The 57,671-nt window shown below is 27.4% G+C and carries 54 protein-coding genes (2 of these 54 only partly in view); 25 read left to right on the plus strand and 29 right to left on the minus strand.

Annotated features, from left to right (window positions below; translation table 11 throughout):
• The 3 genes in view from miaB to ACNSOS_RS08365 are tightly spaced (at most 12 nt apart) and all read left to right on the plus strand, a layout consistent with a single transcriptional unit that may run on beyond the window.
• Window positions 1-654, plus strand: the 3' portion of a protein-coding gene (gene miaB, locus ACNSOS_RS08355) for a tRNA (N6-isopentenyl adenosine(37)-C2)-methylthiotransferase MiaB (RefSeq protein ID WP_418184935.1). The gene continues 651 nt to the left of window position 1, outside the view; only the last 654 of its 1,305 coding nucleotides appear in the window; its start codon lies beyond the left edge, outside the window; the stop codon is at window positions 652-654.
• Window positions 654-1,268: a lysophospholipid acyltransferase family protein gene (locus tag ACNSOS_RS08360; protein ID WP_418184936.1), complete on the plus strand. Its 615-nt coding sequence runs from the start codon at window positions 654-656 to the stop codon at window positions 1,266-1,268. The genes miaB and ACNSOS_RS08360 overlap by 1 nt, the downstream gene beginning before the upstream one ends.
• A gap of 12 nt (window positions 1,269-1,280) precedes the next feature.
• Window positions 1,281-2,855, plus strand: a complete 1,575-nt coding sequence (locus ACNSOS_RS08365; protein ID WP_418184937.1) for a hypothetical protein — start codon at window positions 1,281-1,283, stop codon at window positions 2,853-2,855.
• 5 nt (window positions 2,856-2,860) lie between these two features.
• On the opposite strand, the gene mqnE is transcribed toward ACNSOS_RS08365, so the two are convergent.
• From mqnE to thiS, 6 genes are all read right to left on the minus strand, one after another.
• Window positions 2,861-3,922: an aminofutalosine synthase MqnE gene (mqnE, locus tag ACNSOS_RS08370; protein WP_418184938.1), complete on the minus strand. Its 1,062-nt coding sequence runs from the start codon at window positions 3,920-3,922 to the stop codon at window positions 2,861-2,863.
• A gap of 6 nt (window positions 3,923-3,928) precedes the next feature.
• The gene (locus ACNSOS_RS08375) at window positions 3,929-4,246 is read right to left on the minus strand and encodes a hypothetical protein (RefSeq protein WP_418184939.1); all 318 of its coding nucleotides are present in this window, start codon (window positions 4,244-4,246) and stop codon (window positions 3,929-3,931) included.
• Window positions 4,243-4,890, minus strand: coding sequence for a carbonic anhydrase (locus ACNSOS_RS08380; protein WP_418184940.1), 648 nt, complete (start codon window positions 4,888-4,890; stop codon window positions 4,243-4,245). Before ACNSOS_RS08380 ends, ACNSOS_RS08375 begins: the two co-directional genes overlap by 4 nt.
• Entirely contained in the window at window positions 4,877-5,980 is a 1,104-nt protein-coding gene (locus tag ACNSOS_RS08385) for an aminotransferase class I/II-fold pyridoxal phosphate-dependent enzyme (RefSeq protein ID WP_418184941.1), read from the minus strand. The genes ACNSOS_RS08380 and ACNSOS_RS08385 overlap by 14 nt, the downstream gene beginning before the upstream one ends.
• A gap of 186 nt (window positions 5,981-6,166) precedes the next feature.
• Window positions 6,167-6,499, minus strand: coding sequence for a YraN family protein (locus ACNSOS_RS08390; protein WP_418184942.1), 333 nt, complete (start codon window positions 6,497-6,499; stop codon window positions 6,167-6,169).
• A gap of 2 nt (window positions 6,500-6,501) precedes the next feature.
• Window positions 6,502-6,702: a sulfur carrier protein ThiS gene (gene thiS / locus ACNSOS_RS08395; protein ID WP_113892473.1), complete on the minus strand. Its 201-nt coding sequence runs from the start codon at window positions 6,700-6,702 to the stop codon at window positions 6,502-6,504.
• Window positions 6,703-6,852: 150 nt separating this feature from the next.
• On the opposite strand from thiS, the gene pyk reads away from it, so the two are divergent.
• Window positions 6,853-8,346, plus strand: a complete 1,494-nt coding sequence (gene pyk / locus ACNSOS_RS08400) for a pyruvate kinase (RefSeq protein WP_418184943.1) — start codon at window positions 6,853-6,855, stop codon at window positions 8,344-8,346.
• A 26-nt stretch (window positions 8,347-8,372) separates the two neighbouring features.
• Here the strand turns inward: pyk and ACNSOS_RS08405 are convergent, their stop codons facing one another.
• Together ACNSOS_RS08405 and ACNSOS_RS08410 are read right to left on the minus strand one after the other, a co-directional pair.
• Window positions 8,373-9,008: a response regulator transcription factor gene (locus ACNSOS_RS08405; RefSeq protein WP_418184944.1), complete on the minus strand. Its 636-nt coding sequence runs from the start codon at window positions 9,006-9,008 to the stop codon at window positions 8,373-8,375.
• A gap of 26 nt (window positions 9,009-9,034) precedes the next feature.
• Entirely contained in the window at window positions 9,035-10,612 is a 1,578-nt protein-coding gene (locus tag ACNSOS_RS08410; protein ID WP_418184945.1) for a sensor histidine kinase, read from the minus strand.
• Between the two features lie 147 nt (window positions 10,613-10,759).
• On the opposite strand from ACNSOS_RS08410, the gene ACNSOS_RS08415 reads away from it, so the two are divergent.
• Entirely contained in the window at window positions 10,760-10,900 is a 141-nt protein-coding gene (locus tag ACNSOS_RS08415) for a hypothetical protein (RefSeq protein WP_222718363.1), read from the plus strand.
• Window positions 10,901-10,997: 97 nt separating this feature from the next.
• Here the strand turns inward: ACNSOS_RS08415 and ACNSOS_RS08420 are convergent, their stop codons facing one another.
• From ACNSOS_RS08420 to ACNSOS_RS08435, 4 genes are all read right to left on the minus strand, one after another.
• Window positions 10,998-11,990: a hypothetical protein gene (locus ACNSOS_RS08420; protein ID WP_418184946.1), complete on the minus strand. Its 993-nt coding sequence runs from the start codon at window positions 11,988-11,990 to the stop codon at window positions 10,998-11,000.
• 1 nt (window position 11,991) lies between these two features.
• Window positions 11,992-12,444 (minus strand): hypothetical protein, encoded by a 453-nt coding sequence (locus ACNSOS_RS08425; protein ID WP_418184947.1) that lies wholly within the window; start codon window positions 12,442-12,444, stop codon window positions 11,992-11,994.
• A 320-nt stretch (window positions 12,445-12,764) separates the two neighbouring features.
• Window positions 12,765-13,952, minus strand: a complete 1,188-nt coding sequence (locus ACNSOS_RS08430; RefSeq protein WP_418184948.1) for an aspartate aminotransferase family protein — start codon at window positions 13,950-13,952, stop codon at window positions 12,765-12,767.
• A 50-nt stretch (window positions 13,953-14,002) separates the two neighbouring features.
• A complete protein-coding gene (locus ACNSOS_RS08435) occupies window positions 14,003-16,342 on the minus strand; it encodes a fatty acid cis/trans isomerase (RefSeq protein WP_418184949.1) in 2,340 nt (779 codons plus the stop codon).
• Between the two features lie 93 nt (window positions 16,343-16,435).
• On the opposite strand from ACNSOS_RS08435, the gene ACNSOS_RS08440 reads away from it, so the two are divergent.
• The 5 genes from ACNSOS_RS08440 to ACNSOS_RS08460 all read left to right on the plus strand — a co-directional run bounded on the left by ACNSOS_RS08440 (window position 16,436) and on the right by ACNSOS_RS08460 (window position 22,509).
• Window positions 16,436-17,320: an aspartate carbamoyltransferase catalytic subunit gene (locus ACNSOS_RS08440; protein WP_113892488.1), complete on the plus strand. Its 885-nt coding sequence runs from the start codon at window positions 16,436-16,438 to the stop codon at window positions 17,318-17,320.
• Window positions 17,317-18,279, plus strand: a complete 963-nt coding sequence (locus ACNSOS_RS08445) for an aminodeoxychorismate synthase component I (protein ID WP_418184950.1) — start codon at window positions 17,317-17,319, stop codon at window positions 18,277-18,279. The genes ACNSOS_RS08440 and ACNSOS_RS08445 overlap by 4 nt, the downstream gene beginning before the upstream one ends.
• Window positions 18,280-18,288: 9 nt before the next feature.
• A complete protein-coding gene (locus ACNSOS_RS08450; RefSeq protein ID WP_418184951.1) occupies window positions 18,289-18,849 on the plus strand; it encodes an aminotransferase class IV family protein in 561 nt (186 codons plus the stop codon).
• Window positions 18,850-19,042: 193 nt separating this feature from the next.
• Window positions 19,043-21,391 (plus strand): TonB-dependent siderophore receptor, encoded by a 2,349-nt coding sequence (locus ACNSOS_RS08455; protein ID WP_418184952.1) that lies wholly within the window; start codon window positions 19,043-19,045, stop codon window positions 21,389-21,391.
• 221 nt (window positions 21,392-21,612) lie between these two features.
• Window positions 21,613-22,509, plus strand: coding sequence for an ORF6N domain-containing protein (locus ACNSOS_RS08460; protein WP_418184953.1), 897 nt, complete (start codon window positions 21,613-21,615; stop codon window positions 22,507-22,509).
• A 93-nt stretch (window positions 22,510-22,602) separates the two neighbouring features.
• Here ACNSOS_RS08460 and ACNSOS_RS08465 read toward each other — a convergent pair whose 3' ends face one another.
• On the minus strand, window positions 22,603-23,157 hold the full coding sequence (locus tag ACNSOS_RS08465; RefSeq protein ID WP_113894225.1) for a PhnA domain-containing protein: 555 nt from the start codon (window positions 23,155-23,157) through the stop codon (window positions 22,603-22,605).
• A 115-nt stretch (window positions 23,158-23,272) separates the two neighbouring features.
• Here ACNSOS_RS08465 and ACNSOS_RS08470 point away from each other — a divergent pair, with 115 nt between their 5' ends.
• Window positions 23,273-23,869, plus strand: coding sequence for an HPP family protein (locus ACNSOS_RS08470; RefSeq protein WP_418184954.1), 597 nt, complete (start codon window positions 23,273-23,275; stop codon window positions 23,867-23,869).
• Between the two features lie 2 nt (window positions 23,870-23,871).
• Here the strand turns inward: ACNSOS_RS08470 and ACNSOS_RS08475 are convergent, their stop codons facing one another.
• Window positions 23,872-25,098 (minus strand): L,D-transpeptidase, encoded by a 1,227-nt coding sequence (locus tag ACNSOS_RS08475; protein ID WP_418184955.1) that lies wholly within the window; start codon window positions 25,096-25,098, stop codon window positions 23,872-23,874.
• A gap of 84 nt (window positions 25,099-25,182) precedes the next feature.
• On the opposite strand from ACNSOS_RS08475, the gene ACNSOS_RS08480 reads away from it, so the two are divergent.
• Entirely contained in the window at window positions 25,183-26,349 is a 1,167-nt protein-coding gene (locus tag ACNSOS_RS08480) for a MotA/TolQ/ExbB proton channel family protein (RefSeq protein ID WP_418184956.1), read from the plus strand.
• A gap of 6 nt (window positions 26,350-26,355) precedes the next feature.
• Window positions 26,356-27,366, plus strand: a complete 1,011-nt coding sequence (locus ACNSOS_RS08485; RefSeq protein ID WP_418184957.1) for an OmpA family protein — start codon at window positions 26,356-26,358, stop codon at window positions 27,364-27,366.
• A gap of 125 nt (window positions 27,367-27,491) precedes the next feature.
• Here ACNSOS_RS08485 and ACNSOS_RS08490 read toward each other — a convergent pair whose 3' ends face one another.
• Complete coding sequence (locus tag ACNSOS_RS08490) at window positions 27,492-28,418, minus strand: D-2-hydroxyacid dehydrogenase (RefSeq protein ID WP_418184958.1); 927 nt, start codon at window positions 28,416-28,418, stop codon at window positions 27,492-27,494.
• A gap of 241 nt (window positions 28,419-28,659) precedes the next feature.
• Here ACNSOS_RS08490 and ACNSOS_RS08495 point away from each other — a divergent pair, with 241 nt between their 5' ends.
• Window positions 28,660-28,863, plus strand: coding sequence for a hypothetical protein (locus ACNSOS_RS08495; protein ID WP_418184959.1), 204 nt, complete (start codon window positions 28,660-28,662; stop codon window positions 28,861-28,863).
• Between the two features lie 236 nt (window positions 28,864-29,099).
• Entirely contained in the window at window positions 29,100-31,049 is a 1,950-nt protein-coding gene (locus ACNSOS_RS08500; protein ID WP_418184960.1) for a TonB-dependent receptor, read from the plus strand.
• A 195-nt stretch (window positions 31,050-31,244) separates the two neighbouring features.
• On the opposite strand, the gene ACNSOS_RS08505 is transcribed toward ACNSOS_RS08500, so the two are convergent.
• Window positions 31,245-32,222, minus strand: coding sequence for a hypothetical protein (locus tag ACNSOS_RS08505; protein WP_113894239.1), 978 nt, complete (start codon window positions 32,220-32,222; stop codon window positions 31,245-31,247).
• A 172-nt stretch (window positions 32,223-32,394) separates the two neighbouring features.
• Here ACNSOS_RS08505 and prpB point away from each other — a divergent pair, with 172 nt between their 5' ends.
• The 4 genes from prpB to prpF all read left to right on the plus strand — a co-directional run bounded on the left by prpB (window position 32,395) and on the right by prpF (window position 38,405).
• Entirely contained in the window at window positions 32,395-33,282 is an 888-nt protein-coding gene (prpB, locus tag ACNSOS_RS08510; RefSeq protein ID WP_113894240.1) for a methylisocitrate lyase, read from the plus strand.
• A 48-nt stretch (window positions 33,283-33,330) separates the two neighbouring features.
• The gene (prpC, locus tag ACNSOS_RS08515; RefSeq protein ID WP_113894241.1) at window positions 33,331-34,482 is read left to right on the plus strand and encodes a bifunctional 2-methylcitrate synthase/citrate synthase; all 1,152 of its coding nucleotides are present in this window, start codon (window positions 33,331-33,333) and stop codon (window positions 34,480-34,482) included.
• Between the two features lie 68 nt (window positions 34,483-34,550).
• Window positions 34,551-37,139, plus strand: coding sequence for a Fe/S-dependent 2-methylisocitrate dehydratase AcnD (acnD, locus tag ACNSOS_RS08520; protein WP_418184961.1), 2,589 nt, complete (start codon window positions 34,551-34,553; stop codon window positions 37,137-37,139).
• Window positions 37,140-37,229: 90 nt separating this feature from the next.
• Window positions 37,230-38,405, plus strand: coding sequence for a 2-methylaconitate cis-trans isomerase PrpF (prpF, locus tag ACNSOS_RS08525; RefSeq protein WP_418184962.1), 1,176 nt, complete (start codon window positions 37,230-37,232; stop codon window positions 38,403-38,405).
• Between the two features lie 57 nt (window positions 38,406-38,462).
• Here the strand turns inward: prpF and ACNSOS_RS08530 are convergent, their stop codons facing one another.
• From ACNSOS_RS08530 to ACNSOS_RS08565, 8 genes are all read right to left on the minus strand, one after another.
• Entirely contained in the window at window positions 38,463-39,005 is a 543-nt protein-coding gene (locus ACNSOS_RS08530) for a hydrolase (protein WP_418184963.1), read from the minus strand.
• Between the two features lie 81 nt (window positions 39,006-39,086).
• Complete coding sequence (gene hemC, locus ACNSOS_RS08535) at window positions 39,087-40,025, minus strand: hydroxymethylbilane synthase (RefSeq protein WP_418184964.1); 939 nt, start codon at window positions 40,023-40,025, stop codon at window positions 39,087-39,089.
• A 1-nt stretch (window position 40,026) separates the two neighbouring features.
• Complete coding sequence (locus ACNSOS_RS08540) at window positions 40,027-40,860, minus strand: thioredoxin domain-containing protein (RefSeq protein ID WP_235826961.1); 834 nt, start codon at window positions 40,858-40,860, stop codon at window positions 40,027-40,029.
• Window positions 40,861-40,888: 28 nt separating this feature from the next.
• A complete protein-coding gene (locus ACNSOS_RS08545; protein ID WP_418184965.1) occupies window positions 40,889-42,682 on the minus strand; it encodes a DNA polymerase III subunit gamma/tau in 1,794 nt (597 codons plus the stop codon).
• A complete protein-coding gene (gene murI, locus ACNSOS_RS08550; protein WP_418184966.1) occupies window positions 42,679-43,461 on the minus strand; it encodes a glutamate racemase in 783 nt (260 codons plus the stop codon). The genes ACNSOS_RS08545 and murI overlap by 4 nt, the downstream gene beginning before the upstream one ends.
• A gap of 246 nt (window positions 43,462-43,707) precedes the next feature.
• Complete coding sequence (gdhA, locus tag ACNSOS_RS08555) at window positions 43,708-45,060, minus strand: NADP-specific glutamate dehydrogenase (protein WP_418184967.1); 1,353 nt, start codon at window positions 45,058-45,060, stop codon at window positions 43,708-43,710.
• Between the two features lie 136 nt (window positions 45,061-45,196).
• The gene (gene rho / locus ACNSOS_RS08560) at window positions 45,197-46,519 is read right to left on the minus strand and encodes a transcription termination factor Rho (protein ID WP_418184968.1); all 1,323 of its coding nucleotides are present in this window, start codon (window positions 46,517-46,519) and stop codon (window positions 45,197-45,199) included.
• 156 nt (window positions 46,520-46,675) lie between these two features.
• On the minus strand, window positions 46,676-47,272 hold the full coding sequence (locus tag ACNSOS_RS08565; RefSeq protein ID WP_026803131.1) for a peroxiredoxin: 597 nt from the start codon (window positions 47,270-47,272) through the stop codon (window positions 46,676-46,678).
• A gap of 167 nt (window positions 47,273-47,439) precedes the next feature.
• Between ACNSOS_RS08565 and ACNSOS_RS08570 the strand changes: the two genes are divergently transcribed.
• The 6 genes from ACNSOS_RS08570 (at window position 47,440) to ACNSOS_RS08595 (ending at window position 50,805) form a co-directional block, all read left to right on the plus strand.
• Window positions 47,440-47,712, plus strand: a complete 273-nt coding sequence (locus tag ACNSOS_RS08570) for a DUF362 domain-containing protein (RefSeq protein ID WP_113894254.1) — start codon at window positions 47,440-47,442, stop codon at window positions 47,710-47,712.
• A gap of 95 nt (window positions 47,713-47,807) precedes the next feature.
• Complete coding sequence (ndk, locus tag ACNSOS_RS08575; protein ID WP_418184969.1) at window positions 47,808-48,221, plus strand: nucleoside-diphosphate kinase; 414 nt, start codon at window positions 47,808-47,810, stop codon at window positions 48,219-48,221.
• Between the two features lie 5 nt (window positions 48,222-48,226).
• Entirely contained in the window at window positions 48,227-48,607 is a 381-nt protein-coding gene (locus ACNSOS_RS08580) for a hypothetical protein (RefSeq protein WP_113908721.1), read from the plus strand.
• A 12-nt stretch (window positions 48,608-48,619) separates the two neighbouring features.
• The gene (gene rpmF, locus ACNSOS_RS08585) at window positions 48,620-48,772 is read left to right on the plus strand and encodes a 50S ribosomal protein L32 (RefSeq protein WP_113894257.1); all 153 of its coding nucleotides are present in this window, start codon (window positions 48,620-48,622) and stop codon (window positions 48,770-48,772) included.
• A complete protein-coding gene (gene plsX, locus ACNSOS_RS08590; RefSeq protein ID WP_418184970.1) occupies window positions 48,772-49,791 on the plus strand; it encodes a phosphate acyltransferase PlsX in 1,020 nt (339 codons plus the stop codon). Before rpmF ends, plsX begins: the two co-directional genes overlap by 1 nt.
• A 12-nt stretch (window positions 49,792-49,803) precedes the next feature.
• Window positions 49,804-50,805 carry a beta-ketoacyl-ACP synthase III gene (locus ACNSOS_RS08595; RefSeq protein WP_418184971.1) on the plus strand — a complete coding sequence of 334 codons (1,002 nt, stop codon included), beginning with the start codon at window positions 49,804-49,806 and terminating at the stop codon, window positions 50,803-50,805.
• Window positions 50,806-50,831: 26 nt separating this feature from the next.
• Here ACNSOS_RS08595 and ACNSOS_RS08600 read toward each other — a convergent pair whose 3' ends face one another.
• The 5 genes from ACNSOS_RS08600 to ACNSOS_RS08620 form a co-directional block, all read right to left on the minus strand.
• Window positions 50,832-51,266, minus strand: a complete 435-nt coding sequence (locus ACNSOS_RS08600) for a hypothetical protein (protein ID WP_418184972.1) — start codon at window positions 51,264-51,266, stop codon at window positions 50,832-50,834.
• Between the two features lie 11 nt (window positions 51,267-51,277).
• Window positions 51,278-53,296: a dynamin family protein gene (locus ACNSOS_RS08605; RefSeq protein ID WP_418184973.1), complete on the minus strand. Its 2,019-nt coding sequence runs from the start codon at window positions 53,294-53,296 to the stop codon at window positions 51,278-51,280.
• Window positions 53,296-55,644, minus strand: coding sequence for a dynamin family protein (locus tag ACNSOS_RS08610; protein ID WP_418184974.1), 2,349 nt, complete (start codon window positions 55,642-55,644; stop codon window positions 53,296-53,298). Before ACNSOS_RS08610 ends, ACNSOS_RS08605 begins: the two co-directional genes overlap by 1 nt.
• Window positions 55,645-55,741: 97 nt before the next feature.
• The gene (locus ACNSOS_RS08615; protein WP_113894263.1) at window positions 55,742-56,473 is read right to left on the minus strand and encodes a fumarate reductase iron-sulfur subunit; all 732 of its coding nucleotides are present in this window, start codon (window positions 56,471-56,473) and stop codon (window positions 55,742-55,744) included.
• On the minus strand, window positions 56,473-57,671 hold the 3' portion of the coding sequence (locus ACNSOS_RS08620) for a fumarate reductase flavoprotein subunit (RefSeq protein WP_113908717.1). Its footprint extends 787 nt past the window's final position; the window shows 1,199 of its 1,986 coding nt (coding positions 788-1,986); its start codon lies beyond the right edge, outside the window — the gene reads right to left on this strand; it ends in the stop codon at window positions 56,473-56,475. The genes ACNSOS_RS08615 and ACNSOS_RS08620 overlap by 1 nt, the downstream gene beginning before the upstream one ends.

Raw genomic sequence — 57,671 nt, forward strand, 5'->3', positions numbered from 1 at the left:
GATATATCAAAGATAGATGGCTTAAAAAGAATAAGATTTACATCTCCTCATCCTCTACATATGGATGATGAATTTATAGAAGAGTTTGCTAAAAATGAAAAAATTTCAAAGTGTATTCATATGCCACTTCAGAGTGGTTCTACTACTATTTTAAAAGCTATGAGAAGAGGATATACAAAAGAATGGTTTTTAAATAGAGCTACAAAACTTAGAAATTTAGTACCAAATTTAAGAATTACAACAGATATTATTGTGGCATTTCCTGGTGAAACTCACGAAGATTTTTTAGATACATTAGATGTAGTAAATCAAGTAAAATTTGATCAAATTTTTAATTTTAAATATTCTGCTAGACCTGGAACAAAAGCTTTAGAGTTCAAGGATAAAGAGATTGATGATGAAATAGGAAGTTTGAGATTAACACAACTTATAGAACTTCATAAAAGATATTTGGAAGATTCAATGCCTTCTATGATTGGACAAACTTTAAATGTTTTAGTTGAAAGTCTTAAGCCAAATGGTGAAGTAACAGGTTATACGGACAACTATTATCAAGTATTTGCCAAAGGTAGTGATGAATTATTAGGTAAATTTGTAGATATTAAAATTACAAGTGTAACACGAACTTCATTAAAAGGCGAAGTTATAGCTTAATGTGGAAATTATTTAAAAAAAAGTTTGCTCCATATTTACTTTATGTAGTAGTTAAATTGATATATGCTACAAATAAAAAGGTATATCATCATCCTAAAAAATATGATAAACAAGCTTTTATTATATGTATGTGGCATGGCGATTTGATGTCTCAACCATATAACTATTTTACTTTTAGAAAAGATGGAATTGTAAAAGCTATGATAAGTGAAAATAGAGATGGTGAAATTATAGCAAAACTTGTTGAAAATTTTGGAATAGGTTCTGTTAGAGGTTCTAGTTCTAAGGGTGCTGCAAAAGTATTTTTAAGTGCTTTAAGAGAATTGAAAGATGGAAATGATGTAGCTATAACTCCTGATGGACCAAGAGGACCTAGGTATAGCGTAGCAGATGGAATTGTAACAATTTCACAAAAAAGTGGAAAAGATATTAGATGTTTTAATGCTGTTCCTACAAAATATTGGCAGTTTAAATCTTGGGATAAGTTTGTTTTACCAAAACCATTTGGTAGAATAGATTTTTATATAAGTGAGCCATTTAGTGTTCAAGGACTTGAATTAGAAGATGCAAAAAATATAATAAAACAAAGAATGTTAATCCACTCTTTAAAATAATTAGGGATGCTTATGTTTAAAAAAGAGACTTTTTTCATAAATGCTGTAAAGCAAAATAATCAACTAAAAGTTGAGTACAAAAAATATTTAAATTCCAAAGAACAAAGTAGCGATAATTCAACTTTTTTGATAGATGGCGATGTATTGCTTGATAATATTGTTCAAAAGATTAATATTTGGCAAAAAGAGAACGATTTTAGTTATGTTTCTACTATTTTACTAAGTGATACAACAAAACTTATTCCAAAAGCATTATCTTCAAAGGTAAAAGATTGTGAAATTGTAAATTTTGATAGTTTATATGATATTGCTGTTTTAAAAACAACATTATTTGAAACACAAAATTATTTTGCAAAAACGGGAGTAGATTTTATATATTCTGCTTTTCATATTATAAATTCACATATTCAAAAGTATAAATCAAAAAATGAATTACTATTTTTTATATACAATAACAGAGCATATATTTTAATAGTTGATAAAAATAGTGTGATAGTGTACAATGAAGTTGTAGATTTATTGACTTTTGATGCTGTAAGAAGATCACATTTTTATGAGGATGATTTAGAAGGACAAAAGCTTTATGATGAGTTATACTTTCTTGAACTTAGTGAGTTATTACAAAAAATATTGAAAAACTTTCATCAAAAACACAAAGATATTTTTGTACAAAAAATTTCAATTCTTTTTGCATTAAGAAATCTTACAAAAGAACAATTATCTAATTTAAGTCAAGAATTGATGTTGAAAGTTGATGATTATACTATTGATATTGATGAAGAACTATTTAAATTATCGCAAGATAATTTAAATCAAAAAAGTTTTATAAAACCACGAAAAAAGAAAAAAAGAAGAGATTTTAGATATGTATTTTTAGTGATTTTATTTGCAATATTATTTTATGGAGCATATAAAATATATAGCATGATTGATTTTAAGAATATTGCTATAAAACTAAACTTGATTGAAGCTAAAAAAGAGTTAGTTTTGGACAAACTTCCTGATCATATTTTGAATAATAGTAGAAAAGAGTTAAGAGTGGAAGCTATTTTTAAATCAGTTCCAAATGATTTGATGATAAATAATTTTATTTTAAACTCAAATAGTGTTGAATTAAAAGTTTTAGCAAAAAATGATGAGAATTTGAAACTTCTAAATTTAGCTTTAAATTCGATATATTCAAGTGTAGATTCAAAAAAAGTAGATGAAAAACAATTAGAAAATTTTGAAGCTATTGTTATTGCTAAAAACGAGTTAGAATTAAAAGATGTTACATATAAAGTATTTACAAAAGATTATTTACAAGATGAAGATTTTGATGTTGAAAGTATCAATGAACAGTTAAAAATGTTACTTCCTGAAAACTCAATAGTAAAATATATAGATAGATATGATGCTTCAAAAGTTGATGTATTTGCTTTTAGCGTAAATGCAATAATAAAAGAACCTAAAGAATTCTTTGAATTATTAACAGATATAAATAGTGAATTATATTCTATAACTTTAGCAAATCCAATAGTAATGAAAAATACAGATTTAGGAATAGAAGTAGAGTTTGTTTTAGAGTTTAATCAACTGAAAAACTAAAAGTTTTACCAAACTTTTAGTTCATTATAAATACTATCTCTTTCAACTGGAATGAATCCAGAGTTTCTTATAAGTTCTATAAACTCATTTTGGATAACTCCTTTAGCACTAGAAGCTCCAGCAGCACTTTGAATAGACTCTTTTTCTATTGTTCCATCTACATCATTTGCCCCAAACTCTTGAGCAATTAAAGCTAGTTTTACAGTTGAAGTTGCCCAATATGCTTTTATATTTGGAATATTATCAAGCATTATTCTTGCTATTGCATAAGTTTTTAATATCTCATGAGCAGTTACAGGTTCTTTTACCTTTAGATAGTTATTTTGAGTTTGAAAAACAAGTGGAATAAAGGCATTAAAGCCACCTGTAATATCTTGTAAATTTCTAAGTCTTAACATATGGTCAATTCTATGCTCTCTTGATTCTATGTGACCAAAAAGCATTGTTGCATTACTTTTTCTTCCTTTTTCATGCCAAAGCTTATGGATTTCCAGCCATTGTTCTGAACTGACTTTTCCTCCGCAAATTCTTTTTCTTATCTTTTCATCAAATATTTCAGCTCCACCACCTGGCATAGAATCTACACCATATTCAATCATAGTATTTATGATATCTTCATAACTTAACTCATATTGTTTACTTAAAAAGTGAATTTCAGCTGCAGTTAGAGCTTTTACGTGAATATGAGGAAAGTTAGTTTTTATCTTTTTGAAAATTTCCATATACCAAGTAAGTCCAGTGTGTGGATTGTGAGCAGATACAATATGAACTTCTTTTATATCATTTTTTGAAGAGTTTTTTACAATATCTAAAATTTCTTCATGAGTCAAAGTGTATTGATTTGGATTTTTTCTACTTGCACTATATGCACAAAACTGGCAAACATCTTTACAAATATTTGTAGGATTTATATGTCTATTTATATTAAAATATGTTTTCTTTTGGTGTTTTTCTTCTCTTATTTTATTTGCATATTTTCCTAAAGTTATTAAATCCAAATCATAAAGTTTTATACCATCTTCTAAATTTAATCTTTCATTATTTTCAAGCTTTTTTAAAATATCCATATCTACCTACTTACAATCAAAATCTTTTGTATAAGAGTTATCTTTTTCGTGATGAACAAATCCCATACAAGTTTTTTGCATATCATTGTCATAAAAAACAACTTTGTATACACTACTTCTTAGTTTTGTTTGTATATCTTCTACACTTAATTTATTTACAACTTTTAGATTTTGAATATTTTTATGTCCTAAAGTATCTAAAATTTCAGCCATTCTTTGTGTTTTAAATATTTGGAGAATAAGAAATATTCCAAATGATAAAATTACAATAATTGAGATGATTATAATTGTTTTTTTAGGTAGTTTTCTTACTTCATAACTCATTTTTTGTAATCTTCCAGTGGTTTAAATGTACAGTCTTCTCCATCATAATAATCTATAGTTCCATCTTCAATTTTGTAGTACCAACCATGAATTTGAAGTTCGCTATTTTTAATTTTTTCTACAATATAAGGAAAAGATAAAAGGTTTTCCATTTGATACACAATAGAAACTTTTTCTGTTGTTCTATAAAGTTGTTCTTTATCTTCTTTATTTGGTGTTGCAAGAAGAGTATATTCTTTGGCTTTTTTACCAAGTTCTAGCCATTTTTTAACATTTGATAATTCAGGAGAATTTTCTAAATCTTGATATAAACTTTTGCAAGCTCCACAGTGTGAATGACCACAAACTATAATATGTTTTACATGTAAAACATTTACTGCGTATTCAATAGCAGCTGAAGTTCCGTGATAATCATTGTCTGGATTGTATGGTGGAACAAAATTTCCAACATTTCTTAAAATAAACATATCTCCTGGTTTTGTATCTAGCATCAAATCTGGTGTTACTCGGCTATCACTACAACCTATAAATAAAACCTCTGGTTTTTGACCTGTTTTTACTAATTGTTTTAAATCTGTTTCATATTTTGAAAATCGTGCTTCTCTAAACTTTTTATTTCCTTTTATCAAATCATTTATTTGCATTGAGTTCCTTTATTAAGTTGCATACCTCTATTAAGTCATTACTTGACACATCAATTTTCGCTATAAGTCTAATAATTGCATTTTTAACTGTTGGTTGTCGTATAGCTCCTATTAAAAAGCCTTTCCCTTTTAAAGATTTTTGTATCTCCAACACTTTTTTATTGTCATTTACTAATATTGGAATAATAAGTGATTTTGAACTTATTCCTAAATAGCTTTGAATTATAGTTAATTTTTCTTTAATTTTTTGATTTAATTTCTTTTTCTTCTTTTGAATATATTTTAAGCTTTCAAGTCCTAAAGCTGTATCAAAAAGTGATGGTGCAGTTGAATATATAATAGGTTTTGCTCTATTTTCTAAGAATTTTATAATATCTTTTGAAGCTAAGATATATGCTCCATAAGAGCCATAAGCTTTCCCTAAAGTTCCCATTTTTATATGATTTTCTTTTGGTTTTATATTGTAATAATCAAAAATACCTAAAAGATTTTTTCCTAGAACACCAGAACTGTGAGCTTCATCAACTATTAAAATAGAATTATATTTATCAGCAATGTCAAAAATCTCTTTTTTGACTAAATCTCCACCCATAGAGTAAACACCTTCTACTGCTATGATATTTCTTCCTATACGATTAGAACTATTGAGTTTATTTTCCAAATCTTTCTCATCATTGTGATTGAAAACTATTACTTGAGAACTATTTAAAAGTTTTGTAGCTAAAATACCACTTGCATGATAATCTTCATCTATAAAAAGTGTATCATTTTTTCGTACTAATGCTTCAATCATTGATATATTTGCTAAAAAGCCACTTCCTACTATGATGGCATCTTCAAAGTTATTTATAAAAGCCAATTTTTCTTCAAATTTTTTATGAATTTTTGAATATCCATTTACTAGTATAGATGATTTTGGTGAAAAATAGTGATTTCTTAAAACTCTTTTGTAAGCTTTTTTTAGAAGCTTTTTACTTGTAGAAAGTCCTAAATAATCATTTGAAGCTAAATCGATTAAATTTTTTTCAAAAACTATACGATTTCTTAGTCGGTTTGCTTTTTCTATAGATTCTAACTCTTTTTTGTACAAAAATATTCCTTACATAAAATTGTAATAGTACCTAAAAACTGATATTTTAAAGGTTAAGTAAAAAATTTATAAATAATTTCTAAATGCTAGATTGTTGCTATTGAAATAACTTATAATTCTTCTCTACTAATTAAAATATAGTTAGGAGGGCCAGAGGTGTTTATTGCGACCTTCACCTTTGGTTATTTATATAGTTATATTTTCTAAGATTTTTATTTTATCTTTTGTGACAATGATTGCATCAATACAAAAAGCGCAATCTAGTTCGTTTTTCTGAATATAGTATTCGACACTTCTTTTTATTTTTGATAGTTTTTGTTTTGTTAGATTTAATATGGCTGTTTCATAATCATTTGCTGATTTTACTTCGAAGAAATGATAAACATTTTTTAAGTTTGCTATGATGTCTATTTCACCCAATTTTTTAGCATAAAAGTTTGTTTCAACTATTTCAAAACCTTTATTTTTTAAAAAGAGAACAGCTTTTCTTTCAGCTTCATCTCCTTTTGATTTACTCATTTTCAACCACCGCCAACAAAGTTTAAAAGCTCTATTATATCATTTTCTTTTGGTTGAAATTTATTCCAATTGTCTTTTTTTACAATATCCATATTAACAGCACAAGCCATAACTTTATCTGTAATTTGTAAATTATCTATAATTTCTTGAATTGTTAAATTATCTATAAACTCTTTTGTTTGACCATTTATAATAAGTTTCATAAACTAATACCTCTTTAAATATTTTAAAAGCTCAGATTATACAAAGAGTTGGCTTATTTTCAGATGTATAAATAAAAATTACATAATTATGTAACTATAAAGTAATCAAGAATGTAATATAATATTGCAACAGTCAAAAAAGGAGACTTTATGGAAAAAAAGACAAAAATTTTAGCAACTTTAGGACCAGCTAGTAATAGTTTAGAAATGATTGAAAAGTTAATAGATGCTGGTGCAAATATGTTTAGATTAAATTTCTCTCATGGAAGTCATGAATATCACTTAGAAACTTTAAATAATATTAGACAAGCTATGAAAAATAAGAAAAAATCGGTTGGTATTTTACAAGATATTTCAGGACCAAAAGTTAGGGTGGGGGATTTAAAAGAGCCATTTTTATTAGAAAAAGATGATATTGTAATTTTTGAAAAAGATGAAATAGTAGGATATAAAAAATCTGACAAGGAATATGTTGTAAGTATAAATTATCCAGATATTTTAGGGAAAATAAAAGTTAATGAATATATATATCTTTATGATGGAACTATACGAGCTAGAGTAATTGAAACAAAACCAAAAGTAAAAGCACAAATTGAAAATAATGGAACATTATCAAGTAGAAAAGGTGTTAATTTCCCAAATACAGTTATTGATATTGAAGTTATTACAAAAAAAGATGAACTCGATATCGCTTGGGGAGTTGAAAATAAAGTTGATTATTTTGCTATTTCATTTGTTCAAAATGCAAAAGATATGATAACAGCAAGAAGACTTTTAGGTGATTATAAAGGTAAACTTATAGCAAAAATAGAAAAATTTGATGCAGTTTCAAATATAGATGAAATTATCGATGCAAGTGATGGATTGATGGTTGCACGTGGAGATTTGGGAATAGAAGTTCCTTATTATGATGTTCCAACTATTCAAAAAATGCTTATCAAAAAAGCAAATGCAAGAGGAATCCCTGTAATAACTGCAACTCAAATGCTTTTATCAATGACACAAAATGAAAGAGCAACAAGAGCAGAAATCTCAGATGTTGCAAATGCTGTTTTAGATGGAAGTGATATTGTAATGTTAAGTGAAGAGAGTGCTGTTGGAGAAAATCCTGAAAATGTAGTTGAAACTATGCATAATATTATTGCACAAACAGAGAAAATTTATAATCATGATAAGAGATATAATTTCTCATATTTAGATGAATTTGATGTAATACAAGCAACAGTTACAAAATTAGCAGATGATTTAGGAGCAGATGGAATTTTATCACTTACAAGTAGTGGAAGTTCAACTAGAAAAATGTCAAGATATAGACCAAAAACTCCTATATATACATTTACACATGATAAAGCTACTTTAAATTCTTTAACTGCACTTTGGGGTGTTGAACCTGTAGGAACTTTAAAAGAAGCACAAGCATCTAAAATGATACAAAAAATGTTAAGAATGCTTGAGAAAAAAGAGGTTTTAAATAAACAAGGACTTTATATTGCAACTGTTGGTTATCCAGTTGGAATTCCAGGCAGTACGAACACAATTAAAATTTTAACTTCTGGTGAAATAGAGTATTATATGAACTTTAAAGAAAATAGAGAAAAAGCAAAACAAGAGAAGAAAGCTACAAACTCTAAAGAAGAAGAATAAAAGAAGAGAGTTTTAAAACTCTCTTTTTACTTTATAAAATATCCCTCATCTGTATTATTGAAAATAAGTTCTTTTGGAAATTTTTTTCTAAGTCGTTTTATTAAACTTCTAATAGCATCTAAACTTGTAGGTTCATCATCATAAATAAAGTTTTCTATAAGATTATAATCGACAGTTTTACCACGATTATTTATAAGTAATAACAAAAGATTTTTTTCATTCTTTGTAAGTTTTATTTCCTTATTTTTACACAATAATTTTTTTAATTTCTTATCAAATAAAATATCTTCATCAAATTTGAATATATCACTATCTTTTCTAAATTTTGTAAGTTTAAATAGTAATTCTTGTATATTAAATGGTTTTTTAATATAGTCATCACAGCCTTTTGAATAAGCATCTTTAATTGTAGAAATATCTATGTTTGCACTCATTATTAACACAATTGATTCTGGATTTATCTTTTTTATATTTTCTAAAAGTAAAATACCATTTAAGTTTGGTACAAAAATATCCAATATAAAAAGGTCATAAGCATTTTTAATGTTGTTTAATGCCTCTTTCCCATCATAAAAAGAGTCCACATCAAAATCTTCTGTTTCTAACATATCTTTGATGGACTCATTTAAAGCAAAATCGTCTTCAAGTAAAAATATTTTCATAAAAATCCCCTATATTTAAAATGAAATTAAGATAATATATATCTAAATGTATTTATTGAGTCTTGACTTTCAACTTCAATTTTGAAGTTATATTTTTTACAAATATCACTTACAATTGCAAGTCCTAAGCCATGACCACCAGTATTTTTGTCCTCTCTTTTATATCTTTTAAAAATTCCTTTTGGATTGTGTATTTTTTGTCCATTAGAGTGGAATTCTAAAATATTATCTTTTAAAATAATATTTATTGTAGATCCAATATATGAGTATTTTATAGCATTTGATATATTGTTATCAACCAGTCTATTTAACTCTATTTTGCCCATTTTTAAGAAATAATTATTTTGGATATCGAGTTTTATAATCCTATTTTGAGTATGTGCAATAGTATCAAAATATTTTACACGGTTCTCTAAAGCTCTTTTTAGATTTATATCTATGATTTCATATTCAATTTTATCTTTTGTATGTAAAAATGTCATATCTTCATAAGAATTTTCTAAAGTTCTTATTGCTCCTTCAATTTTATTTGTAAATTTATCACTTCCAAATAATTTTTCTCTTAGTTGAGTATTTATACTTATTATTGAAAGGGGAGTTCTTATTTCATGTATTGAGTGGGCAATAAATTTATCTTTATAGTTTAATAAAAGTTCTATAGTTCTTAATCTGTAAATTAAGAAAATTGTCAAAGCTCCTATAATAAAAATAATACTAGATAAAAGTCGTATATTTAAAATATCTTCATGGTAAGCATTTTCATTAAAAGTTATATAAAATATTAACTTTACTTTATCAAATATAGGACTATCTTGTATAGAATAAATAATATGAAAATAATCATTTTCTATTTTTTCATCATAGGATTGATAATTGAAGTTTTGCAGGACATTGAGTACTTTCTGTGCTTTTTGAAATCTCATTTCTATATCATCAATTCTATTTTTAGTAGATTTGATATCTTTAAATGTAAAATTACCAATATAATTATCAAAAGATATAAAAGATTCATAACTGTGAATATCTTTATTATCATTTAAAAAATTTTGAAGTTCTTTTAACTCTTCTTCAAATTCGTTATAACTAAAAGATAATTGTAAAATTTTATTTGAATTTGGTATTTTAGTATTTATATAACTTGCAAATTTTTGTAGTTCAGATACATATTCAGGTACTGAAACACTTGTAATAATATTCGCATAATCTTTTTTTTCATAACTTAAATCTTGGCATATATCAATAAAAATTGAACTATCTTCAATTATAAGATTTTCATTTAAAATATATAGATTAAATGGATTGCTTTCATACTCTTTATTAAGTTCATTATAAATAGTATCCAAACTAAATCCACTTTTTAAAAGCTCTACTGCAAGAGAGTTTTTTTCTAAAATTTTATCTTTGACTAAAGAGTATTTATACAATATTTTTGTGAGTAAAACACTACTTTTTTCTTTTATTTGATAAAAAACAACTTCTTGATTTTTTGATTTATTAAGACTTATATTCTTATATAATAAAATATATACAAAAATTGTAAATATTAAAAGAATAAAAATATTAATAAATAAAATTGTTGATGATTTTGGTAATTTTATATCCAATTCTTCTCCTAAAAAAGAGATTTTAGACAAAAAATACTTAAAAATACTAAAATTTATAAAAATTATTTTTTTGCCATACCTTTGACATTTTAGTTTTGTATAATTCTTTTAGCCAATAGGTTAATAAAAACAACACAAGGAAATATTATGAATAATTCCAAAGTTTTAAATAGTGTTTTTGTAGTAGAAATAATATCATCTAAGGGGCTTGAGTTAGGGACTTCTCTATATTCTTATATAGATGAAGAGTTTGAAGAGGATGATGATCAAAATTGGATCAAACTATAAGTATAATTTTTATTAATTTATAAGGCTAACCTTATTCTATATTCATTTAATTAATATTGAAGCTAAAAGTTTCACCTTTTAGCTTTAATATCTGTATTTAAAAATTATCAATGACTTTTCTTTTTTCTAATATTTTAGTTTCTTTTATTTTTTCTTGATAATCTTGAGATATCTTTTCTAATTCAGTAAATAATGGTTTGTATTGCTCTTTTAATTCCAGTTTTACTTCATTGAGTGAAGATATAATCTCTTGTTTGAAATCATCTTTATTTAAATATTCATCAGCACTGATAACAATAGCATCTGTACCAAACCAAGCTATTGTACCAAATGCAATTCCACAAAGTGGTGCAGCTATCCCGCAAGTAATACCACCACTAGCAGCTGTTGTACTTGCTGCCAGTTTTGTAGCTGTTTTTCCAGCAGATTTCAAAGCAAGTTTTGCTGATATTTTTGAACTAATAGAAATTGCTAATTTTGTGGCTATTGCAGTTGTTAAAATAGTAGCTTTCATATCTAAAAGGTTTGCTTCTAGATTTTCTTTGATATTTAACTTTAAATTTTCTAAGCTACTTTTATTTAGTTCTAAATCTACATTTTTAGTTACTATAATTTCAATATCTTGTAAATGTCTTTGAATTTTTAAATATGAATTATTTACTATTTCTTGAGATAATTTATTTATGGTTTTATCAAAATCTTTACCTAAAAGTTTTTCATTTATAACTTTATTCATATCTCCAAAAGTAAAAGCAAAAAGTTCAGTATATTCACCTATTACACTATAATGAAAATCTAAATATTTATCTACATTATTATTGATTAGTTCATCAAATGTTTTATCAATATTTTCAGTTATGATTTTATCTATATCCTGTTTTGTCATTTCAAGATTTTGTAAAATATCATTATGGTATTTTTCTATATTTTGTTTTAAAGTATCTGTTAAAACTTCTTGAAATTTCTCTGTTATAGGAGTTTTTGAGATATTCTTTTCTTGATTTATTTCTTGCTTTATTAAAGCAATAGATATCAAAATTACACTAAGAAAGATGAAAATTATGATTGTATTCCAAAAATATTTCAGCATTTTACTCCTTTATATTTTTGCTAAAACTTATAGTTTGCACAAAAAAGCGGTTTATTCCTATGATTGATAAAGCGTTTATAAATATAAATAAAATCCAGATAATAGTTTTTAAATAAGTGGATTCAACTATTTGTGAACTATATTTTGTGAAATACCAAAAATATGTATCAATTTCTACCTTTATTCTTAAAATATAGTCTAAATATTGACAATTTGAAGATAAAGAATTGGTAGCAAGATTTAGACTATCTTCTAAATTACTACTAATATAACTTGGTTCATAACTGTTTAAAATATAGAAAATAAATAATATAAAAAGTAATAAAGATGATATTTTAATAGTTATCTCTTTTGTAAAAATATCTAAATGCTCTTCATGAATAATATTTTTAAATAAAAGTAAAAGTTTATTGTATAAAAAAAATACAAAAGTTATAAAAACTGCTAATGCCAAGTAAAAATACCATTTAAAAGATAAAACACTATAAATTATAGAAATTGTATAAATAGTAGATAAAAAAATATAAAAAATAAAACTTAAATAAGGGCTTGTTACTAGTTTTGCTAAAAAGCTTTCTTCTTTAAAATAGCAATTCTTAAAGCAAGTTTTTTCTCTCATTCGTTTTTGGAAAAAACTATATGTTAAAAATATAGTAATAAAAGTAGGGACTAATAAAAAGTAACAATCATAAGAGTAAAAAAGATTTATAAGTAATAAAATAGAGATTGGAAAAAATATAGAAAAAATAAGTTGTTTGAAAAGAGAAAGTGTTTTCACTTTATCTTTTCAACTGCTTTTTGAAGTCTTATAAATCCTTCATCAATTTCTGATTTTGATATAGTTAAAGCTGGTAAAAATCTCAAAGTATTATTTCCAGATTTAAGTACCATAACCCCACAATCAAATGCAGTTTTGATTAGATTTGCTAAGGTATCAGCATCTTTTACTCTTAATCCTCTCATAAGACCTAGTCCAACATGAGCTAAGAAAATATCTTTGTTTCGTTCGTAAAGTTCATCTAATTTTTTTATGAAGTATATAATAGTTTCATCTAGTTTTCCACTATCTTTTAACTTTTCTAATATATCTAAAACTTCCAAACCTGTTGCAGTTACAAGATAGTTTCCTCCAAAAGTAGAACCATGATCACCATAAGTAAAGATGTCTTTATGTGTTGTTAAAATTGCACCTATTGGAACACCACCACCAAGACCTTTTGCTAAAGTGATAATATCAGGCTCTATTTCATATAAATTTGAAGCAACAAATTCACCAGTTCTATAAACACCTGTTTGAACTTCATCAACTATCAGTAAAATATCATTTTCTTTTAAAAATTTAGCTAACTCTTGAATTTTATCTTTTGGAAACGGCAAAATACCACCTTCTCCTTGAACAAGTTCTATCATAACGGCAACAGTTTCATCATCTATTGCATTATAAACATCATCTATTGCATTAAAAGAAAATCCATCTGGATAAGGTGCAAATTTACTTTGTTGAAATGCACTTTGCCCTGTTGCTTTTACAGTTGTTATAGTTCTTCCGTGAAAAGAGTTCTCTAACGTTATGATTTTATATCTTTTATTTTCAAATTTTGTTTCACCATAAGCTCTAGCTATTTTTATTGCACCTTCATTTGCTTCTGCACCACTATTTGCAAAAAAAGTTCTTACATCATAACCACTTAACTCTTTAACTCTTTTAGCTAAAAGTGCTTGTGGTTCTATTGCGTAAATATTTGAAGTGTGTATTAAATTTGAAGCTTGTTCAAAAATTCTTTGTGCTACTTGTTTATTTCCATGTCCTACGCTTGTTACTCCAATTCCTGAAGTAAAATCTATATAATCTTTGTCATCTTTATCAAATAAAGTTGCATTTATACCTTTTTTGAAATGCACATAATTTCGTGCATAAGTATGAAGTACATACTCTTTATCCAATTTCTCTAATTCATTCATTTTATTTCCTATAAAATTTTTGCAAATTATAGCTATAAATGGTTAAATCTTTACTCTTTTTCTTCATTTATAGCTGTTGAATAGTATCTATTCAAATCAAATAATCCATACTCTAATGGATTTGATTTTTTGAACTCATTACTAAACCAATCAAAATGTTTCCAAAAATCTGGATTTGCTCTATTTATTGCATAATTTTTAATTGCTTGTGTTTGTTCTATTTTATGGTCATAGTTTTTTATTGTGTCAAAAAAATCTTTTAAATCACCCTCTTTTAAAACTACAAAAATACTAGGATACGAACTTACAAATCCTTGAATAAAATCTATATCATCTTTTTTAGGATTTAGTCTTGATTCTTCATCAAACATAAGTGCAACATTGTCATGCCATCTATTTATAACCATTGAATAGATAAGATTTTCACCATTGTCTAAAATAATTCTAATCAAAATAACATTTGCATCTCTATCTGTAAAATATTTAGTTATGGCTACACTACTTGGCATAGCAAGAGATTTTAAAGCTTTTTCAACATCTTCTTTTGTACTATAAGAATCTTCCAAAGGTGTTGGTGTGTACCATTTCTCTATAAAGTTTATTTTATCCCTTTTTGTTTTTGTATAATCAAGAACCATATTTGCAAATTCATATTTGTAATCATTTGAATAAAAATTGATACCTGTTTCATTATTTGATGGTTTATAAACAGTTAAATATTGTGCTAACCAACCAATATACCAACTATGAAAATAATCAATTCTTGATTTTTGTGGTAAAAATTCTAAGAAATTACTTTCTCCTTCAACCCTTAACCTATCCATATGTGTTCGTACTAATAATTGATGAGCTGTATTTCCAAATACATCAAATCCAGCAACAAGTGAGTAATAAATTCTCTCTAAAAGTGGAAAATCAATAACCCATAAAGTTTTTGGAACACCACCCATTGCACCATATTGAAGCGATGCTGAATCAAAATGTCTATAAACAGTTAAAATAGAATCATTATGTTGTTTGTTATCACTTTGTCTAATGTACTCTAATTTCATTCCATCTGGATAATACTTTTTATAAATATTTGCTCTATCTTCTTGATATTTTTTTGTCTCTTTTTCATGACCTAAATTTTTAAATGTTTGATAAAGACTTGGATCTTCTCCCAATTGATTTGGTACCTTTAGATATTCAAAATTGTTCTTTAAAAAATCTTTATCTCTTACACTTAAATCATATTTTGGGTCTAAAAACATAACCCAAAAATGGTCTTGAATAACATTTAGTGCAACTTGACCTTTACAAACGGGACCTTTTATAAATGTATTTACAAAAAAGTATATATCTTTTAGTAAAAATTCATATCTACTTTTTGCTGGAATTTGTTCAAAAACTTCTAAAGCATTTGGTGCAATCTGGATATGATAAGATGGCATATAAGGAGCTTTTACCCAAATTGGTTTGATGAAAATATCATTATAAAAGTTTAGCTTTTCATCATCAATTTTGTAAACCATATGAGTTTTATGTACTATTGTTCCTTCAACTTTTTGCAATCTATAATAAAATGGCTCTTTTATTTCATCATAAGGGAATCTTGTAGCTATTATTTTGGGTTCTTTTCCACTTGGAGTGCTTGATCTAATAAGTTCAAAAAAGTTTCCACTATTTTCATCAAAATATATATGTGCTAAAAATAGATGTTCATAAATATATCTTGCTGTTACTTGATATTTTATTTCACTATTATTTAAAAAATCTTCAAATTTTTTTATTTGAGTTTTTTCAAAATCTGTTGGTAAATCTTTTTTTGTATCATCAATTGCCCCATTATCAAGCCAAGTCATAAGAAGATTGTATTCATCTTTTGATAAAGCTGGAAAGCCATAAGGCATAGCTTTGTGTGGATTTTCATCTAAAAAATCTTCTAACTCTTCTTGGTCTTTTACACAACTCAATTTATCTGTTTCAGGTGAATATACACCTATATTTACTGGATTTCTATCTTTTTCAAAAAGGTATTGCATCATAATAGAAGCATTTATATCTTCCATTTTTTCAGTCACAGAAGAAAAACCTTTATTTCTCCAATCTTTTGTACTCAAAGCATCTACAAAAAGTCTAGTAGGATTTACGGCTTTCATTCTTGTAGCATAAACTGCATCTTTTGAAGCTCCCCTATCAATTCCATCAAACGAACCAAGATTTAATTGGCAAGGTGAGTTATAACAAGAGTGGCAAGATACACATCTTGCATCTAAAATAGGTTTGATATCTTTTGAAAAAGATATATCTTTTTCTATTTTTTCAAATTCAACTGGGTCTAAAGGTTTTGAAGAACAGCCAAAAAATAGAAAAGATAGTATTACTATGAGAAATATTTGTAGTTTCATTTGTTCCCTTACATAAATTTAAATATATTATATTCAAAGTTTATTTTTAAAGTGCTTTTTGCTAAAATCCTAAACTAAAATAAAAGGAAAAAAATGCAACATCTTATTAGAACTTCTGATTTTACAAAAGAGGAAATTTTAGATATTTTTAGCGATGCAAGAGAGTTTTTAGAGTTTAAACCTTGTGATATTTTAAAAGGCAAAATAATTGTAACTTTGTTTTTTGAAAACTCTACACGAACAAGAAGCTCTTTTGAAATAGCAGCAAAAAGATTGGGAGCTGAAGTTGTAAATTTGGACGTTGGAACATCTTCTACTAAAAAAGGTGAAACAATGTACGATACAGTTGCAAATATAAATGCTATGAAACCAGATGCCATCATCATAAGACATAGCGAATGTGGATTACCTGAAAGTTTAATTGGTTATGTTGATTGTCCTATTATAAATGCAGGAGATGGAAGACACTCTCATCCAACACAAGCACTACTTGATTTATTTACTATTTATGAATATTTTGAAGGTAAAACAGAAGGTAAGAAAATAGCTATTGTTGGAGATGTTAGAAACTCAAGAGTTGCTGGAAGTAATAGAAGACTTCTTCCTAGATTTGGAATAGATGTAAATTTAGTTGCTCCTGATTGTTTTAAATATGAAGGTGATGAATTTAAACAATTTAGTACAATTGCTGAAGTTATAGATGATATAGATATTGTTATGAGTCTCAGAAGCCAGTTAGAAAGACATAATATTACATATTTTGAGTCTCTTCAAGAGTATGCAAGAGATTTTTGTATTACAAATGAACTAATGGAAAGAAAAGAGTTTTTATTACTTCATCCAGGACCAGTTAATAGAAATATAGATATTACAGATGAAGTTTTAAAACATGAAAGATGTAAAGTTTTAGAACAAGTTACAAATGGTGTTGCTATAAGAGCAGCAATTTTAAAGAAACTAATTTTAAAAATTAAGTGAATAAACAAAATATAAAAGAAAAATTAAATAAATTTGGCAGAGGAAAAGAGCCATTTTTATTTATCATCTCTTATGATTTTTCTAAAGTTTATATAGAAAAATTAAATACTTTGTCTAGCTTTATAAAATATGAGGTAAATTCTAAAAAATTTCTTCACAAATCACAAAAAATTGATTTAAAAAAATTCCCTTTAACTTTTGAAGATTATAAAAAAAAGTTTGATTTTATACAAAATGAAATAAAAGCTGGTAACAGCTATCTTTTAAATCTCACATCCAAAACAAAAATCGAAACTCCTTTTAGTTTAGATGAGATATATGAAAACATAAATAGCAATTTTAAATTAAGAGTTGATACAAAAGAAGATAATTTTGTATGTTTTAGCCCAGAAAAATTTATCCAAATAAAAAATAATCAAATTTTTACATATCCTATGAAAGGAACAATAAAAGCAGATATTCAAAATGCACAAAAGATAATTTTAGAAAATCAAAAAGAACTAGCAGAGCATACTATGGTTATCGATTTACTAAGAAATGATTTGGGAATAGTTGGAAAAAATATAAAGGTTGATGATTTTAGATATGTTGAAAAAGTAAATGCAGGAGAGCAAGAACTATATCAAGTTAGTTCAAAAATCAGTGCTAATTTAGAAAAAAATTGGTATGAAAATTTGGGTGAAATTATAGTTTCCCTTTTACCAGCAGGAAGTATAACTGGAACTCCAAAGAAAAAAACAGTTGAAATTTTAAAAAATATAGAAGATTATGAAAGAGATTTTTATACAGGGATTTTTGGAATATTTGATGGAGAAAATTTCGATAGTTATGTTTTGATAAGATTTATAGAAGAAAAAAATGGCGAATTATTTTATAAAAGTGGTGGTGGTATAACTTGTGATAGCAAGGTAGAATATGAATATCAAGAGCTAATTGATAAGATATATTTGCCATTTTAAAGGAAAAAGATGTTTTTTGAAACAATAAAATGTGAAGATTTTGAAGTCTTTAATTTGGACTATCACAATAAAAGAGTTGCAAATACAATAGGATTAAATATAAATTTACAAGAGTATATAAATCCAATTTCGCCTGAACTTTTAAGATGTAAGGTTATCTATGATGAAAATGGAATTTTAGATGTACAATATTTTCCATATAAAAAAAGAGAAATAAAGAGTTTTAAAATAGTTGTTGATGATAGTATTGATTACTCAAAAAAATATTTGAATAGAACAAAATTAGATGAATTATATAAAAAAAGAGATACTTGTGATGAGGTGATAATAGTAAAAAATGGTATTGTTACAGATACAACTATTGCAAATATTGCTGTATTTTATGAAGATTTTTGGATAAGTTCTAAAAATTGTTTATTAAACGGAACTACAAGAGCTAGATTAATTCAAGAAAAAAAAATATTTGAAAAAGATATCACTTTGGATATGTTAAAAAATAGTTCAAAAATAGCACTTTTTAATGCAATGATAGATTTTGATGAAATCAAAGATTTTAATATAGAGTATTAAAAATAAATATTATTTATTTACTTACTATAAAAAAATCTCAAACTATCCATTCTCCATAAGTACCAAAAAACCACACTTATAAAAGAAATTTCAAAATTTGTAAAAAATGATGTCCGTTTTTTGATATATTTTTACTCTTATATATTATAAAAGCAATTATTATAGTTGCTTTATAAAATTATTAGGAGAAAATATGACAATACTTAAAAAAAGTATATTAAGTCCAGTTGTTGCTTTGATTATTTGCTCAAATGTTTATGCAGATAATATAAGCTATTCATTAGATAAATCATCTTTAAAAGATGCTATTGAAAAAATATCTAAAAAAGCAAATATTCCATATATTGCTAATAGTTCTATTTTTGAAGGAAAAACAGCAAATGCTATCAAAGATATAAAAGGAACAAAAAACGCTTTAGATAAAGTATTAGAAAATAGTGGTTTAGAAGCTATTATGGAAGATGGAGCAATAATCATAAAACCATTATCTTCTGTAAAAGTGATTAACGGTACTTATATCTTAGATGATGTTTCTGTAAATACTGGTAGAAATGGAAGTGCTGAAGCTGGATACTTAACTGAAAATATAACTGGTGTTGGACTATGGGGAAAAAGAAGCTTACAAGATACACCGTACTCAATGAATATAATTGCAGAAGATTTAATTGAAAATGTACAAGCTAACAGTATGGCACAAATTTTTAAAATGAACCCTTTAACTCAAGATGGTGGTGATAGACCAACAGGTAATTATGTTACTGTTATTAGAGGATTTAATTCAAATAATGCAGTTGTAAATGGTATGCCATTAGCAGATTTTTATAGTTTTACAACTATGGAAGATTTAGAAAGAGTTGAAACAATTAGTGGAGCAACTGGGTTTTTATATGGTGGAGGAAGAGTCGGTGGAGCAGTAAATTATGTAACTAAAAAACCAACTTTAGAAGATAAAAGAAGTATAAGTCTAGGAAACTATGGTGGAGAACAGTATTATGGACATTTAGATTTAAGTGGACAAATAGATGATAAAAATATTTTTGGATATAGAATAAATGCTTTATATCAAGATGGAGATAGTGTAAATAATATTGGAAAAGAGCAAAAATTTGTAAGTTTATCTTTTGATTATAAACCAACTGATAATTTTACTATGGATTTAAACTATGCACATAGAAAATTAGAAAGAACAAATCAAAAGCTTTCAATTAGTCTTAGTGATAAAGACTCTATTCGACCTATTATAGATACAAGTAAAAACTATTCACCAGATTGGAATAAGACAACAGAAACAAATGATAGATTTATGCCAAGTATAAAATGGGATATAAATGATATTTTTACTTTTAGAAGCTCTTTTATTTATGAAAAATCAGATAGTAAAACAAAGGGTGATACATTGGCTTATATAAGAGCAGATGGTTTATATGATATTGAAAATACAAAATATTCAAATCAACCAGATGAATTTGAGAATTATGCAGGAAATATATATTTAGATAGTAAATTTGAAACTTTAGGAATAAATCATCTTTTAACAGTAGGTTATTCAGAAAATTATTATAAATATTCAATAGCCAGAAATTGGTTTGAATATGAAGATTTTTATGGAATACCATTAAATGAAATAAAAAATTTGCCTATACCAAATGCTATAATAGACAATAGTGAAATTATACCTAGTGCAAAAACACAATATAAAAATATTTTAATAGGTGATGATATAGTTTTTAATGATAAATGGAGTGCTTTAGTTGGATTTAATTATGCTACTGTAATTCAAACAAATTATAGTGATGGTGAAGAAAGTTCAAAATATGATAAATCAGAATTTACTCCAACTTTATCACTTATGTATAAACCATTTGATTATTTAACAACATATGTGACTTATATAGAAAGTTTAGAACAAGGTATTATTGTAGGAACTCAATTTAGTAATGCCAATGAAGTCTTACCACCATTAGTTAGCAAACAATATGAAGTTGGACTAAAATATAATTTATTAGATGATAAATTATTATTAACAAGTGCATTGTTTAGAATCGAAAAAGCAAATCAATATTCTGATAATGCAATTCCAAAACCAAAATATGTTCAAGATGGAGAACAAATTCATCAAGGAGTTGAACTAACATTGACTGGAAAAGTTACTGATAATTTAACTTTATTTGGTGGAGGAACTTTTATGGATATAGAAGTAGAAAAATCAAATGATAAAACTCTTGAAGGTAAAAAACCAACAAATGCAGCATCTAAAATGGCAAAACTTTATGCAGAGTATAATTTACCATTTATAAGTGGTTTAACAGTAACTGGTGGAGCATACTATACTGGTAAAAAGTATGTAGATAGATTAAATACAGATATTATGCCATCATACACACTTTACGATGCTGGTTTAAGATATAAAACTAAATTAGACAAATATCCTACAACATTTTTAGTAAACGTATCTAACCTAACTGGAAAAGATTATTGGGCTAGTAATTTTTACTTAGGTGACCCTAGAAGTGTCGCAGTTTCTATGAAAATGGAGTTTTAAAAATAAAGAGAGCTTTTTACTCTCTTTGTACTTTTAAGCATGGGTTTCAAAGTATTTATTTAATTTTGAGATTAAAATTTCGACAAAAAAAAATATACTTTCCTTTTATACTTTGGAACTCATACTTAAGGGTATAAATAAAATCTTACAAAATGTAATATTATTTATGCAATTTTTCTTTTTATGATAGAATTTTAGAATTGATATCATAAGGATAAAAAATGGAAGAATTAATCATAACTGAAAATGGTATAAAAAATAAGATTTATAATATCAGAGGTTTACAAGTTATGCTTGATAGGGATTTAGGAGAACTTTACGGAGTAAAAGCCATTAGACTAAGGGAACAAGTCAAAAGAAATATAGATAGATTTCCATCTGATTTTATGTTTCAACTCAACGAAAATGAAGTAAATTTCATGGTATCGCAAAATGCGATACCTTCAAAACAACATCTTGGAGGAACTTTACCTTTTGTATTTACAGAACAGGGTGTTTCTATGTTAGCAACAGTTTTAAAAAGTGATATAGCAATACAAATGAGCATAAAAATTATAAGAATTTTTGTAAATATGAGAAATTTTTTGCAAAATAATGCTTCAATTTTCTCAAGAATAGAAACCATAGAAAAAAGACAAATTTCTTATGAACTAAAAAATGATTCAAAAGTAGATTTTATCTTAAATGCTTTAGAAGATAAAAACTCGAAACCATCAGAAGGTATATTTTATGATGGACAAATATATGATTCATACAGTTTTATAAATGATTTATTAAAACTAGCACAAAAAGAAGTTATTTTAATAGATAGCTATATAGATGATACAGTTTTTACTTTGTTTTCAAAATATCCAAATATAAACTTTACTATCTATACAAACAATATTTCAAAACAACTAAATTTAGATTTTGAAAAATACTCTAAACAATATAAAAATATAACATTAAAAACTTTTAAAAATTCACATGATAGATTTTTAATACTTGATAAAAAAGAGATATATCATTTGGGAGCTAGTTTAAAAGATTTGGGTAAAAAATGGTTTGCTTTTTCTAAAATGAGTTTAGATATAGATGATATTTTAAGTAAGTTAAAAGAACCAAATTTTAATAGATAAATAACTCTATAATTGTATATCCACTATAAACTAAATCTCTATATGAGTCATCTTAAAAACAGTTTGATTTTCTGTATTTTTTAAAAAAGAGCTTTAACTCTTCTTTAAAAAGCAAGTAAGAAGTACGATTTTTACTCCGTTTACTCTTCCTTCGATTTGTTCAGGATTTGAAGTAAGTGAGATATTTCTAACAGCTGTTCCTCTTTTTGCAGTAAATCCAGCACCTTTTACTTCTAAATCTTTGATGATTGTAACTGTATCACCAGCTTGTAAAACTACACCATTTGAGTCTTTATGTACGATATTTTCATCAAAACTTTCTAAACCTTTATTTGCCCATTCTAAAGTTTCATCATCTAAATAAATCATATCCAAAAGCTCTTGATTGTCAAGTTTTTTAAGCATTCTATATGATAAAACTTGTACAGCTGGAACTGTGCTCCACATAGATTCGCTCAAACAGTACCAATGATTTGGATCTAGTTCACAAGTTTGTTCAAATTGATTTTTACAAGTGCAACATAAAAGTACACTATCATCAACAGTTGAATTGCTAGGAGCTACTTCATAAATACTTAAATCATCTTGACTTTTACAAAGTTCACAAGAGGAGTTGCTTCTAGCTGATAAATCTTCAAAAATACCCATAATTTTTCCTAATAATTAAATATCTGAAATTATAGCAAAATAGACTTTTATTGATTTAAATCATAAATTTTATGAATAATTTTTATTAATATAAGATTTTATTTTAAGGATTAAAATGAACTTCTTTTTTAAACAATTTAAAAAAATAAATTCAGAAAATTTTGATAAATCAAATCTATTTTGGTCTTGGATTGGCTCATTTTTAGGAATATTAGCTATTTCATATTTTCATACAGATTTTTTAGATGATACAGATTTAACTTTAGTTGTAGGTTCTTTTGGAGCAAGTGCAGTTTTAGTTTATGGAGCAGTAAATTCGCCTTTGGCACAACCAAGAAATCTAATAGGCGGACACATAGTATCAGCAATAGTTGGAGTTATAGCCTATAAATTATTTTATTCAAATATCCTTTTGGCTTCTGCAATTGCTGTTTCTACATCAATATTTTTGATGCAATTAACTTTAACTTTACATCCTCCAGGTGGAGCAACAGCACTAATTGCTGTAATAGGAAGTGAACAAATACATGAATTAGGATTTTTATATGTAATTGTTCCAATTTTTAGTGGAGCTATGATTTTATTTCTGATTGCATTTATAGTAAATAATATCCCTAAAAATAGAGCTTATCCAGAATCATTTAAAAATTATCTAAAAAAGCACTATCAAAGATATAAAAGAAAAAGTTTAAAGAGAAAAAGAGAGATTTAAATTTATATTAAAATAACTTTTACTCTATTTAAGCTTTTTATATTTGCAAAATCATCTATAATTTTTGCAAGTTCTAAAACATCTATATTTCTCATTCTTATACAACCAGCACTTTCATTTGTTCCCAATGTTTTTTCATTTAAAGTACCGTGAATTCTATAAGTAGTTTTTCCATCAACTTCATGAGTAAGGTTCAATTTTGCAGCACCCATATAGTTGTATTTGTGGTGTGCTGGAACAACATTTGGTAATATAATTCCTTTTTTAGCAAAGCTTTTTTTTGTATCTTCTGTTGGATACCAAACTGGATTTAATGAAATTTGAGATATTTTTCCAATACCTAAAGGCTTTTTAATATCATTTTTTCCAGTTGATACAATATAAGTTTTTAGTTTTTTTTCTACATTTCCACTTTTTGCAAAAATGTCCATAATATTTGTTTTTGAATTTACTTTTATGATAATCTCTTCATAAGAATCTAAAGAGATTTTATTTGTATTTTTTTGTATAGGCTTTTTTTCATAAGATATTTTTATCTCTTGCTTATTTTTGATTTGATTGTCAAATTCATCCATACTTATATGAAGTAATTTATCTTCATCTTCTGGTGAAATATTACTTTCTTCATTCATATTGCCATAATCTACTTCATTGTTTTTTGTATCAATATTTGTTTGTTGATTTTCAAACTTTTCTTCTTTATTATTCTCTTCTTCATCGCTGTATGGTAAAAATCCAATAATCTCTAAATTATCAGGAATAGCTGAAACCAATGGAATAATAGATTTTTGATTTATTGGTTTTGTTGTTTCTATATCTTGAGTGTTATTTATAGTTGTTTCTTCAATATTTTCTTTTTTTTCTATTTTGTAAGTTTTTTGTACTGGTTTTATAGTTTCATCCATATCTATAAATAGTTTTCTTTTATCTATTTGATTTACGATATTTTTATTTATTTCTTTTATATATGGTTTTTGGTCGAGTACATATTTTGAAGCATGTTTTAGAGTAACTTTTGCTATTTCTTTATCATCATAAATATTTAGATTTGTAAAATATCTGTTTTGTTCTTTTACTATGAAAACTTCGCCTCTCATATTGTCATAGATTCTTTTTTTACATACTAAAGCATTTTCCAAAGTTGAAGTTGCACAAACGGCAATTGTATATTTTTCTTGTGCAAATAAAATTGATGTAAATAAGAAAAATATAGTGAAAAATTTATTCATAATAAAAAGCCCTTTTAAAATTTCTGCTATTTTACTAAATTTTGATAAAATGTAGGTTATTTTAAAACATTTAAGGAATAAATTATGTTTAAAGAAGAAGATTTTATAGAACTAAATTCAAGATTTCGTACAAATTGTAAGCCTTTTTCAAGGATAATCACACTTTTTAGTGTTCCAGCAGCTTTATTTGCAGTTGTAATACTTTGTTATTTGGGAGCTTTACCTTTAAAAGTTGAAATTCATAGTGTTATTTTAATAGGGCTTATATTTGTAATTTATCTATTTTTTATAAGACACAATGCTTATTATGTTTCTTGCAAGTTTAAAACTTTATATGCTGACCTTCAATTTGCACTTCAAGAATATATAAATAATAATTTACTTAGTATTGGTGAAACTTCAAAAGCAAATGGAAGTGTTGATGACTTTTTACAAGATTATACAAGTAATCTAAGAAATAACAATTTTTCAAGTATTGCCAGTGGTATTTTCCCAACTTTAGGGATTTTAGGAACATTTATATCTATTGCTATTTCTATGCCTGATTTTACTTCAACAAATACTTTTGCTCTTGATGGAGAGATAACAAAACTTTTAAGTGGTGTTGCAACAGCATTTTATGTTTCTATTTATGGGATATTTTTATCTATTTGGTGGATATTTTTTGAAAAATTTGGAATGAGTAGATTTGACCATGATAGATTTGTCATAAAAGAAAGCACTAAAAATTTCTTTTGGACAAAAATAGATATTGAATCAATTCATATAAAAAGCAATATTGACAATTTCTCAAGTATGAGCGATATTTTCAAACAATTAACTTCTAGCGATATTTTAGAAAGTATTAATAGCTCTATTAAGAAACGATATGAAGCAGTTGAAGAGATTTTACAAAAAGAGTATATTTTATCTTTAAGAATTGATGAAAATATCACAAATTGTGAAAAACTAGCTAGAACTGTTGAAAGTTTAGGACAACAAATAGATACTCAAAATAATATTTTTCTAGAAACTTCAAAAAGTTTAAATAAAAATATTGTTGAATTAAATACTCATATGAACAATTTAAGTAGTGAAAACTTAAAAGCAATATATTCAAATATTGTAAAAAGTATTGAAACTATGAAAGGTGATATGGAAAAAATAGAGTGGAAGTTTGAAGAGGGATTAAAAGAGTCTTTAAGACAAATAGATGTTCAAACTTCAAATATAGTAAAAGATTTGAGTATCTTTAAAGATTTATCAAAGTAGTAAATTATGTATAAAAAAGATGACAAAAACAAGAGCCAAGAAGAGAACTTTTGGATATCTTATGCCGATTTGATGGCTGGTTTGCTTTTTGTATTTATTTTAGTTATTGCTTCAATTGTAATCAAATATATTTATACTCAACATAGTTTAGAAGATAGTGAAGATGCTAAATCAAAACTATTTTATGAGTTAGCAAAAGCAAAAAATCTGTATGAAGAAAGCCTTGCAAAAATTGATGATGCAAATAAAAGAATAATTTTAAGTTCAAATGAGATAGAAAAATTAAAAGCTCTTTTACTTGAATATGAACTAACTATAAAAGATGAAAAAAGTACAAATGAGAGTTTGAATTTGGCTTTAGGTGATAGTACAAATCAGATAAATTTAAAAGATGAAGAGTTAAAACTACTTGCTGATAAGCTTTTAGTTCAAACACAAATTCATCAAAAAATGGTTGAAGAGTTTGATATTGCAAAACTAAAAATAAAAACTCTAACTGGAATAAAACTAAATGTTATAGCAAAACTAAAAGAGAAACTTGGTAACTCTATAAATGTAGATGAAAAAAGTGGAGCTATAAAATTTTCTTCTAATATTTTGTTTGACCAAAATTCTTATATTTTAAAAGAAGAGTCAAAAAAAGAGTTAAGTTCTGTTTTGAAGAACTATCTTTCTGTATTATTTGAAGATAAAGATATATCAAAATATATAGAAAATATTACTATTGAAGGGCATACAAATAGTGATGGAACATATTTATCAAATCTTTTACTATCTCAACAAAGAGCGATGAGTGTTATGCAGTTTTTATATGAATCAAATATTGTAGATAAAAAACTTTTAAGCACTTTTGTAAACTCTAGTGGAAGAAGTTCTGCTGATTTGATACTAGATAAAAAAGGTATTGAAGATAAAGATGCTTCAAGAAGAATAGAGATTAAATTTACTATTAAAAATGAAGAAGCTATAAAAGAGATACAAAATTATTTGGATAAACAAAATGAAAATAGAGAATAAAAAATCTTTGTATGAACCCACAAATCTTCAAGAGTTATCAAAACAGATAAAGGAAAAAGTAGTACAAAAACAGCTAAATATCTTTCAAAAGATATTTAGGTTTTTGTTTAAAAAGAAGAGTTGAATTATTTTAAAAACTCTTCTATATTTTTTGCAACCATTTGAACAAGTCTAGTTCTAGCTTCGATACTTGCCCAACCAATATGTGGAGTTAAAACTAATCTCTCTTTATTTTTTACTTTTAAAAGCGGATTTGACTCTTCTATTGGTTCTTTTGAAACAACATCAATTCCACAATAAATTTCTTTTTCATCTATAATTTTTGCCAAATCAGATTCATTTATGATTCCACCACGACCTAGATTTAGTAAAATTGCACCATCTTTTAAATTTTTCATATTGTCATAATTTAAAAGGTTTGCTGTTTGGTCATTTAATGGAGCATGAATAGAGATAATATCACTTGTTTTTAGAAGTTCATCTAAGCTTACACTTTTGTATTCACTATTGCTATTTTTCCCACTTGTTGAGTAATATACAACTTCACAATCAAATGCAACAGCTTTTTTGGCAAAATTTCTTCCTATTTCGCCAAGACCTATAATCCCAACTCTTTTTTTATCTAGTTCAAAAAAAGGCTTATCAATATGAGTAAATAGTTCATTTTTTTGCCAATTCCCAACATCTACATAATTTTTATAGTAGTTTAATTTTGTCACAAAATGAAATATCATAGAAAAACCTACTTGTACAACACTAGAAGTTGAATATCCTGCAACATTTTTTACAACAATATTTTTTTGTTTTGCATACTCTAAATCTACATTGTTCATACCAGTTGCAGTTATACAAATAAGTTTTATATTTGAGTTATCTATTTCATTTTTTCCAACATAAACTTTATTTGTAAGTACAATATCGGCATTTTTTATTCTTTCTTTTGTTTCATTTTCTTTTGTTAAGTCGTAAGAAGTAATATTACCAAATTGTGAGAAAATTGATACATCTATATCAAATCCTAAACTTGCTCTATCTAAAATTACTATATTCATATTTTATCCTTATATTAAATATTAAAAATTTCATTGTATCATAAAAAATTGTAGAATATTTAAAAATATTTAGATACTAAAAAGTGAATTTGGAAATCAAAAATAGATTACTTTTGTTACAAAAAGTAACTCTACCTAACAAATTTGAAAATTCTTTTGCAAAAATTGTCCATTTTTTTCATTTAAATCGTCTTACTATATAGAGAAACAAATTCTCAAAATTAATACAAAGGATTAGAAGATGAAAAATAGAGTTTTCATGTCAGTTGTAACATCATTGATGTTAAGTGGAACAATGTTAAATGCAAAAGAGATAAGTTTGCAAGAAGCAGTAGAGAATATAGTAAAGAAATATAATGTAACATATATTTCAAAATCAAAAGATTTGAAGAATAAAATAGTAGATTCAGAAAAGTTAGGTTTCGGGGGGGGGGGACGGTATTAAGTAATCTAAATAGTGTATTAGAAGAACATAATCTCAAAGCTATCGAAGAAGATAGTGTAATATATATAATAGAAAAACCAAAATATCAAAACTTTGGTAATACTACTGTTTTAGATGAAATATCTGTTTCTGGAACAAATTATAAAAATGGTTCTGCTGAAAGTGGATACTTAGTAGAAGAAACAAAGGGAGTAGGTATTTGGAATGATAGAAAACTACAAGATACTCCATACTCAATGACTGTAATCTCAAAAGATCTAATCGAAAATGTACAAGCAAAAGATATGAACCAGATTTTTAAAATGAACTCAACTACTCAAGAAGGAACAAAGGCTCAGTATGCTAGAGGAGATAGTTCATATCCTAATATGAGAGGGTTTACTGTATATAATCCTATAATAAATGGTATTTCATATACTGATAGAATAACAAGTATTCCAATGATGCAAGATATAGAAAGAGTAGAAATTATCAGTGGAGCAACTGGATTCTTATATGGTGGAGGAAGAGTTGGTGGAGCAGTTAATTATATAACTAAAAAACCAACAACAAAAGATTTAAGAAATATTACTATTGGAAGTTATGGAAATGAATCATACTATACTCACTTAGATTTGGGTGGACAATTTGATGAAGATAATACTTTTGGATATAGAGTAAATGCTTTATATCAAAATGGAGAGTTACCTGATGCATCTACAAAAGAACAAAAAGCAATAAGCTTGGTTTTTGATTGGAAACCAACTGATAATTTTTATACAGATATAAAATATTCTCATAAAGATAGTTTAACTAAAGGTGGAAATACACAGTTTATTGCATGGATACCAAATTTAGATAGAGCTAGTATAAAAAAGAATAAAAGCTATAGCCCAGATTGGCTAGAAAATGAAATAAAATCAGATAAAATAGAAAATAGTATGAGATTGGATATAAATGATATTTTTACTTTAAGAACAAATCTATTTTATGAAAAAATGAAAGGTAGAGGAGATTATGCTGAATTATTTGTACAAAATGGTAATGCAATTGGATATAAAAATGGAAGTTATCAGTCGTTTTTAGCTAAAAATGATTGGAATCATACAAAAAATTATGGAGCAAATATCTATTTTGATTCGAAATTCGATACAGGGAATGTTAGCCATACTTTAACAGCTGGTTATTCTTTAAGTTCTAGAAAATATTATCAATCCCCTGATAGTTGGGCTTATTATGATTTATTAAATGATATGAACTTAAATGACTTAAAAAACTTTGCAGAACCTGATATATCTCTTTGGAGTAATGAAATAGGAACGCAGCCAAGAAAAATTAATTCAAAAACTCAATATAAAAATATATTAGTCGGTGATGATATAGTTTTTAATGATCAATGGAGTGCTTTGGTTGGAGTAAATTATGCAACTATTATAAATACAAGCTATATACAAAGCTCAAAAAAATATGATGTATCTAAATTAACTCCCACTTTATCTTTAATCTACAAGCCACTTGAAAATCTTACAACTTATGCAACTTATATAGAAAGCCTTGAACAAGGAACTATTGTTGGAAGTAATTATGCCAATGAAAATGAGATTTTAGATCCATATAAAAGCAAACAATATGAAGTTGGTTTAAAATATAGTATGTTAGATGATAAAGCACTTTTAACTGCTTCACTATTTAGAATAGAAAAAGTAAATTCTTATGATGATGAAAGTACCGTATCAACTTTAGGAAAACCAACATTAACACAAAATGGAGAACAAATACATCAAGGACTTGAACTTGGACTTACTGGTAAGGTTACGGATAATCTTACACTTATGGGTGGTGTAACTTTTATGGATTTAAGTATAGAAAAAGCGACTAATCCAGATTTAGAAGGTAAAAAACCAATAGATGCTGCTACAAAAATGGTAAAACTATTTGCAGAGTATAATATTCCATATATAAATGGTTTATCTATAAATGCTGGAGCATATTATACAGGTAAACAATATGTAGATGAATCAAATACAGATATTCTACCATCTTATACTCTATATGATGCAGGTTTAAGATATAAAACAAAATTAGGAAGCTATCCGACAACTTTTAACTTAACTACACAAAATTTAGCAGATAAAGTTTATTGGGTAAATAGAACAACTTTAGGTGACCCAAGAGCTGTTGCATTTTCTATGAAAATGGAGTTTTAATAATATTTAAAAATAAAGAGAGTTTTTACTCTCTTTGTGCTTTTAAGCATGGGTTTCAAAGTATTTATTTAATTTTGAGATTAAAATTTCGATGATAAAAATATACTTTCCTTTTATACTTTGGAACTCATACTTAAGTGTATATAAAACATCATAAAATAACTAAAATATATAAATATTAATTATATAAAGGTATTAATTTCTCTTTTGTCCAGATTTTGGAGAACTAACCTCTTTTTGTAAATCTATACTTAGGTTGTTATAAAATAACTCACCATAATTTGTTTCACGATTTATCGTTTCGTATGCTTGTTTGATACTATTGTTGTATTTTAAAGCCTCTTGAAGTATCTTTAGGATTTTAACTGATTCCAAAAAATTCACATGTGATGGTGCTTCTATTGGTGAACTATAATATTTGTGCATTCTTTCAACCAAGTTTTTATTTCTTATTTCAATAAAAACAGACTCAATAGGAGATTTGAAAAATAGTATTTTATTTTTAACATTTATAGATATATATGTTGTTTCCATTCCGTATATTTTTCTTGAAAAAGAGTCAAATAGAAATAATTTTTTATTGTAGTTATTATTAAAAAGTTCATACATAAGTTCTAAAATTTTTATTTTTTCTTCTTTAGTAAAAAAGTTACCAATACTTGCAAAACAAAAACTCAAAATAGATTTTATAGAATACCACTCTGTTGTATCATAGTCATATCTTAACATTTGGTCAATTCTCTCTTGTTTTAGCTCTTCTATATCTGCACTTGTAGAATTTTTGTACACTTTTTGTACAGCACTATCTCTATACATTGGACCTGGGAATTGTGCTTGTATTACAAATCTTCTATTTTTTTCATGTTCAATTATATATTTTAATCTCCCTTTATAGTCTTCATCTATTATTCTTACTTCTTTTTGAGGTATTTGAGTAATAGATTTTATAAACTCATCGCCACTACAAGCATCTTCCCAAATATAGTTTGGATATCTAAAAATTTGACATATTTTATCTTGAATATCTTTATTTATTTCAACCTCACTTATCTTGTCTATCCACGAAGTTATGGTTCTTCTGTCTTTATTTAGCATTGATGCAAATTTTGATATACTCAAATTAGAACGATTAAAAATCTCTATAAACTTATCTAGTGAAGATTTAAAATTCATAAGCTTCCTTTAATAAAATTTCTGCATATTGTACAGTAATTAAACAAAAAATACAAATTTTGAACATTTTATAAAAAATGTATAAAAATTGTAAATATGAATTATAAATAATACAATCATAAAAAATCAAAATAGGTATAATGACATTTAACATTTTTTTAAAGGAAGAAGTATGACAAGTGCAGGAAAAAGATTTAGAGAAGCTTTAAAACAAGAAGCTCCATTACAAATTGTTGGAACTATCAATGCTTACCAAGCATTACAAGCTACAAAAGTAGGGCATAAAGCTATTTACTTAAGTGGTGGTGGGATTGCAAATGCCTCTTATGGTTTACCAGATTTAGGTATGACAATGTTAGAAGATGTATGTATTGATATCAGAAGAATTACTTCTATTTGTGATACTCCATTAATCGTTGATGCTGATACTGGTTGGGGACATGCATTTAACATAGCTAGAACTGTAAAAGAGTTTATTAGATATGGTGCTGCTGGACTTCATATTGAAGATCAAGTTGCTGCAAAAAGATGTGGACATAGACCAAACAAAGAGTTAGTATCTACTGAAGAAATGTGTGATAGAATCAGAGCAGCTGTTGATGCTAAAAAAGAGTTAGACCCAGATTTCTATATCATTGCTAGAACTGATGCACATGCAAGTGAAGGACAACAAGCTGCTATTGATAGAGCAAAAGCTTATGTTGCTGCTGGTGCTGATGCTATTTTTGCTGAAGCAATTCACACTTTAAAAGAGTACAAAGAGTTTACAGATGCAGTAAAAATCCCTGTATTAGCAAACATTACAGAATTTGGTGCAACTCCAATGTTTACTACTGAAGAATTATCTTCTGTTGGTATTGATATGGTTCTTTATCCATTATCAGCATTTAGAGCTATGAATAAAGCTGCATTAAATGTTTACCAAGAGTTAAAAGATAAAGGAACTCAAGAAGCAGTTATTGACACAATGCAAACAAGAATGGAATTATACGATATGTTAAATTACCACTCTTATGAGCAAAAAATGGACGAATTATTTTCAAAAGGAAAAGCTAAATAATTAGCTTTTCGTATTTTATTTAAAATTAAATCAAACTAAGGAGAAAATATGAGTACTACAAGTACAGAGTTTAAACCAAAAAAATCTGTGGCACTTTCAGGTGTAGCAGCTGGAAGTACAGCATTATGTACAGTTGGAAATACAGGAAATGATTTATATTATAGAGGATATGATATTTTAGAATTTGCTGAAAAAGCTGAATTTGAAGAGATTGCATATTTAATAGTTCATGGAGAGTTACCTAATAAAGAAGAGTTAAAAGCTTATAAAGCAAAACTTAAATCTTTTAGAGATATTCCACAAGGTGTAAAAGTTGCATTAGAACAATTACCAAAAAATTGTCACCCAATGGATGTTATGAGAACAGGCTGTTCAGTTCTTGGAGCATTAAATCAAGAAGATGAATCTCATCCAAAAGCTGCAGCACAAGATATTATCAATAAATTAATGGCATCTTTTGGTTCTATGCTTTTATATTGGTACCATTTTGCATATAATGGAAAAAGAATCGATGTTGTAACTGATGATGATACAATTGGTGGACATTTCTTACATTTATTACATGGTGAAAAACCAAGAGAATCTTGGGTTAAAGCTATGCACGTGTCTTTAATCCTTTATGCAGAACATGAATTTAATGCTTCAACTTTTACTTCAAGAGTAATTTCTGGAACAAATTCAGATATGTATTCTTGTATTACTGGTTCTATTGGAGCATTAAGAGGTCCAAAACACGGTGGAGCAAATGAAGTTGCATTTAGAATTCAAGAAAGATACTCATCAGCTGATGAAGCAGAAAAAGATATCAAAGAACGAATTGCTAAAAAAGAGATTATTATTGGATTTGGGCACCCAGTTTATGCTACAAGAGATCCAAGAAATGTTGTTATCAAAAAAGTTGCAAAAGAGCTATCTGAAGAGAATAAAAATATGTTAATGTATGATGTAGCTGCAAGACTTGAAGAAGTTATGTGGGATCAAAAGAAAATGTTCCCAAATCTTGACTGGTTCTCTGCTGTTTCATATAATCAAATGGGAATTCCAACAGATATGTTTACTCCAATATTTATTATTGCAAGAGTTACAGGATGGGGTGCACACGTTATTGAACAAAGAGAAGATGGAAAAATAATCAGACCTTCAGCTAACTATACTGGACCAGAGCCAAGAGCTTACATACCTTTAGAAGATAGAAAATAATTCTTTAATTTAGGCTAAATTTAGCCTAAATTTTTTTTACAATAAATTTCAAAAAAATGGAAAATAAAATGACAAATGATAAATATCTTAAACAATTAGATGGTTTAGATGTTAAATATTATGATGTAAAAAGTGCTGTTGAAGATATCACTCCTGGTTCTTTTGCAAAACTTAACTATACTTCAAGAGTATTAGCAGAAAACTTAATTAGAAAATGTCCTAGTGAAGATTTAAAAGATTCACTAATTCAATTAATAGAAAAAAGAACAGATAAAGATTTTCCTTGGTATCCAAGTAGAGTAATCTGTCATGATATTCTAGGACTTACAGCTTTTGTTGATTTAGCAGGTCTTAGAGAAGCAGTTGCTTCACAAGGTGTAGATCCACAAAAAATTAATCCAGTTGTTCCAACACAATTAATCGTTGATCACTCACTTGCAGTTGAATGTGGTGGATATGATAGTGATGCTTTTCAAAAAAATAGAGATATCGAAGATAGAAGAAATGCAGATAGATTTGATTTTATAAATTGGACAAAAAAAGCATTTGATAATGTTGATGTTATTCCTCCAGGAAATGGTATTATGCACCAAATCAACCTTGAAAAAATGTCTCCAGTTGTTCACAATATTGATGGTATTGCTAGTCCAGATACATTAGTTGGAACAGATTCGCACACTCCTCACGTTGATGCTTTAGGAGTTATTGCAGTTGGTGTTGGTGGACTTGAAGCTGAAAATGTTATGCTTGGAAACCCTTCTTATATGAGAGTTCCAGAAATAATTGGAGTTGAGATAAAAGGTACAAGAGCAGCAGGAATAACTGCAACTGATATTGCACTTTCTTTAACATCATTTTTAAGACAAAACAATGTAATCTCTGCTTATTTAGAGTTCTTTGGAAGTGGAATCAAATATCTTGATTTAGGAGATAGAGCAACTATATCTAATATGACACCAGAATATGGTGCAAGTGCTGCTATGTTTGCTATTGATGATAGAACTATTGATTATTTAAAAATTACAGGAAGAAGTCCAGAACAAGTAAAACTTGTTGAAACTTATGCTAAAGCAAATGGTTTATGGGCAGATAGTTTAAGTGAAGCTACTTACTTTAGAACTATTGAATTTGATCTAACAACAGTTACAAGAAGTTTAGCAGGACCTTCTAAACCACATAAATTAGTACCTACTTCAACTTTAGATTCTGAAGGTATCACTAAAAAGATTGAGATTAAAGATGAAGTTATCCCAGATGGTGCTGTTTTAATTGCAGCTATCACTTCATGTACAAATACTTCAAATCCAAGAAATGTTGTTGCAGCTGGACTTGTAGCTAAAAAAGCAAATGAACTAGGGCTTACAAGAAAAAGATGGGTAAAATCTTCATTAGCACCAGGTTCTAAAGTTTCTGAACTATATTTAAAAGATTCTGGACTTTTAACTGAGTTAGAAAAATTAGGATTTGGAATTGTAGGATTTGCTTGTACAACTTGTAATGGTATGAGTGGAGCTTTAGATCCAAAACTTGAAAAAGAAGCAGCTGATAGTGGAGTTTACACAACAGCAGTTTTATCTGGAAATAGAAACTTTGATGGAAGAATTCACCCATTTATTAAAGAAGCATTTTTAGCTTCACCTCCACTTGTAGTTGCTTATGCACTTGCTGGAAGTATTAGATTTAATATTGAAACAGATGTTCTTGGTAAAGATAAAAATGGAAATGATATTAAATTAAAAGATATTTGGCCAAGTGATGAAGAAATAGATGCAATAGTTTACAAATCAGTAAAACCTGAAATGTTTGCAAAAATCTATGACCCAATGTTTGCAAAAGGTTTAAAAGAAGCAGCTGAACCATTCTATAAATGGGATGCTAAATCTACATATATTCAAAAACCACCATATTGGGAAGATGAATTTATGACTATGCCAGCTCTTAAAAATTTAAGACCACTTGGAGTTTTCCCAAATGATATTACAACAGACCACTTATCTCCATCAAATGCTATTCAAGCAAAAAGTGCTTCTGGAGAGTATTGTTTAAAAATGGGATTACCTTTAGAAGATTTAAACTCTTATGCAACACATAGAGGTGATCACAATACTGCATTGAGAGCAACTTTAGCAAATCCAAAACTATATAATGAAATGGTTAAAGATGAGCAAGGTAATGTAAAACAAGGAAGTTTGACAAAAATTATGCCAGAAGGTGTTGAGTCAAGAATGTGGGAAGCAATAGAAACTTATATGGGAAGAAAACAACCATTAATTATTGTTGCTGGAACAAACTATGGTCAAGGAAGTTCAAGAGACTGGGCAGCTAAAGGTGTAAGACTTGCAGGTGTTGAAGTTGTGATTGCTGAATCAATTGAAAGAATTCATAGAACAAATCTTGTAGGTATGGGTGTTTTACCACTTCAATTTAAAGATGGTGAAACAAGAAATACTTATGCGATTACTGGAACAGAAACTTTTGATATTTTAGGAGATATTACTCCAAGATGTGATTTAACAGTTTCTATGACTAGAGCAAATGGTGAAAAAGTAGAATTTAAAGTTCTTTGTAGATTAGATACAACAGCTGAAGTTGAAGTTTATAAAGCTGGTGGAATTTTACAAAAATTTGCAAAAGATGTTATTGCAGCTAGTAAATAGGTTTTAAGAGAGTTTTTGCTCTCTTAAAATTTTTTAAAGAGATGAAAATCTTTTTGAAAAGTTTTAAAAGTTTAAATTTTAGGAGAAAATATGGCATATAAACCACAAATAAGAGTTAAAGCAACATATATGAGAGGTGGAACTTCAAAAGGAACATTTTTTAATATAGCAGATCTTCCTGCACAAGCACAAGAAGACAAAGTAAAAAGAGATAAGCTTCTTCAAAGAATAGTTGGAAGTCCAGATATTTATAAACAACAAATGGATGGTATGGGAGGAGCAACTTCAAGTACTTCTAAAGCTATTTTAGTTGGAAAATCAACTGTACCAAACCACGATGTTGATTACTATTTTGGTCAAGTTGCGATAGATAAAGATTTTATGGATTGGAGTGGAAATTGTGGAAATTTAAGTTCAGCAGTTGGTCCTTTTGCTATTCATGAAGGTTTAGTTGATAATGTGCCACAAAATGGTGTTTGTTGTGTAAGAATTTGGCAAGCAAATATCAAAAAAACAATTCTTTGTTATGTAACAATGGTTGATGGACAAGTAAAAGAAATGGGTGATTATTATATAGATGGTGTTGCTTTCCCTGCTGAAGAGATTTTATTAGAGTTTGCAGAACCTGTTGATCCTAGTGAAGAGTTATTTCCAACAGGAAATTTAGTAGATGATTTGGAAGTTCCAGGAATTGGTACATTTAAAGCAACTATGATAACAGCAGGTATTCCTACAATTTTCTTAAATGCTAGTGATATTGGATATAAAGGAACTGAACTTCAAGCTGATATAAATAGTGATGCTGAAGCCTTGGCTAGATTTGAAAAGATAAGAAGCTATGGTGCTTTAAAAATGGGACTTATAAGTGATTTAAAAGAGGCAGAAACTAGACAACACACTCCAAAAATTGCATTTGTTGCTCCAAAAAGTGATTTTATAACTTCAAGTGGAAAAGAAGTAAAAGCAGATGAGATTGATTTACATGTACGAGCTTTATCAATGCAAAAACTTCATCATGCTATGATGGGAACAGCTTCTGTTGCTATTGGTGTTGCTGCTTGTATTGAAGGAACATTGGTAAATATTGCTGCTGGTGGAGGAGAAAAAACTGCTGTTGAGTTTGGACACCCATCTGGGACTTTAAAAGTTGGAGCTGTAATAAAATGCGAAAATGGTAAATATATTGTTGATAAAGCTACAATGAGCCGAAGTGCAAGAATTATTATGAAAGGTGAAGTTTATGCACCTGCTGATATTATGGGATAAATAGAAATATTCTATAAGTAAAGTGAAAAAAAGGAGATAGAAAATCTGTCTCCTTTTTTATTTTATTAAAGATGAAATTGTTTTGAAGTTTGGATTTTTTGCATCAACTGTTAGTTCAAATAAAATTGATTCATAAGTTGTTGGTACAACTCCAGCTTGAACTAGCCTTTTTATAGCCATTTTATGGTCAAGTTTTGTTCTACTTCCACAACAATTTGTAACCAAAATCACATTAAAATCATTTTCAATTAAGTCTATACAAGTTTGAAGTACACAAACATGAGTTTCTATTCCTGCTACAATGATATTTTTTTTACCACTTTTTTTAAAAGCTTCTAAAATTTCATCAGTTTGACAACCAGAAAATGTAGTTTTTTCATAAGCTGTGTATTCAGAAACCAACTCTTTTAAAACAGGGATTGTCTCACCAATACCTTTTTTATATTGTTCATTTACAATTATTGGGATATCTAAAGCTTTTATCCCCTTTACTAAAATAGGAATAGTTCTCTCCAACTCATCTTTATTTCCAATATGTGGGAAAAGTCTCTCTTGTACATCAACTAAACAAAATAGGGTATCTTCTAAATTTATTCTCATTTTATATCCTTTAAATAATGAATTAAAAGAGATAATATATCAAAAATTAGTAGCTATAAGATAGCTTTAAATAATTTAAAATTATTTAAAAGCCATAGTTTCAGCTCTTGCTAAAAGCTCTTTTGCACCTTTTTGTATAAATTCATTTGCAAACTCTTTTCCCGCATTTTCAAAAGAGTTTATATCTACCATTTTTTCATCTTTGATATATTCTGTCCCATCAGGAAGTCCAACTATTGCAGATATTTTTACACTCTTTTCATCTAAAATTGTAGCTTTTACACCTATTGGAACCTGGCAACCACCTTGAAGTGTATCTACAAATCCTCGCTCGATTTTAGACTCAATTTCAGCATTTTTATCATTTAAAACTTTTACTATTTCGATGATTTTTGGGTCTGTTGTTGTCTCTATTCCTAAAGTTGCTTGTCCCATAGAAGGTATCATAATATCAGTTGAAATAGGAGCAAAATATTTTACTTCATTTTGTAGATTTAATTTTTCTATTCCTGTTGCTGCAAGGATAATAGCATCATATTCACCTGCATTTAATTTTGCTATTCTTGTATTGATATTTCCTCTTAAATCTTTTAGCTCTATATCAGGTCTTAACATCTTTATAGCCATTCTTCTTCGCAGACTTGTAGTTCCAACAACCGCGCCTTTTGGTAAATCTTCTAAAGAGCTATATTTGTTGCTTAAAAGTGCATCTTGAGGATTAAATCTTTTTGAAACAGCAGCTAAAGTTAAACCATCTTCAAACTGTGTTGGAACATCTTTTAGTGAATGAACTGCTAAATGAGCAGTTCCTTCAAGCATTGCAACTTCTAGTTCTTTTGTAAAAAGCCCCTTACCACCAATTTTTGCTAGCGGAACATCAAGTATTTTATCACCTTTAGTTGTAAACTCTTGAAGTTCTATTTGCATATTTGGATAGTGTTTTAAAAGTTCAGCTTTTATATATTCACTTTGCCAAAGAGCAAGTTGGCTTCTTCTAGTTGCAATTACTAATTTTTTCATATTACTTTTTACCTAAAGTTTTATATTTTTCTCTAGTTGTATCTTTTTCTCCATTTATATAAATAGTTGGAGTTCCACTTACTAGCATATCTTCTCCCATTAAAACCTCTTTTTCTAAAGATGTAATTATCTCTTTTTTATTTAATTCTTCGATTTTAATATCTAAACCTAACTCTTTATTAAACGCTTCTAAAATAATTTTATCATCTGTTGAAGTTACTTCAAAGTATTTTGACCAATGAGCTGTATATGCCTTCATTATGATATCATTACCATTTTTTACCTTTGCTATATCAATAAGTTTTGATAAAGTAGTTGATGCTGGATGAATATGAGTTAATGGAAATGCATAATAATATAGTGCTATTGAATCACTTTTTTTATTTACAAAATCTATAACTTCAGGAATATATTGTGTACAAAATGGGCAAAGAGGATCAGAAAAAACTACAATTTTATCTTTTGCTTTTTCATTTCCAGCAATTAGTTTTGATTTTTGATAGTATTTATCTGTTAATGTTGGTGTTATACTATCTTTCAAAGATTTTCCTGTTGATACATCATATAAATCAGTAGCAATTACTTTTCCATCACTAAAAAGTGTATCTTTTACTTTCATACCTTTGTCTTGAATAGTTGCATCAATTTCTAAAATATAGCCATTCCAACCTTTTAATTCTAGTTCTTTTTTATAGAAAACTTTTATATTCTTCACTTTAACATTTGGATTTTGAGCAACTCTTTTTTTCTCAAAATCTATAACTAAATTATCATTTGCCAATAATGTAGCACTTGCAAATGCACTTAAAACCAATAATTTTGCAATTTTAATCATATCTTTGTCCTTTTTTTATAATATTATTTTAACTTCGTGATTTTACTGTAATTTTTTTAATATCAAATAACTCTTTTGCTTTATTTACCATTTTTGAATTTAATAAATCATTTACTTGTAACTCTTTTGAAGATAATTGAGTATCTGTATTTTTTATAGCACCAGCTACACAACTAGAACTAAACTCAACATCTTCTACCATAGAAGCAACTTCGCTATTTTGTTCAGGCTCTATTTTTATTTCATTGTTAGTTTTTAATAAGGTGGCCTCTTCCTTTTTAAAATCTAGCTCAACATTTAAGCCGAAAATATCTTGTGCAAAAATTTTAATAAGGCCATAATGTTTACCTAAAAGTTTTCTATCCTCATCTTTTGCATAAGATATTATTTGAAGTTTATTATCACTAAAACCATTAAATATAAAGTTCTTTTCAAAACATTCACCTAATGTGTAATCTCTATCATAAACTTTTTCTATCAAATGTTGATATAAATCACTATTTTTATCATTCTCTTCTTCAAAAGGAATATACTCTATCTCTTTTGTTTCCATAATTTCAGTTTTGATAGGTTCTTCTATAATAGAATCTATATCAAAAGGATTAGGATTTTGTATTTGAGTATTTATATTTTGTATAGGTTTTTCTTCTTGTGGTTTTTCTTCTACAACTTTATTTTCAATAATTTTAGTTTCTATAATTTTAGGTTCAGGAATAGCAGGTTTTTCTACTTTTATTGCTTCATTTCGTACTGGCATTTTGCCAATTTGTTCAATTAATTCATCTATTGATTTTAAGTTAGTAGCTTCTACAAGTTTCATTAAAGTAAGAATTAAAATAAAAGTATCATCACTATTTAAAGATAATAGATGCTTAGCTTCACTTAAAATTCTGAAAAATCTATCAAATAAAGTTACATCAAATCTTGTATCTTTTGAAATCATTTTATCTTTTAAATATATAGATATTTCATCACAAATTTGAGAAACTTCATAGTTTTGAAGTTCTGGAAGTAGGGTATTTATATCGCCTTTATTTAAAATAATTTTAAAAATATTTTCCATTAAAGATGGATCTATTAGTCCTAACATATCAACAACACTAGAAGTTGATATTTTTCCTTTTGAGAAAATTATTGCTTGATCTAGTAAAGTTAAAGTATCTCTTAGGCTTCCTTGACCACTTCTAGCAAGTATCTCTAAAGCTTCTTTTTCAAACTCAATATTTTCAATATTTAAAATATGAGAAAGATGATGAACCACATCATTTTGTGAGATTTTATTAAATCTAAAGTGTTGAGTTCTACTTAAAATAGTAGCTGGAAGTTTTAAAGAATCAGTAGTTGCTAGTATAAATTTTACAAAATTAGGTGGTTCTTCTAAAGTTTTTAATAAAGCATTAAAAGCCTGAGTTGTAAGCATATGAACTTCATCTATTATAAATACTTTAAATTTTGCAGAACTTGGTTTATATTTCGTATGTTCGATTAGTTCTTTTATATCATCTATCCCTCTATTACTAGCAGCATCCATTTCAATAATATCAAGATGCTTTCCACTATTTGCACTAAGACAATTATCACAAACCTCACAAGGTTTACTTGTTGGTCCATTTGAACATAAAAGTGCTTTTGCCATTATTCTAGCTGTACTCGTTTTTCCACTTCCCCTAAGTCCTGAAAATAAATAAGCATGAGACAATCTTGAAGAATCTAATGCTAGGCTAAGTGTTTGAGATATTGTATTTTGTCCTATTAGATCTTCAAATCTTTTAGGACGATATTTTAGAGCTAAAACTCTATCTTTTAAATTGTCATCTATCATATTTCACACTTTCCTATCTCAAAATTTATATTCTTTAAAACTATATTTACCATATCTAAACTTATCTTACCGCTATATAAAATAGTTATTTTTTGGTCTTTATTTATACTATTTTTATTTTTACCTAGATCTTGTAATCTTTTCGCAATAGCATTTGCTGAATCAAATAAAATAACATCTTCATTAAAAAACTTTTTTATATCATCTTGTATAATTGGATAGTGAGTACAACCTAAAACTATGCTATCTATATTTTTATTTTTTAAATCTTTTAAATAATTTGTTAAAAATAAATGTAAGCTATTTGTTTCAATATCAGCTTCTTCTATTTTTTTTGCTAAACCACTACAAGGAATATGGTACAAATTTAACTGTTGATTAACTGATAAATTTTCTACAAGTTCTTTGTATTTTTTCCCATTTATTGTTGTTGGAGTTGCTAAAATTGCTATATTCTTTGTTTTTGAACTTAGAATAGCAGGTTTTAAAGCAGGTTCTACACCAATAATTGGTAAATTTTTATATTTTTCTCTTAAATATTTTATTGCAATTGAAGTTGCAGTGTTACAAGCAACTATTAAAATATCAATATTATATTTATCAATCAAATAGTTTGTTATATTATCGCATCTTTGTAAAATTTCATTTGTATCTTTTTCACCATAAGGTGCAAATAAGGTATCAGCTATATAAACATATTCTGTGTTTTTTACACTTTTAGTAATAGCATTTAGTATAGTTAATCCACCAATTCCTGAATCAAAAACTCCTACTTTCAAATATATCCTTATTGAAATTTTGGCAGAATTATATCCAAATTAAAATTTGAATTTGATATAAGAAATTATTTATTAATGTTTAAAATATTTTGAGAATAAAAGTGTTATCATTTAAAAGCTAAAATTCTTAAATTAGACGGAAAATGGGTTGATTTTTAGCTTTTAAAATGATTTATATTTATAGTGGTGTGGTAGTAAATTTTTATTTTAAACTTAAGGAAAGACCTTAAGTTTTTTAGTATCTGATTAAACTAATCCTTGTTCAATCATAGCATCAGCTACTCTTCTAAATCCAGCAATATTTGCTCCTAAAACAAGGTTTGTTGGTTGTCCAAACTCTTTAGCAGTAGCACTTGCTGTATCAAAAATATGTTTCATGATTTGCTCTAGTTTTGCATCAACCTCTTCAAAAGTCCATGAAACCATAGAAGCATTTTGAGCCATTTCTAATTGGCTTGTTGCAACTCCACCAGCATTTGCCGCTTTTCCAGGACCATATGCTATTTTTTGTGCAACAAAATAATCAACAGCTTCATTTGTAGAAGGCATATTAGCTCCTTCACTTACACAAATACAACCATTTTTGATTAATTCTTTTGCATCCTCTAAATTTAACTCATTTTGAGTTGCACTTGGGAATGCTGCAAAGCAAGGAACAGACCAAACTGCATTTCTACCTTTTGGGTACTCTTCAACTGGAATATATTTTGCATTTTTTCTATGTTTTATATACTCTGAAAGTCTAGCTCTTTGGTTTTCTTTTAAATCTTTTAATAAATCTAAATCAATACCTTCTTCATCTATAATTGTACCTTTTGAATCACTACAAGTAATTGGTAATGCTCCAAGGTGGTATAATTTTTCTATAGTATAAATCGCTACATTTCCAGAACCAGAAACAGTACATTTTTTACCTGTTAAAGTTTCTCCTCTAGCTTCAAGCATATTTTTTGCAAAATATACACAACCGTAACCAGTTGCTTCTGTTCTAGCTAGTGAACCACCCCATTTTAATGATTTCCCTGTTAAAGTTCCATCATAAGTATTCGCAAGTTTTTTATACATACCAAATAAGTATCCGATTTCTCTTCCACCAACTCCAATATCTCCAGCAGGAACATCAGTAGTTGCACCGATATGTCTGTATAATTCACTCATAAATGCTTGGCAGAATCTCATGATTTCATTGTCACTTTTACCTTTAGGGTCAAAGTCACTTCCACCTTTTCCACCACCAATTTGAAGTCCAGTTAGTGCGTTTTTAAAAATTTGCTCAAATCCTAAAAATTTGATAATTCCAGTATTTACGCTTGGGTGAAATCTTAATCCACCTTTATATGGGCCTAAAGTCGAACTAAATTGTATTCTATAACCTTTGTTGATTTGGATTTCTCCTTTATCATCAACCCAAGTCACTCTAAATAAAATCTGTCTCTCAGGCTCAACTAATCTGTCTAACACTTTATTTGCTGCATATTTTGGGTATTTTTCAAACAAAGGTTTTAAAGAGTGTAAAACCTCTTCTGCTGCTTGATGAAACTCATCTTGTCCAGGACTTGTTCTTTTTAGATATTCTAAAAGTTCGTCTATATTTGCCATTTTCCTTCCTTTTTTCAAATTTCGGGTAGCAATACTATCAGAGAAATTATTTGATTTAGCTGAAAAAAGAGGTAGAAAATTTACAAATTTATAAATTTATACTCTTTTTTCTTCAATTTAAGCATATTTTAAGTTATTATTCATTCATTGAAGCAAAAAAATCATCATTATTTTTTGTTTTTTGCATTTTAGGATATAAGAATTTAAGAACATCAACTTCATCCATTTCACTCATTGCATTTCTTAAAATCCATGTTTTTTGTAAAGTATCAGCACTAAGTAAAAGTTCTTCTTTTCTTGTACCAGATTTTGTAATATCAATAGCAGGATATACTCTTTTATTTGCAGCATTTCTACTTAGAACTACTTCACTATTTCCAGTCCCTTTGAATTCTTCAAATATAACTTCATCCATTTTTGAACCAGTATCTATTAAAGCGGTTGATATTATTGTTAAACTTCCACCTTCTTCAATATTACGTGCAGCTCCAAAAAATCTTTTTGGTTTGTGTAAAGCATTTGCATCAACTCCACCACTTAGAACTTTACCTGAACTAGGAGTTACAGTATTGTATGCCCGAGCAAGTCTTGTAATAGAATCAAGTAATATTACGACATCTTTTTTCATTTCTACAAGTCTTTTTGCTTTTTCAATTACGATTTCAGCAACTCTTACATGGTTTTGAGCTGGTAAATCAAAAGTAGAACTATAAACCTCACCTTTTACGCTTCTTTGCATATCTGTAACTTCTTCTGGTCTTTCATCTATTAAAAGAACCATTAAAGTAACTTCAGGATGGTTTCTACTAATGGCATGTGCTAACTCTTTTAAAAGTTCAGTTTTACCAGTTTTTGGTGGAGCAACTATTAAACTTCTTTGACCTTTTCCCATAGGTGCAAAAAGATCTAAAACTCTTCCAGTTAATTTTTGTGAATCAAATTCAAATTTAAATTTTGTAGTTGAATAAAGTGGAGTTAAATTATCAAATAATGGTCTGTTTTTTGAATCTTTTACAGGAAGATAATTTATAGCTTCAATTTTAAGTAAAGCATTATACTTTTCGCTATCTTTATTTGGAGGTCTAACCTGACCTGTTACTATATCTCCAGTTCGAAGTGCAAATTTTCTAATTTGTGTAGCACTTACATAAGAGTCATTTGATGTATCAGAAAAATTTCCATCAATTGCTCTTAAGAATCCAAATCCACCTTCTTTTATTTCTAAAATTCCAGTAAATAGGATAAATCCACCAGCATCTATTTGAGAAGCAAGTATCATAAACATTAAATCTTGTCTTTTTAACTCTTGAGGATTTTCAACTTCAAGTTCATTTGCTATATCAAGTAGAGTTTCAAGTGGTAACTCTCTTAATTGCTCAATTTTATAACCTTCAACAGGAATGTGAGTTCTTGTTTTTTTGGTAGTTTTTGTTTTTATTTCTTCTTTAGACTCTTCCATGAGTATATTTGCCTTTGATTTCACATAATAATATATGCAGTTTTATGTAGTTTTGTAGTTTTATAAAGTTAGGTGTAATTTTAGTATTTATTTTTAAAATTGTCAATATAAATTAAAAAAGAGTATCAAACTGATACCCTTTTTTTAATATGGTAATTATAATTTACCTTCATTTTTAGCTAAGTAGTTAGCAACACCATCTTTGTCAGCTTTCATACCTTCATCACCTTTTTGCCACCCAGCTGGACAAACTTCACCATATTCATTTGTAAATAACATTGCATCTACCATTCTTATCATTTCATCAACATTTCTTCCTAATGGTAAGTCATTTATAACAGCATGTCTTATTGTTCCATCTTTGTCGATTAAAAAAGATCCTCTTAATGCAACTGATTCACCAAATAGTACATCATAATCTTTAGAAATTTGTTTATTTAAATCTGCTACCATAGGAAATTTAACTCTTCCAATTCCACCATTCTCAACAGCAGTTTCTCTCCAAGCAAAGTGAGAGAATTGTGAATCTACTGAGCAACCAATTACATTAATTCCTCTTGCTTTAAATTCATCAGTTCTTTTTGAGAAAGCAATAATTTCTGATGGACAAACAAACGTAAAGTCTAAAGGCCAAAAGAATAAAATTGCACCTTTCTCACCAATATTTTTATATAAGTTAAAATCTTCTACAATTTGACCATCTGCAAGTACAGCCGTTGCTGTAAAATCTGGAGCTTTTTTTGTTACTAACATTTTTTAATCCTTTTTTATAATAAAATTTAATATTGGAATTCTATCAATTTTTTTTTATACTAAGCTTAAAATAGTCAAGTTTTATTATTTAATAATTTTTATCTTTAATAATATTTTTATTTTTGCTATGATAGAGTTTAAAAAATTTATTTTATGGAGAATATTTTATGGCAGTTAAAATTACTGATATTTGTATTAGTTGTGATGCTTGTTTAGATGAGTGTCCAGTTGGTGCTATTGTAGATAATGATGATAATCCAACAGGTGAAGATATATATTTTGTATATAAAGATAAATGTGTTGAGTGTGTAGGGCATAATGATGAACCAGCATGTGCTGATGCCTGTCCAACTGAAGGATGCATTGTTTGGGATGAAGTTGGTTCTAGTCAAGTTGAAAAAGAGGATAGAGGTGTTGTTGGTACACCAGTTGTTGAATAATATATTAAAAAATATTCAAGGAAAGTAGTTATAAACTTGCCTTTTTTTATTTTTTCAGATATAATCCGCGACTTAAAATTTATAGAGGAACAGATATGGAAAGAACATTATCAATCATTAAACCTGATGCAGTAGCAAAAAATGTAGTTGGAAAAATTTTAGACAGATTTGAATCGGCTGGACTAAAAATAGCTGCAACAAAAAAATTACAATTAAGTAAGGCTGATGCAGAAGCTTTTTATGCGGTTCATTCAAGTAGACCTTTTTTCAAAGATTTAGTTGATTTTATGATCTCAGGACCAGTTGTAGTTTCAGTTTTAGAAGGTGAAAATGCAATGGCTAAAAATAGAGAATTAATGGGTGCAACAAATCCAAAAGAAGCTGCGGCTGGAACAATTAGAGCAGATTTTGCAGATTCTATTGATGCAAACGCAGTTCATGGAAGCGATTCACTAGAAAATGCAGAAATTGAAATTAATTTCTTTTTTGCACAAAGAGAAATTTGTTAATTTAAATGAAAATAGAGTTTAAAAAAGTACCAACTGATAAAAAAGAGTTAAAAACAGAATTTAATTCAGTTAAAATTGAAGGTACTTTTTGTAGAATTTCGTCATCATTAGTAAAAATTGAAGCAAAACTTAGTGGCAACATAGATATAGATTGCTCGAGATGTGCTGAATTGGAAATTTTATCTTTAGATGAAGAACTTAAACTAGTTTTAAGTGATGGTGTCTTTAAAGGTGAAGAAAAAGATGAATTTTTAGTAATAGAAATAGAAAATAGTTTAATTGATTTTGATGAAATAATAGAAAGTGAATTAAACAGCGTAAAAAGTGAGTACCATATTTGTAAAGAGTGCTTACAAAAAGATAAACTTGTTGAACAAGAATTTTAAAGGAGAATAATTATGGCAGTACCAAAGAGAAGAGTTTCTCATACAAGATCAGCGAAGAGAAGAACACATTACAAAATTGAGTTAAAAAGACCAGTAAAAGATAGTGATGGTTCTTGGAAAATGCCTCATATGGTTAATCCAAACACTGGTGAATATAAAAACTAATGTTAAAAATAGCTATAGATGCGATGGGTGGGGACTTTGGTCCTGAGCCTATAATAGAAGGATTAATATTAGCTATTAGAAATAACAATAATTTTACGGCAATAGCTGTAGGAGATGAAGAACAACTTTTAAAACTTATTCCCCCCTCATTTTTAAATAGAATAGAAATACTTGACACTAAAGATGTTATTAGTATGCATGATAGTGCTACTGATGCTTTAAAAAGAAAAGAATCAACAATCTATAAAGCAATAGAGTTAGTAAAAGAAGGAAAAGCTGACGCTATAGTTTCTGCTGGACATTCAGGTGCTTCTATGTCATTAGCAACTTTGAGAATTGGAAGGATTAAAGGTGTTTCAAGACCTGCAATAGCAACTCTTATGCCAACAAGTGAAAATCAAAATACATTAGTCTTAGATGTTGGTGCAAATGTTGATAGCGATGCCAAAAATTTATTTGAATTTGCTGTTATGGGACAAGCTTATGCTCAAAGCGTACTTAGAATAGATGAACCTATTATAGGTCTTTTGAGTAATGGTGAAGAAGAAAGTAAAGGAAATGAAGTAACAAAAGAAGCTTATAAATTGATTTCTAAAGTCCCAAATTTTGCTGGTAATGTTGAAGGTAGTGATATTTTTAAAGGTACAGTAGATGTTGTTGTTTGTGATGGTTTTGTTGGTAATATTTTACTTAAAACAGCAGAAGGTGTTGCAGATACAATTGGTAAAATAATCAAAAAAAATCTTAAAAGATCTCTTATTTCAATCACTGGTGCAGTATTAATGAGAAAAGTTTTTAAAAACTTAAAAGTAAGAGTAGATTATGCAGAATATGGTGGTGCACCACTTCTTGGAGTTAAAGCTCCTGTTATTATATCTCATGGAAAATCAAATCCTAAAGCTATAATGAATGCAATATTTCAAGCAATACACTCAGCTAGTTCAAATTTAGATACTATTATTGAACAAAGATTAGTTAAATATGGAACTAAAGAAGATAATAGTCATCAAGAAGTTTAAGGATTATTAAAAATGATATATGCAGCATTTAGATCAATTGGAGCTTATATTCCACCTAAAGTTATGACAAATCAAGATTTTGAAAAAATTATTGATACAAGTGACGAGTGGATTACAAAAAGAACTGGTATTAAAGAAAGAAGAATAGCTGAAAAAAATGAAGCATCTTCTGATTTAGGTTCTAAAGCTGCAAAAGTAGCTATTGAAAGAGCAAATATAGATAAAAAAGATATAGATTTAGTTATTTGTGCGACTGTTACTCCTGATTTTTTATGTATGCCTTCAACTGCTTGTTTGATAGCTTCTAAGCTTGAATTACCAAATGTTATGGCTTTTGATGTTAGTGCTGCTTGTACAGGATTTGTATACGCTTTAAGTATTGCAAAAGCTTTTATTGAATCTGGAATGAAAAAAAATGTATTAATTATTGGGGCTGAAAAATATAGCTCAATTTTAAATTATGAAGACAGAACAACTTGTTTTATTTTTGGAGATGGTGCTGGAGCGGCAGTAATTAGTGCTACGACAAATAAAGATGAAGCAATTATTGATGTGCATTGTTCTAGTGATGGAACTTATGAAGATTTAATAAAAACTGCTGGAGGTGGAAGTAGAAATCCATGTTCGCAGGAAGTTTTAGATAATAAAATGGCATGTATTAGTATGAAAGGTAATGAGACTTTTAAACTTGCAGTTAAAACTTTGACTTCTGATGTTAAAGATATGATGGAAAAACATAATCTTTCAAATTCAGATATTACACATTTTATTCCTCATCAGGCAAATTATAGAATTATAAAGGCTGTTGGAGATGCTTTAAATTTAAATGAAGAGCAAACTATAGTTACTGTTGATAAGTATGGTAATACTTCTGCTGCTTCTATTCCAATGGCTATGAATTATGCATATGAACAAGGAAGAATAAAAGCAGGAGATACAATACTTTTTGATGCTTTTGGTGGTGGACTAACTTGGGGGTCAGCATTATTTAGATTTTCCCCAAAAGATAAATAGGTGAGTAATTTCTCCTATTTATAATTTTAATTAAATTTCTTATTTTTAGGATTATTTTTAAAAACGTTGAATGAGTTTTTCTCCAAATTGTTATTGAATTTATCAACTGTTGCTGTTAAATTTATATATATAATATTTTCATCAATAATAATTTGTAAAATAGAATAAAGTGGTATTTTTAGAACACTTCCGAAATTATCTTTTCCAAAACCAGCTTCAAAATATAAAAAATCATCTTCAATTCTTACGGTTGTAAATGTATAACCAGCTAGTGTAAATAGCGAAAATTTATTTAAATTGGATTTTATATCATTTGGCAAATCTGGATTAAAACTTGTACTTTCTATATTTGCAACTACGCTAAATTCTGTGTTAGTATCTATAATATATTGAATAATATCTTTTATATGTTTTTGTGATAAGTTTTTGAAATCATCATTTTCAATAATATTTTTTAACATAATTTATTCCTTTATATTTCGTCTTTTATTTTATTTAGTTCATCTATTTTTTCAAGATATTGTTCTTTTTCTTTCTTTACAAACTCTATTCTATCTTGGTTTATATCCAAATATTGTTCTTTTGAGTACTTTATAATTTTAAAAAGATAGTTTCTTTTTGAAGTTAAGAAATCTTCTATTTTTTCGAAACCAAAATTAGCTTTAAGTTTTGCAACTATTTCATCTTCCCTTGGACAATTTATTGAGAATCTTGATGGTTCTTTTTTATACAATTCTTCACTTTCCAATATTTGTTGTTCAAAATGGGCTATAGTTGCTTGAGTTATTTGAATATATGAGTAAGATAATGCTCCATTAAAATAAGCAAATTTTTTTCTAAGTGCTGATATATTTTCCAAAATTGCTTTATAAAATGCTCTTATAACATTTTCATAAACTTTTGCAGCAAAGTGTCTAGTATTTGAGAACTCAATATCTGATGCTATTTCTCTTTGTTTTCTTATAAGTTCATAATTTTCTTGCCACTTTGATATATCATTTTTTACAATTCTAAAAACATCTCTAAAAGCTTCATCTGTATCAAGTTCTATATTTTTAAGAAGTTTAATTGACCGTTTAAACATTTTGTCTATTGTTTGATCATCATAAAATAGTGCTTTATAAACTGCATCAGAGTTAATCCAAAAAGTTTCATATTCAAATTTTTCTATTTTACCACCAAAAAGAGATTTTGACTCTTCAAATCTTGATGATTTCTTTTTGTTGATATTTTTAAATGTCTCTTGGGCTATTTTTTCCATAATATTTTCTAAAGAGTTATAAATATTGTAAAGTTCTTTTGAGTATTTTTTGTATATGTTATCAAATGATTCAATTACAAGTGGTTCACAAGACTCCAAAATATCAACTAAAGCATCATAAACTTTTATAATTGTTTGATACTCATTTGACAAAATATCACAAAAACTTTTTAAATCTTTTTTTATGGCAAATTCTTTTGCTTCTGCAGCTTGTGGACGTATAGTAGTATCAATAAAATTTAATACTTCTTGAATATTTGAATCATCTAAAAGTTTTGTATTATCAGTATTGTCACTATTCTTAATATTCTCTATATTTTTTAGATAAGTGTCAAATTCATTTTTAAATAAATCTAAACTATCGTCTTTTGATAGGTAATCTTTAAAATAATTTAGGATAGTATTTTTTTCATCTTCAACTAAAATATCTTTATGACTTGCTCTACCTTCAAGTGCTTTAATCGCAGAAATAGGAACAACTTTTGCAAAGTATTTAGAAAATTTTTCACTTACATATTTTGTAGTTGTTTCTACTTGTTCTTTAGTTAATTTATCTTTTTGATTTAAAACACATAAGGATTTATTTTTAAAATGTTGCATATATTCTTCTAGTACTTCAGCTTCTGATAGTTTCCCAGCATTATCTATTAATGTTAGCCAAATAATTCCACCAACATCTTTTAATACCTTTTTGGTAATATCTGTATCGCTTTGAGATTGTGAATTAAGACCTGGAGTATCAACAAAAGAAATATCTTTTAAAATAGGCATTGGAGCATATAAAGTAAGATATTTAATATTTTTCATTTCATCTTGTCTTTGATCTGTAAAATCAGCAATACTTTCTATTGGAGCGTATTCTTGAACTCCTGAATAATATGTTATTTTTAATTTGTATTCATCACCATAATTTATAAAATTTACTTTAGATGTAACTGGAGTAATTCCTGTTGGCAAAATATTCCTTGAAAGTAATGCATTTAAAAATGTTGATTTTCCAGCACTAAATTGCCCCGTAATAGCAACTTCCATAGGATACCTAGCTCTTCTTATTTGCTTATTTAATATAGCCTTTAATTGAATAGATGGATGAAATTTTTCATCAAGAAGCTTATCAATAGTTTTTTTTATTTCTCCTACTAAACCATCTTCATATATAATTTCATTTTGAAGACTTTCCTGTTTATATTCATTTACAAAACTTTTTAAAATATTTATATTTGCACTCATTAGTGTAATCCTTTAATATTAAGCAAGATATTTTCTAGTCTTTTTATATTTTTATGAATATTTATAGATAATTGAGCTCTGTTTTTATCATTTTCTTCAAATGATGATAGTTGTTGTAAACTTTGCTCTTCACTGTTTAATCTTTGTTCAAAAGCTTTTAAAGGTGCATTTAAAGTTGTAAAGAATGTATCTATTAAGATAGAACTTACTTTATTGGCTTTTGTTTTAATGTCCTCTTCAATTGCATAAAACTCATTTGTTATAATTTCTGTTAAAGCTCTATCAAGCTCATTCATCTTTCCATCTTTTGCATTTGATACGGCTTGAATTACTTGAGATACTAATACTTCATTATTTGAAGTCAAAAATCCAGATTTGAAATCATCTTGAAAAAATCCACGAGCATCAAAGTTATCATTTTTATGCCCTATTGCAAATCCTAAATCATGATACTTTTGTTCACATTGTTCTCCAATTGTTTGAGATTTTTTAATAAATTTATATCTATAATCTCTTATTACATCAATAATTCCATCTTTTATTGCAGTTTCAACAATAACTTTTACTCTTGAATTTTCTGGTCGTTTTTTAGTTTTTTCTAAAGAGTATCTAACATCATTTACAACTCTTTGTTTGATAATATTTTGAAGTTCTGATAATTCACTTTTTAAAAAAGCTTCAAGAGAGTTTATATATGATTTTGCATCATTTTTATAATAATTTATATCTTCTGTCATTGAAGATAATACTCTTTTATTTGCATCTTTCTTTTTATTGAAATCTAGGAGTTCTTTTTCTAACTCATCTTTTGATTTACTTAAAAGAGTTAGTTCATAATTATTTAAGCTTATTTGTTTATCTATGAGTCTATTCAACTGTATTTTTGTAGATTGGATTACCAACTCTCCCTTTTGTGAAGAGTTACCAAATAAAGTATCCATTAAATAATTTTCAATTTCTAAAATACCAGTATCTTCTAAAGCAAATCCAGCTTCAAGTGCTTCTTTTTCACGTCCAGTTCGATGTAATAACGCCATATACCCAGAAATAGGAACAAATTTAATTGTTTTTAAAATATGATCAAGTTGAGAGTCTTTATTTTGTGCTTTTAGTTGTTTTTCTATAGAACTTTTTGTATAGTTTATAACTTCTTCAAGATTTTTTTTGCTTACAGTGTCGGCCCTTGTTATTACTACTAATAATTTTGAAATATTTTGATATAAAACAGCATCAATTATAAATTCAATATCTTTTAAAGTTGCACTTTGAGATACATTCATTAAATGTAACATCATATCACACTTGCTAATGTAATCTTTTGTTATCTCTTCTCTTTGAATTACAGGGTCATCAAGCCCTGGTGTATCAACTATTTCTATACCATCGCTTAAAAAAGGAAGATTTGAACCTAATTCCACATATTTAACTAAATTACATTTCTTTTGGCTATGTTCTGCAGAAGTGTAAGAAGCTAAATTATTTATATCAACTTCATCAAATCTTGAATTAGGTTTTATATAATCATTTAGACTGTCTTTAAAAACTCTTTGAGTTTCATTTACAAACTCTTTCATACTTTCAAGTTGTTTTGCAGAATTTTCTATTTTTTCCCACTCTTTTGTGTTCCAGTAAAATACTTTTGCATTTTCATTTATATTATGTTTTACTATAGTTAAATTCGCAGTTTCAGGTACAACAGCACTTCCTAAAATTTCTTTTCCCATTAAAGCATTTAACATTGTAGATTTACCAGCATTCATAACACCAGTTATTCCAATAGAGAATTTTTGATTGCTTATATACTTATTTGTATTTTCAAGTTCATTCAAAACTTCTTTATTTGAGAGTTCGTTTTTGAGTTCATTAATAATATTTTCAATTGAATTTTTTAAATCTTTAAATGAACTTTTATGATCATCATCTATTTTATGTAAATTTGTATTTAAATCATCATTTGAATTTTCTAATTCTTTATCATCAAATAAAGATATTAATTTAGAGTAATTTTCACTATTTAATATATTTTCATCTTTTAAATATTCAAATGTTGAGTGAATAATGTTTATGAATTTTTTTGTTTTATTGTTTAATATTATCTCTACAATATCACTTTGGATATGATGCAATTCAGTAATATTTGAGGGTGTTTTTATATCTATTTGTTGACACAATGTTTTAAATGATGTTAAGTTTATGTATTTATCATAATTTTTTCTATTAGCACTAATTATTAGTGCAAAAATAGTAAAACTGTTTTCATCTAAAACAGTATTTAAAGATTCAATATCTAAACTTTTTTCAAATGAAATACCATGGTATAGTAAAAAATAGTCACTTGCTAAACTCATCATCTCTCCTAAATAAAAAAAGTTAAATATCTATAAATACATGATATTTAACTTTTTCTATTTTTTATATTTATGAGAGATTTACTCTCATAAATAACTATCTAAGTGCTACTAATTTTCTTCTTAAGTAAGCAATTTTATTTTGTAATGGTAAGTGTTTTGGACAATGATCTTCACAAGCTAGTAAAGACATACAACCAAAAATTCCATCATCATCTCCAATTAATTCATAGTAATCATCAGCTGTTCTACTATCATGTGGATCTATTTCAAATCTAGCAACTCTATTTAATCCAACTGGACCAACAAAATTTGGTCTCATTAACATTGTTCCACAAGAAGCAACACAAATACCGCACTCAATACATCTATCAAGTTCAAATGTATCATTTGCAACTTTTGGTTCAATTCTATCTTCTAATTTTGAGATGTCAACTTCATGATTTGAATGAACCCAAGATTCAACTCTTTTACTCATACCATCCATCCATTTACCAGTATTTACTGATAAATCTTTGATTAATTCAAAAGCAGGCATAGGCATTAATTGTAATTTCCCAGATGGGTAATTTGCAATTAAAGTTCTACAAGCAAGAGCTGGTTTCCCGTTTACCATCATTCCACAGCTACCACAAATACCTGCTCTACAAACAAAGTCAAAAGATAAATCTGGATCATGTCTTTCTCTAATTTGCATCAAAGCTATAAAAAGAGTCATACCAGGAGTTTCTTCTAATTTATATTCAACAAAGTGAGGTTTTGAAACCTTACTTCTTGGATTGAATTTTAAAACTGATATTGTAATTTCTCTACCTTGTTTTGCACTCATTATTTATCTCCTGCTCTTTCATTTTTCTCTTTATAGTTCATTGGTAAATCAAAAGGCATTAATGCATGTTGGATTTCATGTCTATCTTTTCCTTCATTTTGCATTTTTTCAGTTATTTCATCAACTTGAGCTTGTCTAATCGCAGATTCATCATGTTCTATAATCATTCCTTTTGCACCATATCCTCTAAATGCTGGAGGTAATTCCATAGTCATAATATCAAGTGGTTCATAAGTTATTTCTGGTTCAATAGCATCTTTTGAAGGCCAAGAAGTTAATGTTCTATTTAACCAGTTTGCATCATCTCTTTTTAAGAAATCTTCTCTATAATGTGCTCCTCTTGACTCTGTTCTATCTCTTGCTCCTTTTGCCACACAAAGTGCAACTTTAAGCATTTTTGGAACTCTATATGCTTCTTCAAGTTCTGGATTTCCAGATTTTTCTTTAGATTTTACATTTATTTGTTTAGTTTTTCTTAATAAGTCTTTTAATTCTTCAACAGCTTCAGTCAGTGGTTCTCCACTTCTAAAAATACCAACTTTCTCATCCATTAGATTTTGCATTCTATTCTTAATTCTAAAAATATCTTCAGTACCATTATAAGATAAAATTTCATCAAGATAAGCTTCTTGCTCATCTACAAATTTTTTAACTACAGCCGTAGGAATTGTCACATCATTTGTTAAACAATAATCAGCAAAATAGTTACCAATAATCATACCAGCAACAACTGTTTCAGATACAGAGTTTCCTCCAAGTCTATTAAATCCATGCATATCCCAACAAGCAGCTTCACCACAAGCAAATAATCCTGCTAATTTTTGTGATTCACCAGTTGGTTTTGTTCTAATTCCACCCATTGAGTAGTGTTGCATTGGTAAAACTGGAGCCCAACCTTTTGGACCTTCATCAGCTGGATCAATACCATTAAATATTTGACAAATTTCTTGAACATCTCTTAAGTTTTTCTCAATATGTTCACGTCCTAGAATTGAAATATCTAGCCAAACATGGTATCCATAAGGAGAAGGAACACCTTTTCCATTTCTAATATGTTCAATCATTCTTCTTGAAACAACGTCTCTTGATGCTAGTTCTTTTTTCTCAGGTTCATAATCAGGCATAAATCTATGACCATCAACATCTCTTAAAATTCCACCATCACCTCTACAACCTTCTGTTAAAAGAATTCCAGATG

The organism is Aliarcobacter vitoriensis (assembly GCF_048320235.1).
Lineage (GTDB): Bacteria > Campylobacterota > Campylobacteria > Campylobacterales > Arcobacteraceae > Aliarcobacter > Aliarcobacter vitoriensis.

Bases quoted from the DNA above. Each gene is read 5' to 3' on its own strand.
- ACNSOS_RS08360 (WP_418184936.1), top strand. From the start codon at position 654: ATGTGGAAATTATTTAAAAAAAAGTTTGCTCCATATTTACTTTATGTA.
- ACNSOS_RS08365 (WP_418184937.1), top strand. From the start codon at position 1,281: ATGTTTAAAAAAGAGACTTTTTTCATAAATGCTGTAAAGCAAAATAAT.
- mqnE (WP_418184938.1), bottom strand. From the start codon at position 3,922: ATGGATATTTTAAAAAAGCTTGAAAATAATGAAAGATTAAATTTAGAA.
- ACNSOS_RS08375 (WP_418184939.1), bottom strand. From the start codon at position 4,246: ATGAGTTATGAAGTAAGAAAACTACCTAAAAAAACAATTATAATCATC.
- ACNSOS_RS08380 (WP_418184940.1), bottom strand. From the start codon at position 4,890: ATGCAAATAAATGATTTGATAAAAGGAAATAAAAAGTTTAGAGAAGCA.
- ACNSOS_RS08390 (WP_418184942.1), bottom strand. From the start codon at position 6,499: ATGAGTAAATCAAAAGGAGATGAAGCTGAAAGAAAAGCTGTTCTCTTT.
- thiS (WP_113892473.1), bottom strand. From the start codon at position 6,702: ATGAAACTTATTATAAATGGTCAAACAAAAGAGTTTATAGATAATTTA.
- pyk (WP_418184943.1), top strand. From the start codon at position 6,853: ATGGAAAAAAAGACAAAAATTTTAGCAACTTTAGGACCAGCTAGTAAT.
- ACNSOS_RS08405 (WP_418184944.1), bottom strand. From the start codon at position 9,008: ATGAAAATATTTTTACTTGAAGACGATTTTGCTTTAAATGAGTCCATC.
- ACNSOS_RS08415 (WP_222718363.1), top strand. From the start codon at position 10,760: ATGAATAATTCCAAAGTTTTAAATAGTGTTTTTGTAGTAGAAATAATA.
- ACNSOS_RS08420 (WP_418184946.1), bottom strand. From the start codon at position 11,990: ATGCTGAAATATTTTTGGAATACAATCATAATTTTCATCTTTCTTAGT.
- ACNSOS_RS08430 (WP_418184948.1), bottom strand. From the start codon at position 13,952: ATGAATGAATTAGAGAAATTGGATAAAGAGTATGTACTTCATACTTAT.
- ACNSOS_RS08435 (WP_418184949.1), bottom strand. From the start codon at position 16,342: ATGAAACTACAAATATTTCTCATAGTAATACTATCTTTTCTATTTTTT.
- ACNSOS_RS08440 (WP_113892488.1), top strand. From the start codon at position 16,436: ATGCAACATCTTATTAGAACTTCTGATTTTACAAAAGAGGAAATTTTA.
- ACNSOS_RS08450 (WP_418184951.1), top strand. From the start codon at position 18,289: ATGTTTTTTGAAACAATAAAATGTGAAGATTTTGAAGTCTTTAATTTG.
- ACNSOS_RS08455 (WP_418184952.1), top strand. From the start codon at position 19,043: ATGACAATACTTAAAAAAAGTATATTAAGTCCAGTTGTTGCTTTGATT.
- ACNSOS_RS08460 (WP_418184953.1), top strand. From the start codon at position 21,613: ATGGAAGAATTAATCATAACTGAAAATGGTATAAAAAATAAGATTTAT.
- ACNSOS_RS08465 (WP_113894225.1), bottom strand. From the start codon at position 23,157: ATGGGTATTTTTGAAGATTTATCAGCTAGAAGCAACTCCTCTTGTGAA.
- ACNSOS_RS08470 (WP_418184954.1), top strand. From the start codon at position 23,273: ATGAACTTCTTTTTTAAACAATTTAAAAAAATAAATTCAGAAAATTTT.
- ACNSOS_RS08475 (WP_418184955.1), bottom strand. From the start codon at position 25,098: ATGAATAAATTTTTCACTATATTTTTCTTATTTACATCAATTTTATTT.
- ACNSOS_RS08480 (WP_418184956.1), top strand. From the start codon at position 25,183: ATGTTTAAAGAAGAAGATTTTATAGAACTAAATTCAAGATTTCGTACA.
- ACNSOS_RS08485 (WP_418184957.1), top strand. From the start codon at position 26,356: ATGTATAAAAAAGATGACAAAAACAAGAGCCAAGAAGAGAACTTTTGG.
- ACNSOS_RS08490 (WP_418184958.1), bottom strand. From the start codon at position 28,418: ATGAATATAGTAATTTTAGATAGAGCAAGTTTAGGATTTGATATAGAT.
- ACNSOS_RS08495 (WP_418184959.1), top strand. From the start codon at position 28,660: ATGAAAAATAGAGTTTTCATGTCAGTTGTAACATCATTGATGTTAAGT.
- ACNSOS_RS08500 (WP_418184960.1), top strand. From the start codon at position 29,100: ATGACTGTAATCTCAAAAGATCTAATCGAAAATGTACAAGCAAAAGAT.
- ACNSOS_RS08505 (WP_113894239.1), bottom strand. From the start codon at position 32,222: ATGAATTTTAAATCTTCACTAGATAAGTTTATAGAGATTTTTAATCGT.
- prpB (WP_113894240.1), top strand. From the start codon at position 32,395: ATGACAAGTGCAGGAAAAAGATTTAGAGAAGCTTTAAAACAAGAAGCT.
- prpC (WP_113894241.1), top strand. From the start codon at position 33,331: ATGAGTACTACAAGTACAGAGTTTAAACCAAAAAAATCTGTGGCACTT.
- acnD (WP_418184961.1), top strand. From the start codon at position 34,551: ATGACAAATGATAAATATCTTAAACAATTAGATGGTTTAGATGTTAAA.
- prpF (WP_418184962.1), top strand. From the start codon at position 37,230: ATGGCATATAAACCACAAATAAGAGTTAAAGCAACATATATGAGAGGT.
- ACNSOS_RS08530 (WP_418184963.1), bottom strand. From the start codon at position 39,005: ATGAGAATAAATTTAGAAGATACCCTATTTTGTTTAGTTGATGTACAA.
- hemC (WP_418184964.1), bottom strand. From the start codon at position 40,025: ATGAAAAAATTAGTAATTGCAACTAGAAGAAGCCAACTTGCTCTTTGG.
- ACNSOS_RS08540 (WP_235826961.1), bottom strand. From the start codon at position 40,860: ATGATTAAAATTGCAAAATTATTGGTTTTAAGTGCATTTGCAAGTGCT.
- ACNSOS_RS08545 (WP_418184965.1), bottom strand. From the start codon at position 42,682: ATGATAGATGACAATTTAAAAGATAGAGTTTTAGCTCTAAAATATCGT.
- gdhA (WP_418184967.1), bottom strand. From the start codon at position 45,060: ATGGCAAATATAGACGAACTTTTAGAATATCTAAAAAGAACAAGTCCT.
- rho (WP_418184968.1), bottom strand. From the start codon at position 46,519: ATGGAAGAGTCTAAAGAAGAAATAAAAACAAAAACTACCAAAAAAACA.
- ACNSOS_RS08565 (WP_026803131.1), bottom strand. From the start codon at position 47,272: ATGTTAGTAACAAAAAAAGCTCCAGATTTTACAGCAACGGCTGTACTT.
- ACNSOS_RS08570 (WP_113894254.1), top strand. From the start codon at position 47,440: ATGGCAGTTAAAATTACTGATATTTGTATTAGTTGTGATGCTTGTTTA.
- ndk (WP_418184969.1), top strand. From the start codon at position 47,808: ATGGAAAGAACATTATCAATCATTAAACCTGATGCAGTAGCAAAAAAT.
- ACNSOS_RS08580 (WP_113908721.1), top strand. From the start codon at position 48,227: ATGAAAATAGAGTTTAAAAAAGTACCAACTGATAAAAAAGAGTTAAAA.
- rpmF (WP_113894257.1), top strand. From the start codon at position 48,620: ATGGCAGTACCAAAGAGAAGAGTTTCTCATACAAGATCAGCGAAGAGA.
- plsX (WP_418184970.1), top strand. From the start codon at position 48,772: ATGTTAAAAATAGCTATAGATGCGATGGGTGGGGACTTTGGTCCTGAG.
- ACNSOS_RS08595 (WP_418184971.1), top strand. From the start codon at position 49,804: ATGATATATGCAGCATTTAGATCAATTGGAGCTTATATTCCACCTAAA.
- ACNSOS_RS08600 (WP_418184972.1), bottom strand. From the start codon at position 51,266: ATGTTAAAAAATATTATTGAAAATGATGATTTCAAAAACTTATCACAA.
- ACNSOS_RS08605 (WP_418184973.1), bottom strand. From the start codon at position 53,296: ATGAGTGCAAATATAAATATTTTAAAAAGTTTTGTAAATGAATATAAA.
- ACNSOS_RS08610 (WP_418184974.1), bottom strand. From the start codon at position 55,644: ATGAGTTTAGCAAGTGACTATTTTTTACTATACCATGGTATTTCATTT.
- ACNSOS_RS08615 (WP_113894263.1), bottom strand. From the start codon at position 56,473: ATGAGTGCAAAACAAGGTAGAGAAATTACAATATCAGTTTTAAAATTC.